This window comes from Pseudomonas sp. EL_65y_Pfl2_R95 (assembly GCF_963971045.1).
Lineage (GTDB): Bacteria > Pseudomonadota > Gammaproteobacteria > Pseudomonadales > Pseudomonadaceae > Aquipseudomonas.
Genome location: NZ_CAXAOV010000002.1, coordinates 112,693 through 167,636, shown reverse-complemented (window position 1 = coordinate 167,636; position 54,944 = coordinate 112,693). Strand labels below are relative to the sequence as shown.

General features: G+C 55.1%; 61 protein-coding genes and 1 tRNA gene (2 of these 62 only partly in view). 38 read left to right on the top strand and 24 right to left on the bottom strand.

Translation table 11 applies throughout. The annotated features are described in order from the left end of the window. The 4 genes from paaX to AACY09_RS08560 all read left to right on the top strand — a co-directional run. Positions 1-292, top strand: partial view of a phenylacetic acid degradation operon negative regulatory protein PaaX gene (gene paaX, locus AACY09_RS08575; RefSeq protein ID WP_339487291.1) — the 3' end only. It extends 632 nt beyond the left edge of the window; 292 of the gene's 924 nt are visible here — the last part of the coding sequence; its start codon lies off the left edge, out of view; its stop codon occupies positions 290-292. Positions 293-395: 103 nt separating this feature from the next. Next, the gene (feaR, locus tag AACY09_RS08570; RefSeq protein WP_339487290.1) at positions 396-1,313 is read left to right on the top strand and encodes a transcriptional regulator FeaR; all 918 of its coding nucleotides are present in this window, start codon (positions 396-398) and stop codon (positions 1,311-1,313) included. A gap of 255 nt (positions 1,314-1,568) precedes the next feature. Further along, positions 1,569-1,967, top strand: coding sequence for a c-type cytochrome (locus AACY09_RS08565; RefSeq protein WP_339487289.1), 399 nt, complete (start codon positions 1,569-1,571; stop codon positions 1,965-1,967). An 87-nt stretch (positions 1,968-2,054) separates the two neighbouring features. Continuing rightward, positions 2,055-3,542, top strand: a complete 1,488-nt coding sequence (locus tag AACY09_RS08560; protein ID WP_339487288.1) for an aldehyde dehydrogenase family protein — start codon at positions 2,055-2,057, stop codon at positions 3,540-3,542. Positions 3,543-3,851: 309 nt separating this feature from the next. On the opposite strand, the gene AACY09_RS08555 is transcribed toward AACY09_RS08560, so the two are convergent. The 7 genes from AACY09_RS08555 to AACY09_RS08525 form a co-directional block, all read right to left on the bottom strand. Further along, complete coding sequence (locus AACY09_RS08555; RefSeq protein ID WP_339487858.1) at positions 3,852-4,376, bottom strand: cytochrome C; 525 nt, start codon at positions 4,374-4,376, stop codon at positions 3,852-3,854. Between the two features lie 7 nt (positions 4,377-4,383). Next, entirely contained in the window at positions 4,384-4,905 is a 522-nt protein-coding gene (locus AACY09_RS08550) for a methylamine dehydrogenase light chain (RefSeq protein WP_339487287.1), read from the bottom strand. A gap of 20 nt (positions 4,906-4,925) precedes the next feature. After that, positions 4,926-5,540 (bottom strand): methylamine dehydrogenase accessory protein MauD, encoded by a 615-nt coding sequence (mauD, locus tag AACY09_RS08545; RefSeq protein ID WP_339487286.1) that lies wholly within the window; start codon positions 5,538-5,540, stop codon positions 4,926-4,928. Positions 5,541-5,542: 2 nt separating this feature from the next. Then, positions 5,543-6,082 carry a MauE/DoxX family redox-associated membrane protein gene (locus tag AACY09_RS08540; RefSeq protein WP_339487285.1) on the bottom strand — a complete coding sequence of 180 codons (540 nt, stop codon included), beginning with the start codon at positions 6,080-6,082 and terminating at the stop codon, positions 5,543-5,545. A gap of 11 nt (positions 6,083-6,093) precedes the next feature. Beyond that, positions 6,094-7,245 (bottom strand): amine dehydrogenase large subunit, encoded by a 1,152-nt coding sequence (locus AACY09_RS08535; RefSeq protein ID WP_339487284.1) that lies wholly within the window; start codon positions 7,243-7,245, stop codon positions 6,094-6,096. Between the two features lie 182 nt (positions 7,246-7,427). After that, positions 7,428-8,753, bottom strand: a complete 1,326-nt coding sequence (locus AACY09_RS08530) for a hypothetical protein (protein ID WP_339487283.1) — start codon at positions 8,751-8,753, stop codon at positions 7,428-7,430. Positions 8,754-9,000: 247 nt separating this feature from the next. Then, positions 9,001-10,476, bottom strand: coding sequence for an ATP-binding protein (locus AACY09_RS08525; protein WP_339487282.1), 1,476 nt, complete (start codon positions 10,474-10,476; stop codon positions 9,001-9,003). A 239-nt stretch (positions 10,477-10,715) separates the two neighbouring features. Between AACY09_RS08525 and AACY09_RS08520 the strand changes: the two genes are divergently transcribed. The 8 genes from AACY09_RS08520 to AACY09_RS08485 all read left to right on the top strand — a co-directional run bounded on the left by AACY09_RS08520 (position 10,716) and on the right by AACY09_RS08485 (position 17,526). Beyond that, positions 10,716-11,885, top strand: coding sequence for an acyl-CoA dehydrogenase family protein (locus AACY09_RS08520; protein WP_339487280.1), 1,170 nt, complete (start codon positions 10,716-10,718; stop codon positions 11,883-11,885). A 64-nt stretch (positions 11,886-11,949) separates the two neighbouring features. Further along, positions 11,950-12,318, top strand: a complete 369-nt coding sequence (locus AACY09_RS08515) for a hypothetical protein (protein ID WP_339487278.1) — start codon at positions 11,950-11,952, stop codon at positions 12,316-12,318. Positions 12,319-12,320: 2 nt separating this feature from the next. Continuing rightward, complete coding sequence (locus AACY09_RS08510; protein WP_339487277.1) at positions 12,321-12,821, top strand: nuclear transport factor 2 family protein; 501 nt, start codon at positions 12,321-12,323, stop codon at positions 12,819-12,821. Beyond that, positions 12,818-13,960, top strand: a complete 1,143-nt coding sequence (locus AACY09_RS08505; RefSeq protein ID WP_339487276.1) for an amidase — start codon at positions 12,818-12,820, stop codon at positions 13,958-13,960. The genes AACY09_RS08510 and AACY09_RS08505 overlap by 4 nt, the downstream gene beginning before the upstream one ends. Positions 13,961-13,970: 10 nt before the next feature. After that, positions 13,971-15,257 carry an aromatic ring-hydroxylating oxygenase subunit alpha gene (locus AACY09_RS08500; RefSeq protein WP_339487274.1) on the top strand — a complete coding sequence of 429 codons (1,287 nt, stop codon included), beginning with the start codon at positions 13,971-13,973 and terminating at the stop codon, positions 15,255-15,257. Next, positions 15,250-15,750 (top strand): aromatic-ring-hydroxylating dioxygenase subunit beta, encoded by a 501-nt coding sequence (locus AACY09_RS08495; protein WP_339487272.1) that lies wholly within the window; start codon positions 15,250-15,252, stop codon positions 15,748-15,750. The genes AACY09_RS08500 and AACY09_RS08495 overlap by 8 nt, the downstream gene beginning before the upstream one ends. 10 nt (positions 15,751-15,760) lie before the next feature. Continuing rightward, positions 15,761-16,501 carry an SDR family NAD(P)-dependent oxidoreductase gene (locus tag AACY09_RS08490; protein WP_339487270.1) on the top strand — a complete coding sequence of 247 codons (741 nt, stop codon included), beginning with the start codon at positions 15,761-15,763 and terminating at the stop codon, positions 16,499-16,501. A 71-nt stretch (positions 16,502-16,572) separates the two neighbouring features. Next, entirely contained in the window at positions 16,573-17,526 is a 954-nt protein-coding gene (locus AACY09_RS08485; RefSeq protein WP_339487269.1) for a PDR/VanB family oxidoreductase, read from the top strand. Positions 17,527-17,721: 195 nt separating this feature from the next. Here AACY09_RS08485 and AACY09_RS08480 read toward each other — a convergent pair whose 3' ends face one another. Beyond that, positions 17,722-18,369 carry a response regulator transcription factor gene (locus AACY09_RS08480; protein WP_339487268.1) on the bottom strand — a complete coding sequence of 216 codons (648 nt, stop codon included), beginning with the start codon at positions 18,367-18,369 and terminating at the stop codon, positions 17,722-17,724. A gap of 281 nt (positions 18,370-18,650) precedes the next feature. On the opposite strand from AACY09_RS08480, the gene hpaC reads away from it, so the two are divergent. The 7 genes from hpaC to AACY09_RS08445 all read left to right on the top strand — a co-directional run bounded on the left by hpaC (position 18,651) and on the right by AACY09_RS08445 (position 24,031). Then, positions 18,651-19,172 carry a 4-hydroxyphenylacetate 3-monooxygenase, reductase component gene (hpaC, locus tag AACY09_RS08475; RefSeq protein WP_339487267.1) on the top strand — a complete coding sequence of 174 codons (522 nt, stop codon included), beginning with the start codon at positions 18,651-18,653 and terminating at the stop codon, positions 19,170-19,172. Positions 19,173-19,189: 17 nt separating this feature from the next. After that, entirely contained in the window at positions 19,190-20,311 is a 1,122-nt protein-coding gene (locus AACY09_RS08470) for a muconate cycloisomerase family protein (RefSeq protein WP_339487266.1), read from the top strand. A gap of 16 nt (positions 20,312-20,327) precedes the next feature. Further along, positions 20,328-20,618: a muconolactone Delta-isomerase gene (gene catC / locus AACY09_RS08465; protein WP_339487265.1), complete on the top strand. Its 291-nt coding sequence runs from the start codon at positions 20,328-20,330 to the stop codon at positions 20,616-20,618. Positions 20,619-20,660: 42 nt separating this feature from the next. Next, positions 20,661-21,593 carry a catechol 1,2-dioxygenase gene (gene catA / locus AACY09_RS08460; protein WP_339487264.1) on the top strand — a complete coding sequence of 311 codons (933 nt, stop codon included), beginning with the start codon at positions 20,661-20,663 and terminating at the stop codon, positions 21,591-21,593. A 164-nt stretch (positions 21,594-21,757) separates the two neighbouring features. After that, a complete protein-coding gene (locus tag AACY09_RS08455) occupies positions 21,758-22,468 on the top strand; it encodes a ferric reductase-like transmembrane domain-containing protein (protein ID WP_339487263.1) in 711 nt (236 codons plus the stop codon). Further along, a complete protein-coding gene (locus AACY09_RS08450; RefSeq protein ID WP_339487262.1) occupies positions 22,465-22,830 on the top strand; it encodes a cytochrome c3 family protein in 366 nt (121 codons plus the stop codon). The genes AACY09_RS08455 and AACY09_RS08450 overlap by 4 nt, the downstream gene beginning before the upstream one ends. 745 nt (positions 22,831-23,575) lie before the next feature. After that, positions 23,576-24,031 carry a hypothetical protein gene (locus tag AACY09_RS08445; protein WP_339487261.1) on the top strand — a complete coding sequence of 152 codons (456 nt, stop codon included), beginning with the start codon at positions 23,576-23,578 and terminating at the stop codon, positions 24,029-24,031. A gap of 101 nt (positions 24,032-24,132) precedes the next feature. Here the strand turns inward: AACY09_RS08445 and AACY09_RS08440 are convergent, their stop codons facing one another. Beyond that, positions 24,133-25,482, bottom strand: a complete 1,350-nt coding sequence (locus tag AACY09_RS08440; protein ID WP_445323812.1) for an MFS transporter — start codon at positions 25,480-25,482, stop codon at positions 24,133-24,135. 544 nt (positions 25,483-26,026) lie between these two features. Between AACY09_RS08440 and AACY09_RS08435 the strand changes: the two genes are divergently transcribed. The 5 genes from AACY09_RS08435 (at position 26,027) to AACY09_RS08415 (ending at position 30,072) form a co-directional block, all read left to right on the top strand. Continuing rightward, positions 26,027-26,809, top strand: a complete 783-nt coding sequence (locus AACY09_RS08435; RefSeq protein WP_339487257.1) for an SDR family oxidoreductase — start codon at positions 26,027-26,029, stop codon at positions 26,807-26,809. 394 nt (positions 26,810-27,203) lie between these two features. Beyond that, the gene (locus AACY09_RS08430) at positions 27,204-27,461 is read left to right on the top strand and encodes a DUF2790 domain-containing protein (RefSeq protein ID WP_339487256.1); all 258 of its coding nucleotides are present in this window, start codon (positions 27,204-27,206) and stop codon (positions 27,459-27,461) included. Between the two features lie 299 nt (positions 27,462-27,760). Next, positions 27,761-28,018 (top strand): DUF2790 domain-containing protein, encoded by a 258-nt coding sequence (locus AACY09_RS08425; protein WP_339487255.1) that lies wholly within the window; start codon positions 27,761-27,763, stop codon positions 28,016-28,018. Between the two features lie 336 nt (positions 28,019-28,354). Continuing rightward, positions 28,355-28,783: a DUF2231 domain-containing protein gene (locus AACY09_RS08420; protein WP_339487254.1), complete on the top strand. Its 429-nt coding sequence runs from the start codon at positions 28,355-28,357 to the stop codon at positions 28,781-28,783. Then, complete coding sequence (locus AACY09_RS08415; protein WP_339487253.1) at positions 28,780-30,072, top strand: PQQ-dependent sugar dehydrogenase; 1,293 nt, start codon at positions 28,780-28,782, stop codon at positions 30,070-30,072. The genes AACY09_RS08420 and AACY09_RS08415 overlap by 4 nt, the downstream gene beginning before the upstream one ends. A gap of 117 nt (positions 30,073-30,189) precedes the next feature. Here AACY09_RS08415 and AACY09_RS08410 read toward each other — a convergent pair whose 3' ends face one another. Continuing rightward, positions 30,190-30,513 carry a hypothetical protein gene (locus AACY09_RS08410; protein ID WP_339487252.1) on the bottom strand — a complete coding sequence of 108 codons (324 nt, stop codon included), beginning with the start codon at positions 30,511-30,513 and terminating at the stop codon, positions 30,190-30,192. Between the two features lie 99 nt (positions 30,514-30,612). After that, positions 30,613-31,035: a hypothetical protein gene (locus AACY09_RS08405; protein ID WP_339487251.1), complete on the bottom strand. Its 423-nt coding sequence runs from the start codon at positions 31,033-31,035 to the stop codon at positions 30,613-30,615. A gap of 130 nt (positions 31,036-31,165) precedes the next feature. On the opposite strand from AACY09_RS08405, the gene AACY09_RS08400 reads away from it, so the two are divergent. Further along, positions 31,166-31,636: an Lrp/AsnC family transcriptional regulator gene (locus tag AACY09_RS08400; protein WP_339487250.1), complete on the top strand. Its 471-nt coding sequence runs from the start codon at positions 31,166-31,168 to the stop codon at positions 31,634-31,636. Position 31,637: 1 nt separating this feature from the next. Here the strand turns inward: AACY09_RS08400 and AACY09_RS08395 are convergent, their stop codons facing one another. Then, entirely contained in the window at positions 31,638-32,297 is a 660-nt protein-coding gene (locus AACY09_RS08395; protein WP_339487249.1) for a TetR/AcrR family transcriptional regulator, read from the bottom strand. A gap of 105 nt (positions 32,298-32,402) precedes the next feature. Between AACY09_RS08395 and AACY09_RS08390 the strand changes: the two genes are divergently transcribed. From AACY09_RS08390 to AACY09_RS08370, 5 genes are read left to right on the top strand one after another with little or no spacing between them, the layout of a single operon-like run. Next, positions 32,403-33,407 carry an HlyD family efflux transporter periplasmic adaptor subunit gene (locus AACY09_RS08390; RefSeq protein ID WP_339487247.1) on the top strand — a complete coding sequence of 335 codons (1,005 nt, stop codon included), beginning with the start codon at positions 32,403-32,405 and terminating at the stop codon, positions 33,405-33,407. 7 nt (positions 33,408-33,414) lie between these two features. After that, complete coding sequence (locus AACY09_RS08385) at positions 33,415-35,175, top strand: ATP-binding cassette domain-containing protein (RefSeq protein ID WP_339487246.1); 1,761 nt, start codon at positions 33,415-33,417, stop codon at positions 35,173-35,175. Further along, positions 35,172-36,299, top strand: a complete 1,128-nt coding sequence (locus tag AACY09_RS08380) for an ABC transporter permease (protein ID WP_339487244.1) — start codon at positions 35,172-35,174, stop codon at positions 36,297-36,299. The genes AACY09_RS08385 and AACY09_RS08380 overlap by 4 nt, the downstream gene beginning before the upstream one ends. 4 nt (positions 36,300-36,303) lie before the next feature. Further along, positions 36,304-37,416: an ABC transporter permease gene (locus tag AACY09_RS08375; RefSeq protein WP_339487242.1), complete on the top strand. Its 1,113-nt coding sequence runs from the start codon at positions 36,304-36,306 to the stop codon at positions 37,414-37,416. 15 nt (positions 37,417-37,431) lie between these two features. Beyond that, positions 37,432-38,946: an efflux transporter outer membrane subunit gene (locus AACY09_RS08370; protein ID WP_339487241.1), complete on the top strand. Its 1,515-nt coding sequence runs from the start codon at positions 37,432-37,434 to the stop codon at positions 38,944-38,946. 83 nt (positions 38,947-39,029) lie between these two features. Here the strand turns inward: AACY09_RS08370 and AACY09_RS08365 are convergent, their stop codons facing one another. Then, positions 39,030-39,380 (bottom strand): hypothetical protein, encoded by a 351-nt coding sequence (locus AACY09_RS08365; protein ID WP_339487240.1) that lies wholly within the window; start codon positions 39,378-39,380, stop codon positions 39,030-39,032. 136 nt (positions 39,381-39,516) lie between these two features. Here AACY09_RS08365 and AACY09_RS08360 point away from each other — a divergent pair, with 136 nt between their 5' ends. Then, positions 39,517-40,281, top strand: coding sequence for a phage integrase (locus tag AACY09_RS08360; protein WP_445323811.1), 765 nt, complete (start codon positions 39,517-39,519; stop codon positions 40,279-40,281). Between the two features lie 292 nt (positions 40,282-40,573). Here the strand turns inward: AACY09_RS08360 and AACY09_RS08355 are convergent, their stop codons facing one another. The 3 genes from AACY09_RS08355 to AACY09_RS08345 all read right to left on the bottom strand — a co-directional run bounded on the left by AACY09_RS08355 (position 40,574) and on the right by AACY09_RS08345 (position 42,322). Beyond that, entirely contained in the window at positions 40,574-41,032 is a 459-nt protein-coding gene (locus AACY09_RS08355) for an anti-virulence regulator CigR family protein (RefSeq protein ID WP_339487239.1), read from the bottom strand. 338 nt (positions 41,033-41,370) lie between these two features. Then, positions 41,371-41,460, bottom strand: a tRNA-Ser gene (locus tag AACY09_RS08350). 157 nt (positions 41,461-41,617) lie between these two features. Beyond that, a complete protein-coding gene (locus AACY09_RS08345; RefSeq protein ID WP_339487238.1) occupies positions 41,618-42,322 on the bottom strand; it encodes a glutathione binding-like protein in 705 nt (234 codons plus the stop codon). Between the two features lie 114 nt (positions 42,323-42,436). Here AACY09_RS08345 and AACY09_RS08340 point away from each other — a divergent pair, with 114 nt between their 5' ends. Then, complete coding sequence (locus AACY09_RS08340) at positions 42,437-42,874, top strand: HIT family protein (protein WP_339487237.1); 438 nt, start codon at positions 42,437-42,439, stop codon at positions 42,872-42,874. Positions 42,875-42,979: 105 nt separating this feature from the next. On the opposite strand, the gene AACY09_RS08335 is transcribed toward AACY09_RS08340, so the two are convergent. Beyond that, positions 42,980-43,603 carry a CGNR zinc finger domain-containing protein gene (locus AACY09_RS08335; RefSeq protein ID WP_339487235.1) on the bottom strand — a complete coding sequence of 208 codons (624 nt, stop codon included), beginning with the start codon at positions 43,601-43,603 and terminating at the stop codon, positions 42,980-42,982. A gap of 79 nt (positions 43,604-43,682) precedes the next feature. Here AACY09_RS08335 and AACY09_RS08330 point away from each other — a divergent pair, with 79 nt between their 5' ends. Continuing rightward, positions 43,683-44,543: an alpha/beta fold hydrolase gene (locus AACY09_RS08330; protein WP_339487233.1), complete on the top strand. Its 861-nt coding sequence runs from the start codon at positions 43,683-43,685 to the stop codon at positions 44,541-44,543. 12 nt (positions 44,544-44,555) lie between these two features. Here AACY09_RS08330 and ada read toward each other — a convergent pair whose 3' ends face one another. From ada to AACY09_RS08315, 3 genes are all read right to left on the bottom strand, one after another. Next, positions 44,556-45,620, bottom strand: coding sequence for a bifunctional DNA-binding transcriptional regulator/O6-methylguanine-DNA methyltransferase Ada (gene ada, locus AACY09_RS08325; RefSeq protein WP_339487232.1), 1,065 nt, complete (start codon positions 45,618-45,620; stop codon positions 44,556-44,558). 207 nt (positions 45,621-45,827) lie between these two features. After that, positions 45,828-46,172 (bottom strand): FKBP-type peptidyl-prolyl cis-trans isomerase, encoded by a 345-nt coding sequence (locus tag AACY09_RS08320; protein WP_339487231.1) that lies wholly within the window; start codon positions 46,170-46,172, stop codon positions 45,828-45,830. A 50-nt stretch (positions 46,173-46,222) separates the two neighbouring features. After that, entirely contained in the window at positions 46,223-46,684 is a 462-nt protein-coding gene (locus AACY09_RS08315) for a MarR family winged helix-turn-helix transcriptional regulator (protein ID WP_339487230.1), read from the bottom strand. 265 nt (positions 46,685-46,949) lie between these two features. Here AACY09_RS08315 and AACY09_RS08310 point away from each other — a divergent pair, with 265 nt between their 5' ends. Then, a complete protein-coding gene (locus AACY09_RS08310; RefSeq protein ID WP_339487229.1) occupies positions 46,950-47,375 on the top strand; it encodes an organic hydroperoxide resistance protein in 426 nt (141 codons plus the stop codon). A 77-nt stretch (positions 47,376-47,452) separates the two neighbouring features. Here AACY09_RS08310 and AACY09_RS08305 read toward each other — a convergent pair whose 3' ends face one another. The 3 genes from AACY09_RS08305 to AACY09_RS08295 are packed head-to-tail and all read right to left on the bottom strand — an operon-like array spanning position 47,453 to position 50,611. Beyond that, positions 47,453-47,797 (bottom strand): YdbL family protein, encoded by a 345-nt coding sequence (locus tag AACY09_RS08305; RefSeq protein WP_339487228.1) that lies wholly within the window; start codon positions 47,795-47,797, stop codon positions 47,453-47,455. 11 nt (positions 47,798-47,808) lie between these two features. Then, positions 47,809-48,000 carry a YnbE family lipoprotein gene (locus tag AACY09_RS08300; RefSeq protein ID WP_339487226.1) on the bottom strand — a complete coding sequence of 64 codons (192 nt, stop codon included), beginning with the start codon at positions 47,998-48,000 and terminating at the stop codon, positions 47,809-47,811. A 13-nt stretch (positions 48,001-48,013) separates the two neighbouring features. Then, positions 48,014-50,611, bottom strand: a complete 2,598-nt coding sequence (locus AACY09_RS08295; protein WP_339487225.1) for a YdbH domain-containing protein — start codon at positions 50,609-50,611, stop codon at positions 48,014-48,016. Between the two features lie 257 nt (positions 50,612-50,868). Here AACY09_RS08295 and AACY09_RS08290 point away from each other — a divergent pair, with 257 nt between their 5' ends. The 4 genes from AACY09_RS08290 (at position 50,869) to rmuC (ending at position 54,634) form a co-directional block, all read left to right on the top strand. Further along, a complete protein-coding gene (locus AACY09_RS08290; RefSeq protein WP_339487223.1) occupies positions 50,869-51,237 on the top strand; it encodes an antitoxin Xre/MbcA/ParS toxin-binding domain-containing protein in 369 nt (122 codons plus the stop codon). Between the two features lie 25 nt (positions 51,238-51,262). Next, on the top strand, positions 51,263-52,015 hold the full coding sequence (locus AACY09_RS08285) for an RES family NAD+ phosphorylase (RefSeq protein WP_339487222.1): 753 nt from the start codon (positions 51,263-51,265) through the stop codon (positions 52,013-52,015). Between the two features lie 543 nt (positions 52,016-52,558). Further along, on the top strand, positions 52,559-52,966 hold the full coding sequence (locus AACY09_RS08280; protein WP_339487856.1) for a tetratricopeptide repeat protein: 408 nt from the start codon (positions 52,559-52,561) through the stop codon (positions 52,964-52,966). A 312-nt stretch (positions 52,967-53,278) separates the two neighbouring features. Then, entirely contained in the window at positions 53,279-54,634 is a 1,356-nt protein-coding gene (gene rmuC, locus AACY09_RS08275; RefSeq protein WP_339487855.1) for a DNA recombination protein RmuC, read from the top strand. 82 nt (positions 54,635-54,716) lie between these two features. Here the strand turns inward: rmuC and AACY09_RS08270 are convergent, their stop codons facing one another. Further along, on the bottom strand, positions 54,717-54,944 hold the final stretch of the coding sequence (locus AACY09_RS08270; protein WP_339487221.1) for a hybrid sensor histidine kinase/response regulator. The gene runs 3,249 nt beyond the window's last position; 228 of the gene's 3,477 nt are visible here — the last part of the coding sequence; its start codon lies beyond the right edge, outside the window; its stop codon occupies positions 54,717-54,719.

Here is a 54,944-nt window from a genome sequence, read left to right as displayed (position 1 = left end):
GCTGTGGCAAGTCTTGCGAGAACAAGATGATTTGCAGCCATCGGACTGCTTTCTGGCGCGAACCTTGCTCATCCACGAATACCGCAAGTTGTTACTGCGCGACCCGCAACTGCCGTTTGAGTTGCTTCCCGGCGATTGGGAAGGTCGAGCAGCACGTCAGCTGGCCCGTAACATCTACCGGCTGATTTACAGCAAGGCCGAAGCCTGGCTGAACAATAATCTGGAAACAGCTGATGGCCCGTTACCGGAGGTCGGAGAAGGTTTTTATCGACGTTTTGGCGGGCTGAAATAGGTTAAATTATGCTATTCGTACCGGTGCCTGCGTCTGGGTATGGGTATTTTTTCAGGGGCGGCGCAGATCGCTCTTCAAGAATAAAAATGTGAGGCCAAGTGTGATGGCAACTTCGTATGCACAAAGAACTGACAGCTTCGATCAGTGGCTAAGCCACATTAATCAAGTCTGTGGAAATTTTTGCGCTAAGACATTGGGCAATGAGTTCTTCGGCGCCGTGCGTGAGCACAAAGCCGGGGCAATCAAGCTCAGTTTTGTCGATGTTGCCCAAGCTCGGCTGTATCGCACCGGGCGCGAAATCGAACGCAGTGAAGGCCAGAATTTTTATGCGGCATTTCAGCTGCACGGCCAAGCGCATATGGAGCAGGATGGTAAGCGCGTGGTGCTCAACCCCGGCGATATCACCCTTATCGACGCGACCCTGCCCAGCGATTTCATTTACAGTGAAAACTCCCGTCAGCTTTCACTCATATTGCCGCGACGCATGGTTGAACAAAGCATGCGCTTTGGCCGCGTGCAGTGCGCGCAAAAAATTTCAGGTAGCTCACCGATCGCCATTCTGGCCAATCGCCTGGTGCTTGATGCCTCCCAGCAGCAGGGGCTAAGTTTGTGCGAAAGCGAAGCCACACTCGACGCTATTGTCAGCCTGCTGCGGCCCGTTATCGGTGGTGAGGCAATGGATATGGACGTGCATGAGCGCATGTTCCGCAAGTGCATTGGCTTTATTGATGAACACATTTGCCTCGACGAACTGTGCCCAGAGTTACTGGCGCGTGAAGTCGGGGTTTCCGTTCGTGGCCTCTATCGCTTGTTCTCCAAGAAAGGCCTGGTGGTTGCGCAATACATCAAGAACCGCCGCTTGGATTTCTGCGCAGAGTCGCTGCGTCACTCCACGGCTGAGCAAAAGCTTTCGGCACTTGGCTATGCGTGGGGGTTTTCCGATTCGAGCTATTTCTCTACCGCATTCAAAAATCGCTTTGGCGTTTCGCCGGGCGAATACCGCAGGCGCTATCACCACTAAGCTAGGCTGATTCGCCTCACCGTTCGCCCGTGCATGCGGGTGGCGACCCTACACCTGCCGGCGATACCACAGGTTTGGCAGCCCTGCCAACATAGTTGGCAGGCAGGACAAAGCCTGCCTCGAACCCAGCAGAGAAAATCAGACGGTTATTGCTCTCAATCCGCGCGTGCTTCGGCAGCGACACCGTGTTTGAGATGTATTTTTCTCTGGCCGTGAATAGCAGTTGTCACGGCGGGTTTTTGAGGTGTGGGTGTTATGCAAAACAATCAATTGCGCCTGAGCTTGGCCGGGCTGGTTCTGGTGCTGGTCGCTCAGGGTGCGCAAGCCGCAATCAACTGCTCAGCGGACGAGACGCAGCAAGGCCACAAACTATTCGATACCGATTGCTCGGTCTGCCACTCAGTACAAAAGGGCACCGTCGGCATGATGGGACCGGACTTGTTCGGCGTCGTCGGCCGTCAGTCGGGAAGCCTTGAAGGCTTCAATTATTCCAAGGCCATGCAGGACCGCGCCAAGCCTTGGGATACCGACAGCATCCAGACTTTTATCACCCAACCACAGGCTTTCGTTCCCGGTACCTATATGCCGTACATGGGCATGGATGATAAGGCCGGGCGTAAAGCGGTGGCCTGCTATCTCAGTGAGCAAAAGTAATTTGGCCGCAGCCCTTAAGGGCCGAATACGGCTCAAGACGGCTGCCTCGGGCAATCGGAAATCAATAAAGAATAATGAGGTGTGTGTATGAGCAATGTTGAATTACTGCCAGAAGTTAAGGCGTTTCTTGCCCGCCAACACGGTTGCTTCATTAATGGTGAGCGTGTTGTGCCGCAGGGGCCATCATCGGCTGTGTTGAACCCGGCCACCGGTGAAACCATTGCGCAGGTTGCAGATGCCACGCCTGAGGTGTTGGATCAAGCCATCGCCGCGGCGCGCAAGGCCCATGACGCTGGCGTTTGGTCAGGGCTGCGCCCGGCAGACCGTGAACGTATTCTGCTCGACTTCACCCGGTTGGTTGAGCAGCACGCAGAAGAGTTGGCGCAGCTGGAAACGCTGAGCCAAGGCAAGTCGATCAATATGGCGCGCATGCTTGATGTCAACGCCACTGTTGAATTTATGCGCTATATGTCCGGTTGGGCCACCAAGATCGAAGGCCAGACACTGGATGTGTCGATCCCTATTCCTGAAGGGGCAAAATTTACCGCCTTTGCCCGCCGCGAGCCGGTTGGCGTGGTGGCTGGAATCGTGCCGTGGAACTTCCCGCTGATGATTGCGGCATGGAAGCTGATGCCGGCATTGGCCTGTGGCTGCACGGTGGTTATCAAACCTTCGACTGAAACCCCGCTGACTGCACTGCGATTGGCTGAGCTGGCATTCGAAGCCGGTATTCCAGCGGGCGTATTCAACTTGGTAACCGGTGGCGTCAACATCGGTGCTGCGCTGGCCGCGCATCCGGGTATTGATAAGGTGTCTTTCACCGGCTCTACCGCAGTGGGCAAAAGTGTCGGCGTTGCAGCCGTGCAAAACATGACCCGCTTTGCCCTGGAATTGGGCGGCAAAAACCCAATGGTGATCCTGCAGGACGCTGACATCGACAAGGCGATTCAAGGTGCCTTGCTCGGCGGCCTGTTGAACAACGGCCAAGTGTGCGCAGCGGCGTCGCGTTTCTATGTCCACCGTTCGCGTTACGAGGCGTTTGTTCAAGGTCTGGCCGAGGCGGTAGCCGGTATGCCTATTGGTGCTGGCCTCGATCAAACCGCCGCGATTAACCCGCTGGTTTCGCACAAGCAACAACAAAGCGTGCTCAAGCACATTGAGCAGGCGCGTGCCGAGGGTGCGCGTGTGGTCACCGGCGGCACACCTGTAGAAGGCGCGGGGTTCTTCGTTCGGCCAACGGTGTTGGCAGATGTCACTCAGGCAATGGCTGTGGCCAAGGCCGAAGTGTTTGGCCCGGTACTATCGGCGATTCCCTTCGACACTGATGAAGAAGCCATTCGCATGGCCAACGACAGTGAATACGGACTGGCAGCCAGCCTGTGGACCAATGACCTGACCAAGGCGATGAACCTGGTGCCAAAGATTCATGCCGGTACTGTCTGGGTCAATGCCCACGTGCTGCTTGATCCAAACATGCCATTCGGAGGGGTTAAGCAGTCCGGTATGGGGCGTGAGTTTGGCCGCGCGGTGATTGAGTCCTACACCGAGCTTAAGTCAGTGTGCATCGCTCACTAAACTAACCCTGCAAAAGCCTGCCGTTCGTTAGCGCGATTGGTGGGCTTTTTTTTGCACGCGGATATGTAGGTTTGAACACTGCCAAGCCTGACAATCATGGATCAAGTAGTCAAAGACCTCGGGTTCAGCCAATAGTATGGTCTTCTGGAGCCACTGTTGGTGGGTGAAAAAGACCTCACCCACTTTAGGGTTGTGGACCTTTGCTGTGGCAAGGCGAAGCGTGTCCACTACGATCGAAACAGAATAAAAAACGCCCTGAGCAGCAGACCTGCGCAGGGCGTAAAAGCGGAGCATCACAAGAAGCGGTATTCAGTAATCGTCCATGCCGTCGTTGATGCTGATGCCTTGGCTGCGCATCTCGGCGATTAACTTTGAACGGGTACCGGGCAGATTGAGCATCGCCTTGTGGCGTAACAGCGCGACCTCTTCTGCGGTGTAGGGTTTGAAATCTTGCGGGGTGCTTGCGCCCGCCATGCCGTCTTCGCGAATCAGCCAGTTGACCAGCGCCGCCAGTTGCCCGTCGTTGAGGGCCGACTGCGCCATGCCAGGCACGCGCACCAGAAACTCGCGGCCACCTTCAACCTTGAGGAAGTTACCGACAAAGTCTTTCATCTTCGGCACGTCATTGGCTTTGGAGCCTGTGCCATCACCCAAATGGCAGCCCGCGCACTGCAACTCGTAGTTCACTGAGTTGCTGTAGCCTGCCTGGGCAATGGGCGTTTGCGGCGCTTCATTGCCGGGGGCAGGACGCTGATTGGGGTTAGGGATGGAGCGCGCCATGGCGGCCGGAGCAACCATGGCGCAGACCAAACCTGCAATCAGCAGGCGGCGCACAAGCAGGTTAAACCGCAACACCACGGATCACCGAAACGGTGCAGTGGTAGATGTGTGATTTAGCCGCCAGGCACCAGTTAACGTCGTTGTTGTTAAACGGACGATAAGCCGGTTCTTCGCTGTCGTTACGGGTACAGGCGCACTGGTTGCAGCTGTGCTTACCGCAGCAGTCGTTGTAGGAAATGATGTAGTCCTTGCCATCGGCCGGGTTGCGGCAGGTGCCAATCCACGCGACTTGCGAGGCCTCCGTGCCGGGTGGGCAAGAGGTCACGCTACCGCCACAGCAGCTGCACAGAAAGCCGTCGATGGAGCAGTAACGCCAGTAATCGCAGCTGTTCGGATCACCTGGGTCACCGGCTTGGGGTGCTTCGGCGGCTAGTGCCTTGCTGGTGCGGTCGATAGGCAGCAGCAGGGGCAGGGCAGCACCGGCGACCAACAGGTTGCCCATGCGCGCCAGCAGTTTGCGCCGCGAGGTGGTGTCGGCAACACGCCGGGATGAGCGTTCGAACAGGAGGTCGATCAGTTTCATGGGGATCTCCTTTCCTTAAATTAGTGGGCGTGGGTGTGAGGTTGAGACTGGTTCTGGCCATGCAGGTATTGCTGCAGGGTGGCGCTGCCCAGATGCTCAGCTTCAAACAGGCTGTCGAGGTGTTCGCGCGAGTTGACCAGACCTTTGGAGCGCAGCACGCCCGCTTTGTCGATCAAGGCGGCGTACGGCAGCTTGCCGATCTGGTAGGTCATGCCGACTTCTGGGCCGACCACGTAGATGGCGTCTTCGAGTTTGTGCTCGCGGATCAATTTTTCCTGAGCTTCCATGTCGCCATCGCTGACAAATACCACATCCAGACGATCGGCCTGATCTTTGGCGATCGACTTGATAGCGGGCAGCAGGGATTTGCAGATTGGACACGTTGGCGACAGGAAGAACAGCAGCTGGCCTTTTTCACTGGCGTAGCCGAAGTTAATCGGACGACCTTTACGGTCAGCGGCAGTAACTTGCGGCGCCGGCTCGTTGACCGACACGCCTTTGTCGACCATCAGTGCGCCAGCTGGCGCTAGGCGCGAGTGCAGTACGCCAATCTGGCGAACCAAGCCCATCACGGCAAATGCCAATGCCAGCAGCAGTGCCCAGAGCAGAACGTTGGAGACGATTAGGCCTTCCATAATTACCTTCCAATAAGTTTAGCGAGACGAGGACCGTTGGCCAGCAGGCTTTCGGCAGCAGAATAAATAAGCAGGGCGACGGCGGCGGCGGCGATCACTACAAAGCCATCAAAGATACCCATTTCGCGGGCATGTGGGCTGATGCTGGCGACCACTGCAAGCGCAGCCAAAACACTGTTGCGCGCCAGTAATACCGGACGCAGCGGTTGTGCTTGATCTGGTCCTGAGCAGCCGCAGTCAATATCGCGCCGGCCGCGCCATAGGTTGATGGCAATGGCTACCGCATAACCCAGTAGCAAAGCTGCCGCCATGGGTGCGGCCATAAACCGGCTGGCAGGGATCAGCAAGGCAAGGGCGATGGTCAGCTCAATCAATGGAATCAGGCGCGATAGCGGTTTCACCAAAGCAGTCGGGAGCAATTGATAATCGTCGACCTGACTGGCAAATTTGCTTGGCGCGCGCAATTTATGAGTTGCCGCACTGGCGAGAATCACCGCAATGGTGAGCGCGCAAGCGATGACAATAATTGGATCGGGTTGCATGGCTGTGCCTCTTAGTGGCTCATCACTTGAGTGGTGGTTTTAGCCATCTTGTCCATGCTGCCGGTGTACTTACCCGTCGTCAGGTCGAAGATGTCCAAACCGCCATCAATGTTTGCACCGAGCAGCAATGGTTTGTCGTCACTGGTGGCTTGCATGCTCCAGATCAGATTAGGCGACTCCATGGTGCCGATTTTTTTCTGGGTCTTAAGATCATAGACCCAGACCAGCGGGCTTGGATCTTCCCACTTGAGTGGTTCGTGCGCGTCATGCATCAGCACATACAAGCGATTGAGCTTGGGAGCGATGGCCATCATCTGCCAGCCACCTGGCGCCCAGCCGGCTTTCTTCTCTTCGTCGTTCACCAGCGACCATTTATCCAGTGCTTTAGGTTCGCCGCTGGAGAAATCCACCGGGTAAACCGTGCCCAACGTAGTGACGAAATAATAGGTTTCGCCCTGCTTGACGGCACGCTCGACCAGCTTGACCTGATTCGGGTCAAAGAACGGCGTGCGGGTGCGCTTGGCTTCTTTACCCTGATCATCCAGGGTCACGACTTGAATGCTGCCATCGCCGCAGAGTGAGGCAAAGCCACGCTTGCCAACGGGGTAACTGAGGACGCAACCGGGAATCGATATTTCACCCGCAACCGATTTGTCCTGAGTGTCAACGACAGTGACCGAAGTGGACGGCGTGAAGTTGTACACGTAGACAAAACGATCATCGCCGCTCGGCGCAATGCTGTAACGCTGAGTCAGGGCTTCGGAGCGCTTCGATGGAATAACTACTTCCCAGTCCGGCGCAAGCGTTGAGGTATTCCATGCGGTGAGTACATCGGTACGGGTGCCGCGCACGCCACGGGAATAATACAGGTCGGCGCTGTACAGGTATTTCTGATCATGGCTCAGAGTCGATGGGGCGGCGAAGCCGGTGCTGACCATACCGAGCATCTTTTTTTGATCAGGGTCGACGACCATGACCCGGCCGGTGACGAAGTTGTCGAACTCAACATCAACCATATAGGCGCGATGCGGACTCGGTGGGAAGTCCAGCACGGTCTGGCCAACGCCTGCATCTGCAGGCAGTTCGGCGAATGCGCCGCTGATGCTGGCAACTGTTACACCGAGCGCCAGGGTTGACTGTGCAAGGATCCTGGTTATTCGCATAGGGGAGCTCCCTTAATATTATTAGTCTGCTGTGTCGTGGTGTATCAATACAGATCTGCTATCTGAGTCTGCCTTGCGCGGCAACTAAAGGCATTGTTGTGGCTGCCAAGCTGTTGTGTGGCTGTGCCAAATCGTTGCGTTTTTTTGCCCTGATTGCCCAGAGAGTAGCTGATTGATGCGGATCAAAAGGTGGTGAACACCATCAACTGGCTATACAGGTTGCTGTCATTGCTGCCCAGTTGGGTGCCGCCTTGTTCAGCGCTTTTATCCGGTTGATACAGGCCAATTAGCGGCATTATCACCACATTGTCGGTCACTGCCCACTCGGCATAGAGGTCAAACTCGTTGCCATCGGTATTGCCCAAGTTGCGGTCAATGGTGTCGAAGTTGAATGCCAGAGCACCGATGCTCAGATTTTCCAGCGGGGTGATTTTCAAACTGAGGTTTTGAATCCGTGAATTGGCGTTAAACGGCCCTGCATAGTTACCGGCCACTTCACCTTGGAACCAGGTACCAAAACCACGGCTCAGTCCATAAAATAGCGGGTCGAAACCTTCCGAAAAACGGCTGTACCGATAACTGACGTTAGGGCTGGCGGGTAGATCGGCGAAGGTCCAGCCGGCTTCCATGTACCAAGCATCTTCAGTTGAGCTGTGCGGTTTGTCTTGCTTGGCGTATTCGCCGGAAAGAAACAGGTTTTCTACCCCCGCATTGCCTGCCGCGCGCAGGCTGTAAGTGTGCATGCCATCGCGTTCGAGTTGAGCAGGGGAGGCGTAGGCTTCATCCACATCAGTGGTATCGATGTAGGTCAGGCCGACAGTGCCAGCATCGGCGACGTGCTCAAGGGTGCCGACATACATTTCAGTCATGGCTTGCGCTGGGTTATCCGACTTTAACCACATCAAGTCGCTGCGCCAGCCAGTTTGCCCGCCAATACGCAGTACAGCGGTTTCGTCGAAGGCCTTGCGCGCTGCTAAATAGTAAGCGCCGCCGCGATTGAAGCTGCCATCGGCCAGGCCATTGCCTAAGTTCAAGGCATCACCATTAATCAGGAAACCATCGCCCACCATCAGGTTCTGCCGGCCAAAGGAGATGTCGATGCCGTCAGCACCCAGTAAAGGAAACAGGTCGCCTGACTTCCATCCCAGATACGCATCTTCAAACTTTGTGGTGCGCTCGGAGCCATCGGTGAAGCCCGCTGCATCGCCATCGCCCCAGGTGGCTGAACTCAGCAGAGAGGCTGCGCCATAAACGGTGCCTACGCCAGCCAGGCCTTGATCAAAGCTCAGGCCGTATTTGATATAGCCTTCCTGCCATGAGGATGAGCCCTTATCCAGACGCCCAGACAATGCGTAGTTTTCCTGGCTATGGAATGCGCCGTACATGGCCTCAAGATTGGCGTTGAGGTGGCTATCGTCATCTGCGTAGAGTTCATAGGCGCTGGCCTGACTGGCAACTGCGACGAGCGTTGCAAGAAGACTCAAGCGAAATGCTATCGACTTATTCATAGATCACTTCCATTTATTATTGGTGTTAGGGATCCTTTGAAAACCGGAGCGCAGCGGTTTTCAGAGGTTCCTTGGCGTGTTGGCTCGCGAAGGTCCTCCCGATACTAAGTCGAAGCAAATGAGTGACTTTTGTTTGGCTCTGCCATCGTTGTGTCTGTGCCTGCCAATTTGGCGAGCAACATCTTATTCTCGGGCAGCAGCTCGCTCGCCCATGCGTACGACCTGGGCTGTGTTTGGCTGGAATGGATTAAGCGCTGGTGATACGCGGCAGGGTAAAGCAGAACATGGCGCCATGTGGGCTGATGTTTTGCGCCCATATATCGCCGCGATGGCGAGCGATAATGCTTTTGCACAGGGCCAAGCCGATGCCATTGCCACTGACCTTGGTGGTGAAGAAGTCATCAAACAGCTTCTCTTGTTGGCCAGTGCCAATGCCCCGGCCCTGGTCTTCAACGCAAAGCATGACCTTGTCTTCATGGCTGTGGGTATACAGGCGCAGCTTGCGCTGGGCTTGGGGTAGACCGGCCAGCTCTTCGATGGCGTTGAAGGCCAGGTTGAGAATCACCTGACCGATCAATACCCGTTCGCAACTGATCATCAATGCCTCAGCGCAGGGCGCAAACTCAACCTCGATGGCACTGGGCTGAGCTCGCAGGCTGATGAAGTAGTGGCTGTCTTGCAGGATCTCATTGAGGTCAACGCGCTGTTCTGCCTGATCAAGCTTGACCACATATTCACGCACGCTCTTGATAATCTCCGAGGCGTGTTCGATTTGCCGTACGGCATTATCCAACCCCCATGCCGCGCTGGCTTGCGTGGGGTCTTGCTGATTGAGGCGAATCAGTGTGCCTTCAATAAAGTTGCGCGTGGCGGCCAGTGGTTGGCTCAGTTCATGGGCAATTGCCAATGCCATTTCACCCATGGCGTTGTGCCGGGCGAGGTACTCAAGCTTGCGCTCGCTGAGGCGTCTGGCTTCCTCGATACTGACCTGCTCGGTGACATCGCGAAATAACAACAGGTGCCCGCTCAAGTCATCTTCAAGCTCAATGAAGCGGCAGGTGGCGTGATGCCAATGCCAGTGATTATCGGCATGTTGAATCCGGTAGGTGACGCTGTACGGTGAACCATCGGGCTGTTGTTCGCCAAGGCTTTCGACCAAGCGCTCACGGGATTTTTCATCGCAGGCATCAACAAAGCTGTCGCCGACATTAAAGCGGCCTGCGGCACCGAGCAGGCGCTGGCCTGATTCACTGATAAAGCGAATCTGGCCAGCGCTGCTGAGCACCGCCACGCCTTCGGCAAGGTCCTGCATAAAGGCATTGAGGCGGCTTTCAAAGCGCTTCAGTTGGCGTTTGACCTGTTCCTCTTTAGAGATGTCGCGGAACTGCACCAAGAGCACATCACGTTGATTGAGGTGGACCAGCGTTGCCACGGCCTCACAGAGGATTTCTACACCGTGCTTGGAGCGATAGCCCCATTCGGTCACCTGCTGCCCGGTACGCACGGCACCTTCCAGCCAACGCAGGCCATCGGCGCGATGAAAGCGCGTGCCACTCATGTCAGGGGCTTTCAAGGGCACCAGTTCTTCAAGGCTGAAACCGAGCACATCCAGCGCCGCTAAGTTGGCCCAGAGAATTTCCTTGGTCGTGGCGTCATGCAGGATGGTGCACATCGGCATCGCCTCAAGCAGCGCCTGAAAATCCTCGGTTTTGGGGGTAAACATGGTTGCGCTCTGCGGTCGTGAAGGGCCGTTGGCCCGGTACGGGTTTTATACCTTCAGCCTAGCCTGAGTGCGCTTAGAAGTAACCCTTCAGTGGCTAGGTGATTTCTTTAGCCAAGGCCGGGGTAGTCACTAATTTACGGCTGCACGCCCCAATTGAGCGGCACCTGTTTGGGTTCATAGACTGGCTCCATTCGTGGCTTGCGCATCAAGCCACTACAACAATAAATGGAGAAAACGCCATGTCGCACTCAGCGGTTGCCGCGAAACGCACTGTTCTGGCCGATGCCTGCAAGGGCACTGATTCGCCGGCCTTTCAGGCTGTGCTGAAGGAGGTGCGCCAGCGCCGCGAGGAGTTTGATGCGCTGGGGCATGTGCCGGTCGATATGATCGAACGCTTCAAGTCGGTCGGTATTTATCGCGCCTCTACGCCTGAGTGTTTTGGCGGTGATGCCCTGCCGCCGGCGCAGTTTCTGCAGATGATCGAACTGATCGCCCAGGCAGATGGCTCAGCCGGTTGGGTTGCCAGCTTCGGCAGCGCCAGCACCTACCTGGCAGCGTTACCGCGTGAGACGCAGGCCAAGCTGTATGCCAATGGGCCGGATCTGGTATTCGCCGGTGGTTTGTTCCCGATCCAACCCGCAGAAGCGATCGACGGCGGCTGGCGTGTCAGTGGCACCTGGAAGTTTGCCAGCGGCTGCAAAGGCGCGGATGTGTTGGGGGTGGGCATTGGTGGTGGCCCTGGCGGCAAGCCGCGCACGGCGATCTTTCCGGCGGACCAAGTTGAAATTGTTGAAAACTGGGATGTGGTCGGGCTCAAAGGCACCGGCAGCCATGACCTGCGCATCAAGGGTGGCGATATTCGCGATGAGTGGACCTTTATCCGCGGCGGCGAGCCGTGCATTGACGAGCCGCTGTATCGCTATCCAACCGTAGCTTACGCCGCCCAAGTGCTGGCCGTGGTCAATCTGGGACTGGCCCGCGCTGCGCTGGATGAAATCACCCAGATGGCGGCCGGTCGTACCGGGGCAACGGGCGCGCCGAAGATGGCTGACCGCGCTTACGTGCGGGTTGAAACGGCCAAGATTGAAGCCGATCTATGTGCAGCTCGGGCCTTTTTTTACGAGGCGACTCATCACGTCTGGGACACCATCCTTGCTGGCAACCCAGTGCTCGATGAGCACGTTGCTCACCTGCGTCTGGCGGCTACGCATATGGCCCGTTGCGGTGCCGATGTGGTCAAGCGCGCCTACACCCTGGCCGGTATCGCCGCGATTTACTCGACCCATCCACTGCAGCGCTACCTGCGCGACTCCATGGTGGTGACCCAGCATGCATTTCTTGGTGAAGGCATGTATGACGGCGCCGGCTCGGTGATGCTGGGTGTGCAGCCATTCCCCGGATTTCTCTGAGTAGCCTCGGTTCACCCAACCTGGACTGCTGCATTTAATTAATGAACATCTTTAAGGATTAACCATGACTCAAGCCACTCAAGAACCGCTACGGGTAATGTTTTGCATCGGCATCACCCAGAACTTCTTTGATCTGCCCACTGGCCAAGGCCTGGATGTCTGGAAGGGCTTTAGCGCAATGATGGGCGCACTCGGCGCGATGCCGGGAATCAATGTGCTCGGCGCTTTGGATGATGATCGTTTGATGGTTGGCCCGTCGACCACTTCACCCTGGACCGTTTACATCATGGCCGATGTTGATTGCCATCAGAGCGTGATCGAGGCTTGCAACCTGTTCCGCAGCACCCCGGTTGGCGAGTACAGCCTGTGGAAATACGCCAAGGTTGAAGCGCGCATCGGCCGTCCACTGACCATCCCAGAAGCGGCTCGCTAGGCATGGACAGCGCTCTGCGATTACAAGACATGGCCCAGCGACTCGCCGTGCTCGAAGCCGAAAGCGCAATTCGCCGATTGATGGCGCGCTATATGGATCTGTGCGATGTGCCGCATGCGTCGGTTCAGGTTGACGATCTGGCAGCTTTGTTTACCGCGGATGCGGTCTGGGAAGGCATTGGGAGCTTGGCAGCCAAGAGCTTTGGTCGCCAGCACGGCCGCCAGGCAGTGGCGGTATTTGTCGCCAGCTACTTGCCGCCGGTTGAGCACTTTGCGCTGAACCTGCATTTGCTCACCAGCGAATCTATTGCGGTCAATGGTGACGCTGAAACAGCCAGCGGCCAGTGGATCATGCAGCAGATTTCCCGCTACAGCCAAGGCGGCAGTGAGCTGTTCTGTGCGCGTTTGAATATCGACTTTGCCTGCGTTGAAGGGCAGTGGCTGATTGCCCATTTTCGCACCTGTCGGTTGTTCAATATGCAGCTTGCGGAGCCTTCAGTATGAGTACTTTTGTTAACAACACCGTAGTTGGTAAAGGTGGCTTGCGCGTCGCAATCAAAGATTCGATCGACATTGCCGGCCAGCAAACTCGCGCCGGTAGCCGTGCATTGGACGATGTCCCGCCTGCCACAAAACATGCCGATGTGGTTGAACTGATTCTGGCGGCGGGCTGGCAGATTATCGGCAAGACCAACATGCATGAGCTGGCATTTGGTGTGACGGGCATCAATGCATGGACGGGTACGCCGATTAATCCACAAGCGCCATTGCGGGTTCCAGGTGGTTCATCCAGCGGTTCTGCTGCGGTGGTTGCTGCAGGCCTTGCTGATGTGGCTTTGGGCACCGATACCGGTGGCTCGGTACGTGTGCCTGCCGCTTGCTGCGGCGTATTCGGCCTTAAACCGACCTTTGGTCGAGTCAGCCGTAGCGGTGTATACCCGGCGCTGACGTCGCTCGATTGTGTCGGCCCCTTTGCCGCCAACATGACGAACCTGGTCGCGGCGATGCAGGTGATTTGCCCCGATTTGGAGCCTGAACAGTTGCCTGCAAGTGATGCGCGGGTGGGCTGGTTGAATGTTGAATGCGATCCACTGATAAAAGCCACACTTCAGCAAGCGCTGGACAGCGTCGGCTGGCAACGCAGCGTGATCACCCTAGACAGCTTTGTCGATGCCTTCAGCGCCGGCCTTGCAGTGATCAATTACGAAACCTGGGCCGCCTTCGGTTACCTGACTGGGCAGGGCCTGATCGGGGCTGATGTTGAAGCGCGCCTGCTCAATGCCAGCAAAACCAATGCGGCTGACCTGGCCCATGCCGAGCAGGTTCGCACTCAATTTACCCAAGCTATTGATGCCGCATTGGAGACGGTTGACGTGCTGCTGTTGCCAACCATGCCCTGTCTGCCGCCATTGCTGAGTGAGGCGGCTAATAACTCCAGTGTTGCAAGCATGACAGCGCTGGCGCGGCCATTCAATTTAAGCGGCCACCCGGCGCTGTCGGTTCCCGTAAAGCTGGCGGACGGCAGTCTTAGCGTGGGCCTGCAAATTGTTGGGCGTAAGGGCGATGACGCCCGGGTCTGTGCCTTTGGCGCACACCTCGAACACGCCTTAAACGCCCAGCCAACTAATAAAAACCTTGTATGAGGACATTCCAATGAGTAGCCACGAACTCGGGCTGATCGCCAAAAGTTCAAGCCCTGACCAACTGGTGCAGGCGGACCGCGTTGATGTTTCGCTTTACCACGATCCAGCGCTGTACGAGCAGGAACTGGAAAAGATTTTCTACCGCACCTGGGTCTGGGTCGGCCACGAAAGCGAAGTGCGTAATCCCGGCGATTTCCGCACCACCACCATTGGCCGCCGCCCGGTCATAGTTGTGCGCGACAAAAAGAACAACATCAATGTGCTTGAGAACCGTTGCCGTCACCGGGGCGCTACGGTATGTGAAAAGCACAAAGGCAACGCCACAGGTTTCACGTGCCCGTATCACAGCTGGTCGTATGCGCTGGATGGCAAGCTGCGTGCGCTGCCGTATCCAGATGGCTACGAAGACATTCTCGATAAGAGCGAACTGCCGCTGAACAGCTTGCGAGTGGGCAGCTACGCCGGAATGATTTTCGCCAGCTTCAATGATGAGGTTGAGCCGCTGGAGGACTTCCTCGGCGGTGCCAGGCATTGGATGGACCTGTTTATGAAGCAGGGTGCCGGTTTCCCGATCAAGACCCAAGGCGAGCACAAGTTCACCTTTAACGGTAACTGGAAAATCCAGTTGGAAAACACCACCGATGGCTATCACTTCCCGATCGTGCATAAGTCATTTATGTCCTCGGTGGATGAAGAAACCTCGGAAATGCTTTCGTTTATGACCGACCCCGAAGCCGTCACGCACGGGTTGGGCAATGGCCACAGCGTGATGGTCATGGTGCCGGAGCACGTGGATCTGGAGCACGACGACGGCAGCGAGCAGCTGCAAGAGCGCTTTGCCCATGTCACCGCTGAATTGTCGAAAACCATGGAGCCTGCACAAGTTCGGCGGATTGTCCGTTCCCTACACGGCGCCGGTTTTAACCTCAACCTGTTCCCCAACGTCGCTATGTCGATGTCGTTTTTCCGCGTGTTGAATCCGCTGTCGGTCAAGCAAACCGAGATTCGCCACGTCGCCTTGGGCATGGACGGCGGACCGGAAATCGCCAACCGCGAACGCATGCGTATTCACGAGCATTTCCAAGGCCCATTCGGTTTTGGCAGCCCGGATGACGCCGAGGCGTGGGAGCGCGTGCAGCGCGGTGCCGAAGCAGGTCCGCAGGTGCCGATTCTGGTCAACCGTGGACTCAACCGTGAAGTGCTGGCTGACAACGGCGACAAAGTTTCCCATGCCACCGATGAGACCGGTATGCGCGAAGCCTATGCAATGTGGAAAAGGATGATGAGTAATGACTGAACACAACACGCTTGCAGGCCTGACCCAACCGCTGGCACAGGCCATTGAATTTATCTGGCACGAAGCGGCATTGCTCGACAACAAGGACTATGCCGCGTGGGCACAACTGTGGTGTGAAGACGGTGTTTATGTCATTCCGATTGATCCGGATACCCGCGATTTCGCCAGCAGCCTTAACTATGTGTATGACGATGCGCGCATGCGTGCACTGCGTATCGAGCGCTTGTCGGCGGGCTACTCACCGTCTGCCGTGGATGCGGCGCGCACTTTGCGCACGGTCTCGCGTTTCAATCTGGTTGAAGCCAGTGGTGATGTGGTTGAAGTGACCTCCGCCCAGTTGTTGTTCGCCTACAAGCGCGGCGTGCACACGCCGATGGCGGCCGAACTGACTCACCGCATCCGCTTCAGTAATGGCGCAGCCAAACTTGAGCAAAAAGTGGTGCGCCTGATCAATTCAACCGACAGCCTGAGCGCGCTCGGCTTCCTGCTTTAAGGAGAACATCATGAGTCGAGTGGCTTTGATTACCGGCGCTGCCCGTGGTTTGGGCGCAAGCATTGCCCAGCGCCTGCACGCCGCGGGGTACCGCGTGGCGTTGGCCGATGTACAGCTGGAAGGCGTTCAGCAACTGGCCGATCAACTCGACCCCTCGGGTCAGAGCGCCTTGGCCTTGCAGTTGGATGTGCGGCTGAAAACTGACTTTCAGACGACTTGTGCGCTGCTCAGTGAGCGCTGGGGCGGCTGCGATGTGTTGGTCAATAACGCCGGCAAGTCGAAAGTCGCGGCGTTGATGGACATTACCCCGGAGGAGTTCGACGAGTCGATGGCGATCAATCTGCGCGGCACCTTTGTAGGCTGCCAGGTGTTTGGTCAGCACTTCGCCGATCGCGGTTTTGGCCGGATCATCAATATCGCATCTCTGGCCGGACAAAATGGCGGCACCGCAACCGGCGCCCATTACGCCGCCGCCAAAGGCGGTGTTGCGACGCTGACCAAGGTCTTCGCCCGTGAACTGGCCGCCAAGGGCGTGACGGTCAACAGCATTTCGCCTGGCCCGCTGGATCTGCCGATTGTGCATGAAACGGTAGCGCCGGACCGGCTTGCGCAAATCAAGCAGATGATTCCGGTGGGTAGTCTGGGTTCGGCGGATTACATCGCCGATACCGTGCTGCTGCTGGCTGCTGAAAACGCCAGCTCGGTGACCGGGGCCTGCTGGGATATTAACGGCGGCTTGTTTATGCGCTAAGGCGCGTTTGGTTCGCCCATTTGCCCAGGGTTGGAGTGCCAATCGTGGGCTGTTATTCGTCAGGTGATGCGATGATGAAAGTCCGAATTGAAAAAATTGCCGATGAGGCCCAAGACATTCGCTCGCTGCGATTGGTGCGCGTCGATGGTCAACCATTTGAAGCCTATGAGCCTGGTGCGCATGTGGATATCACCGGACCCACCGGTGTCACTCGCCAATACTCGCTGTGCAGCCCGCCGGATGATGGTTCGGCCTATCTGGTGGCGGTCAAGCGTGAGGCGCAATCGCGCGGCGGCTCACAGGCGTTGCATGAATTGGTGGAAGAGGGCGCAGAGCTGGAAATCGGCGTGCCGCGCTGCTTGTTCCGTTTAGATGCCGCAGCCACATCCCATGTATTGATCGCGGCCGGTATTGGCGTCACGCCGATGTTGAGCATGGCCTATCGACTGCAAGCCAGTGGCCAGGCTTATCGCCTGCATTACTTTGCCCGAGGCCCCGAGTTCGCAGCCTTTGCCACCTTGCTGCAAATGCCGCCATTTGCCGATCACGTGCAGTTCCATTTTGCTGTGGAGCCGGATCAGTTGGAAGGCGCCTTGAATGAATGTCTGCAGCAGGCTGATCCGCTGGCGCACGTTTACACCTGTGGCCCAGCCCCCTTTATGAGCAAAGTGGTTGAGGTCGCCGCACGCACGCGCTCCGAAGATGCGATTCACTTGGAACATTTCCAGGCTGACCCGGCGGCGCTGGAAGCTGCAACGGGCAGTTTTGAAGTCGAGCTCGCCAGCTCAGGTGTGGTGCTGCAGGTGCCGCAAGACAGCAGCCTGGTTGATGTGCTGCAAGCCTATGGCTGTGACATCGACACCGAGTGCCGTGAAGGGATTTGTGGTACTTGCATTGTCGAGGTGCTTGAGGGTGAGCCTGAGCACCGCGACAATTGCTTGTCGAACAAAGAAAAAGCCGCTAATAAACACATCTGCGCCTGCGTTTCACGTGCAAAAAGCGCCCGGCTGGTGCTCGACCTGTAGGGTGGATGGCGCTTTATCCATCCACCATTTCGGCTGCGGATATTAAGGCTGCTTGTTGGCATCTGGTGGACAAGCTTCGCGTTGTCTCACCCTACGTTTCATGCGCTCCTGGTAGGGTGGATGACGCTTTTTCATCCACCATCGGCTGCTGCGGATAGTCGGTTGTCGATGGCGTACAAACTGCGCGTTGCCACCTCAAGCCCGGCTGACGGACTCTTCGGTATTCAAGCTCAACACCTCACGCACCAGCATGGCGATGCTGCCGACTTCCATTTTGTCTTTGATCTTGGTGCGGTGCACGTCAACCGTCTTCACGCTGATGTTCAGCTCTCGAGCAATCACCTTGCTGGCTTTGCCATCGATCACCATCATCAACACCTCACGCTCGCGATCGGTCAATAAACCCAGTTTATCTTTGAGCTGCTGGCGCTGTTGCTGCTGGGCATGGCTCTGCACTGCCGTTTTCAGCGCGCTTTGTATGCGATCGAGCATTTGCTGCGGGTTATAGGGCTTCTCTACAAAATCGATCGCACCGTTTTGCATGGCCTTGACCGTCATGGGAATGTCGCCGTGAGCGGAGACAAAAATGGTCGGCATGTTGATGCTGCGCGCATTGAGCATTTCCTGCAGCTGGAAACCACTGGTTTCGGGCATGCGCACATCCAGCACCAGGCAGGCGGGCAGGCTGGCGTCGTAATTGCGCAGAAATTCATCGGCACCGGCATAGCACTGCGAGGCAATGCTGACCGACTCCAACAACCAGGCAAGCGACGTGCGCAGGGCCTGGTCATCATCGACGATGTAAACAATCGGTTTGCTTTTGTCACGGGGCAAGGCTTGCATATTGTTGTTCTCGTTACGTCTGCCATCTACCGGGTTACATCCCGGTGCCGGGGCACATGTGGCGCTGCTAGCAGATTACCTACTGCTGAGCCCAATGACGATAAAGAAACTACGTAGTCGACTAGCGGAAAGCCCTTTGCAGGATGGGAACCGTCTGGATATACCGACCCAAGGCCACGACCTACTCTGGGCTCATCAAGTCACAGGTTGTTGCTTTCTTTTAGACAGCGCCTAGCGCAAGCCGCAGAAAGCACAGCCCACTCTAATAAAAGGGCGACAGCATGAGCACTCTCGACCAGAGCCAAATTGATTTCCGTAATGCCATGGCGCAACTGCCGGCTGCGGTGAATATCATCACCACCAATGGCCCGTCCGGGCGCTGCGGCATTACGGCCAGCGCGGTGTGTTCAGTCACTGATTCGCCGCCTACGGTGCTGGTTTGCCTGAACCGCAACAGCGCCATGCATGACATCTTTCAAAGCAACGGCAAGCTGTGCATCAACGTCTTGTGCAGCGATCAAGAAGACCTTGCCAAACACTTCGCCGGTATGACTCAAGTGACGATGGAAGAGCGCTTTGCCTGGGATATCTGGAATGCAGGCAATACCGATTTACCGGTGTTACGCAGCGCGCTGGTCAGCCTTGAAGGGCGAATCAGCGAGTGCAAATCAGTCGGCTCGCATTCGGTGTTGTTCGTCGAGCTTGATCAAATCTCGACGCGCGAGCAGGGCGACAGCCTGGTGTATTTCAACCGTCTATTCCACCGCGTTGAACGCACCGCAACTGCCATTTGCGCCGGTTAACGACTGAGGCCCGCATCATGAATGAAGCAACAATCGAACACATCAGCGCCACGCTGGTTGATCTGCCGACCATCCGCCCGCACAAACTGGCGATGCACACCATGCAGAAGCAAACGCTGGTGATCATCCGCATTCGTTGCAGCGATGGCATTGAAGGCATCGGTGAGTCCACCACCATTGGTGGGCTGGCCTATGGCAATGAAAGCCCGGAAAGCATCAAGTGCAATATCGATGCGTACTTTGCGCCGTTATTGATCGGCCAGGATGCCAGCAATATCAACGCCGCCATGTTGCGTCTGGATAAGCACATCAGCGGCAATACCTTCGCCAAATCCGGGGTTGAATCGGCCTTGCTCGACGCCCAGGGAAAACGGTTGGGCTTGGCAGTCAGTGAGCTGCTCGGCGGACGCGTGCGCGACAGCCTGGAGGTGGCCTGGACCTTGGCCAGCGGCGATACCCAGCGCGATATCGCCGAAGCTGAGCAGATGCTTGATCAGCGTCGCCATCGGTTGTTCAAGCTGAAGATCGGCGCCAACCCGGTGGCGCAGGATCTGGCCCACGTGATTGCCATCAAAAAAGCCTTGGGTGATCGCGCCAGTGTGCGGGTGGATGTCAACCAGTATTGGCCAGAATCGGTGGCGCTAAAGGCCTGCCAAATACTCGGTGACAACGGCGTTGATCTGATTGAACAACCTATCGCGCGGATCAACCGCAGCGGTCAGATTCGCCTTAATCAACGCAGCCCTGCCGCGATCATGGCCGACGAATCAATCGAAAGTGTCGAGGATGCATTCAGTCTCGCCGCCGATGGTGCAGCCAGCGTCTTTGCCTTGAAGATCGCCAAAAATGGCGGCCCGCGTGCTGTTTTACGCACAGCGCAGATTGCCCAGGCGGCAGGTATTTCACTCTATGGCGGAACCATGCTTGAAGGCGCCATTGGCACCCTTGCTTCTGCGCACGCCTTTATCACATTGAAAGAACTGACCTGGCACACCGAGCTATTCGGCCCCTTGTTACTCACCGAAGAAATCGTTACCGAGCCGCCGCAATACCATGATTTCGCGCTGCACGTGCCGCGCACGCCGGGCCTTGGTTTAACCCTTGATGAAGAGCGTCTGGCGTTCTTCAGCCGCCATTGATCGAAGGAGATCGTCGATGTTATTCCACGTCAAAATGACCGTGAAACTGCCGCTGGATATGGCGCCAGACAAGGCGGCGCAACTCAAGGCTGATGAAAAAGCCTTGGCCCAGCGCCTGCAGGAAGAGGGCGTATGGCGGCACCTATGGCGCATCGCCGGTCATTACGCCAATTACAGCGTATTCGATGTGTCCAGTATCGAGGCGCTGCACGACACCCTGATGCAACTGCCGTTGTTTCCCTACATGGATATCGAGGTCAACGGCTTGTGCCGCCATCCCTCATCCATTTATAGCGATGACCGTTGATAAATCTCCCCCGTAAAAAATAATAAATAGAGGTAGCTGAGCATGAACGTGACTATTTCCCAATCGGCTGAGGTTCAGGCCTTTTTCAAGCAGGCCAGCGGCTTTGACAACGACGGCGGCAATTCACGTCTTAAGTCAATCATTCTGCGTATCTTGCAGGACAGCGCCAAAGTCATCGAAGAGCTGAACATTACCGATGACGAATTTTGGAAGGCCGTCGATTACCTCAATCGCATGGGTAGCAATCAAGAAGCCGGGCTGCTGATTGCAGGCTTGGGGCTCGAGCACTTTCTCGATCTGCTGCAAGACGCCCGCGATGCCGATATTGGCTTGACCGGTGGTACGCCGCGCACCATCGAAGGCCCGCTGTATGTGGCGGGTGCACCATTGAGCCATGGTCAGACGCGCATGGATGACGGCAGCGATCCTGGCGCTGTGATGTTTTTGCAGGGCCAGGTGCTCGACACAGATGGACAGCCAGTTGCTGGTGCTATCGTCGATGTATGGCATGCCAACACCCAGGGTACCTATTCGTATTTTGATGGCAGCCAGTCGGCCTTTAACCTGCGTCGGCGTATCGTTACCGACAGCGAGGGGCGTTACCGTGCGCGCAGCATTGTGCCAAGTGGTTACGGTTGCCCGCCATCTGGCACCACCCAAGAAGTACTGGATCAACTGGGCCGCCATGGAAATCGACCTGCGCATATTCACTTCTTTATCAGCGCGCCGGGGTACCGTCACCTGACCACCCAGATCAATCTCTCTGGGGATAAATACCTCTGGGATGACTTTGCTTACGCGACTCGCGACGGCCTGGTGGCCCAAGTGCGTTTCAACCAAGATGCTACTGCAGCCAAGGCGCTTCAGGTTGAACCTGGATTTGCAGAAATCGATTTCGATTTCCAACTGCAAAAGGCCAGCGCCCCCGATGCCGAAAAGCCAAGCCGTCGCCCTCGTGTCGCGCTGTCAGCCTAAGGCGTAGAATGTTGCCAACCGTCGCCGTGCAGTATTGGCTGAGGCGGTTGGCAAGCATAGCAACACGAGTGGCAGACAGGCTAAAGCGTTGCCCTTGTCGGCTGAGGTATGGTCGAGGATTGCACTGTAATCTGAGTCAGTAATTTTCTATTCGGTCGTGCTGTATGTGTGTGCTCGTCTTGCGCATCGCGCTCTGTCTTCTATTGCCCTTTGCGGCCATCTTTGTGCTCGGCGCCATGCCCGGCGTTAACCTTGCGTGGGATTTTTCCAATACCAGCGGCTTTATAGCGGGTGTGCTGTTCCTGGTGCTGTTCGCCTATACCGGTAGACCACTCAAGCAGCCTCGCAACGACGGCAAGTTCTTTATGGTATTGCACCGTGACTTGGGCTTCGTCGCGTTGATCATGTTGCTTGTGCACATTGGGGTGATGCTGATTGATGAGCCCTTGGTGGTGGATCAATTACTGCCTGGCGCGCCTTGGCCGATGGTCGCAGGTAATGTCGCCACCCTGTGCTTGTTGCTTCTGGTGCCCTTGAGTTTGACCGCAGCACGCCGCCGTTTATGGAAAACCCATCAGCGTTTCAAGCATTGGCATTATGCGATGAGCGCGGGCATCGTACTGCTCACGGCGGTGCACATGATTGGCATTGGCTATTACAGCGGATCAAATATCAAGGTTGTGTTCTGGCTGGTACTTACCGCCATCGCCCTGGCGCTGCCGTTAATTAAATCCGGCAAAACGCAAGTAGGGCCGGGTGGTAGGCAGCGGCATACCTCTTATTTGGCGACGTGTCTGAGTTTGGGCGTGTTGCTGACTGGTTTATTACTGGCGGGCGGGTATTCGCTGCTGGGCAGTGTGGACCTACCGCAATGACTTGGCGCTGGGGGTTGTTACTGACGATTCCATTGCTGATCGTTTTTATCTTCGGCATCAGCCTCGGCCACGATCATCTGGCGCGCAAACATCCGGTGCTACCGATCAACTTCGAGCACAATAATCACGGTAGCGTTAACTGCGTGGTTTGCCATCACGACTTCACCGATAAATCAGCCGCGGCCTCAGCCACCGGCAGTCGCACTTGCGTGCTGTGCCACAAAGAAACGCCGAGGCTTGCAGTCAATATCGAGCGCGACTTCCACAAGCTCTGCGTAAGCTGCCACCTCAAGCAACTGCAATCCTTCCACCCCAGCGGCCCCGTGCGGTCGTGTAAGGCGTGTCATGTGGTGGGGCGTTAGCGTGAGGGTGTGTCGATAGCCAAGGGCTAGTTCTAACAGCGGTCGGTGTTGGCCTAGCTTGATCCAACAAATCAGGCTGAAGTGCGCAACTTTAATTTGCCCAAAACAGAACTTTTGTCCGAGGAGTACTGTTCCTACGGCGCTGATATATGTGCTTTCATGAATGCGTGTGGCCCATCTGATACCACTACCTACCATCCCTTGCTGTGAAACTCTGAAACGCTTATGGGTGGCTATCATTTAGCGTCTTGATCTTTGAAAGTGTGATTTTATTAGGAGTTCTAGAATTCATGTCCGAGTAAAATTCAGTAGTACACCGAATTCTTCACCGTTGGTGGAATATTCAATTCCATCTGATCACTATCAGGAACCACAATGGTAATTCCGCTAATCCTTACTGGCTTGTTTTTGATGGTTGCAATGCAAGTCGCTATTTTTTGTGTCGCTATCACTAAATCGCCAGGAAGTGCATTGTTATGTCTAGTAATACCTTTTTTTGTCTATGTCTATGCAAAAAAGAACCTCGTGCAAAACCATTTCTTTGGGTGTGGTATATCGGTATAGGTCTTTTGGTTGCTGGTGTAGTAGCTTCAGCTTGAACGCTATATATTAATAAGTTTTTGGATTTAAACTACAACCTGCGCACGGGCGCGTGAAGAAAAAGACCAAGTGAACTATATGCGAGGTTATATGACTTGCGGAAATAGTTAGATGAATTAACACGAATGCTAATGAGTAGTGTGAAATGCATGAGATCAGTGAGGCGCTTATAGCTCGCGTCAATAAGAGGCGGTCAGTCATTGTCGGCGTGAGCGTGTTCGCGATTTTAATCAGTTACCATGTGTGGCATTACTTAGTTATTTCTGTTGACGTGCTTGTGGCGTCGCTCACTGTGGCTTTCATCCTTGCTATTGGGCGAGGAAAGTATTTCTGGGCCTCCGGTATGGTCGAAGAGTCGCAGTGGAAAATTGAGCAGGGTAAGACTTCCCTAGATTTTTATTATAGAAATAGCTGCGCTCGAATCGAGGGTGTGGATATCGTAAAGCTTAAATCAAAATGTAAGGATGGGAAGCTTGTTTGGTTTGATGTCTATTACAAAAAACAGGTAACCCGTGTTAAGAATTACAATCAGATGGAGGAACTTTATCAACATGCCCGGAAAATAAGTGGTGGCTGCGTTACTGTTGAAGAGGTTCGCTAATTGTCATTCAAACCAGCGCCAGCAGAGGAAGGGCAAGGATTGAAAAAGGATTTGTTGTAACGACGGTAGAACCTGAACGTCTTAACTCCAATACACTGTTTTTACGCCTTTCTCTCCAGCGTGCGACTTAGTTGTCGGTCTTCCAGGCGTAAGGCGATCAGCAGCGGTATAAGGGCGATGCCGGCATCGATCAGTAACAGGTGCTGGAAAGGTCGCCCTGACAGATGATCTTGGCTGGTAAGGTGCCAGAACAAGCTTGACAGCATCGCGGCGCCCACTGCGCCGCCCAAGCCACGGAACAGACCACAAACCCCTGTAGCAGAACCCAGATGTTGGAGCGGCGCGGCGTTTTGTACGGCCACCAGCGAGGTTGGAAATTGCAGGCCAAGGGCGGTGCCGCATAGCAACAGAATCGCCAAGGTGACCAGCTCATGTTGATTCGGCAGTAACGCCAGCAGGGCCACGCTTAGAGGTAGCAGCGCTGCGCCGCTTACAATCATGGGTTTATAACGGCCCAGATGAGCGCTTAATTTACCGCCAATAAAAGCGCCAAGTGGGGCCCCAAAAGCAATGGCCATCAACTGCACGGCGCTGCTCTGAATACCGCCAGCACCTTGAGCGTGTAGGGGAATCAGCACGCTCAGACCGATGACCTGAAAGCTGGCAAAAAACAGAATCATCCAGCCTGCGCGAATGGCCGGTATTTTCAGCAACTCGGGTGATATTAGCGGTTCCGGGGCTACATGTTGTCGCCACAAGAATAACGCTGTTGCGACCACTGCCAGTAGCAAAAATACCGCATTGCCGGTCGTCATCCATTGGGGCTGCTGGCCGAGTTGGCTGATCAAAAACAACAGACTGCCGAGCCCCAGGATCAACAGCGCGCTACCAAGGTAATCAACCTGCGCTTTGCGCCGGGTTTCGACCAGGTTTGCCAGCCGTTGGTGGCATAACCAGAGTGCCATAGCGCCCAGTGGCAGGTTGATCCAAAACACCCAGCGCCACGACCATTGGCTGGTTAGCAGGCCACCTAATAGCGGCCCGATCAGGCTGGCAAGGGCGAACATACCACTGAACCACGCTTGGTAGCGGCCACGCTCGGCGGGGGCAATCAGGTCGCCAATCAGAGCCTGAATAATCGCCATCAAGCCACCTGCAGCGACGCCTTGCAGCATTCTCGCCGCGACCAGTTGCGGCATGCTCTGCGCCAAACCGCACAAGCAAGACGCCACGATGAACAGGATAATCGACACGCTGAGTAATCTACGTCGTCCCAGCAAATCACCGAGCTTGCCGAAAATTGGCGTGCTGACTGTCATGGCCAGCATATAGCCCGAGACCACCCAGGCTAGTAATTCTCTTCCCGCTAATTGCTGGGCGATATCCGGCAGCGCGACCGCCACGATGGTTTGATCGAGGGCCGCGAGAAACAGACCAAGAATCAAACCCATCAACACATGGCGTAGTTCAGTCGGGGTTAATGCGACCCGGTCTGGTGCGACCCGGTCTGGTGCGACCCGGTCTGGCGTGACCTGAGCGGACGCGATCGGATCAGGTTGAGCAGGCGCAAGCGGGGAGGTCATGCAGTCAATCCTTAAACATTGCGAGCGCCCGTCGCAGGGCCCACGGTGCTAAGAGCGCAAAGAGGGTGTTGGGACAATTAAGACGGTAAAGGGTAACAAGAGTTGCAGTTTAATTGTAATGGATTGCGCCCAACATCTTTTGGCACCGGCTTGGCGCGTCAACGCTTATCTCTGAGTTTTTTGACATGCCGCCCACAAGCCTTGTGACCCATTAGCTAAGCGTATCATCCCTAATTGGGGGCCAGGCATGAGCCTTCAATAGACCAGTAATCGCTGCAATAAAACACCTTGCGGGATACTGGCGTCGCGATGTTGTAATTATTGATCACGGACCCATTTGACTACCGCCATCGCCCGGAACCATCGCAAAGCAGTGCTAATCTAGGCTTTTGCAACTGTCAGGAGCAGGGTCATGGACTTAGGTATTTCTGGGCGCTGGGCTATCGTTTGCGCCGCCAGTAAAGGGCTGGGCTTAGCCTGCGCTCGTGCGTTGGCGAAGGAGGGCGTTAATCTGGTGATCAACGCCCGTGGTAATGATGCTTTGCAAGAGGCGGCAACCGAGTTACGCGGCTTTGGCGTTGAGGTGCGCACGGTGACCGGGGATATCAGCGAGCCGCACGTGCGCGATCAGGTGCTGGCGGCATGTCCGCAGGTGGATATTCTGGTTAACAACGCAGGCGGCCCGCCACCAGGGGACTTCCGTGACTGGCAGCGTGAAGACTGGTTCAAGGCGCTGAACGCCAACATGCTCACTCCAATCGAGCTGATCAAGGCCTGTGTCGATGGCATGGCCGAGCGCGGTTTTGGGCGCATCGTCAACATCACCTCCGGCGCGGTGAAAGCGCCAATCGACGTGCTGGGACTGTCCAACGGAGCCCGCAGTGGCTTGACCGGATTTATCGCCGGGCTTGCACGGCAATCGCAGCTTGCTGGGAATAATGTAACCATCAACAATTTGCTGCCCGGCCCTTTTGAGACTGAGCGCTTGCAAAAAACCTTAAGCGCCGCCGCTGGTGCTCAAGGCGCAAGCGTTGAAAGCGTCAGCGAGCAACGGCGTAAAAACGTACCGGCCCAGCGCTTCGGTCAACCCGATGAATTTGGCGCTTACTGCGCCTTTATTTGCAGCGCCCAGAGCGGTTTTTTAACCGGGCAAAATCTGTTGCTGGATGGCGGCAGCTACCCGGGCACCTTCTGAGTCTTTATCGGGGACGACGTTCTGTCGTCCTTGGCCGGCTACATACGCCCGCTTTTCTCACAGGTTTAAGGCCTCGGTTAATCGGCAGCCTGCCGTAATACGGGTACGGCGCAAGCGGAACCCGTCTATCGAGTCGGCGAGTCGAGGCCTTCTCGTCAATATGTGCCTGAAAGTGCGCGTATCGAGTGGGAAAGGCTGCGATGCGGGCGAGGAATTTTCTGATTTCTCCTGAGCTTGATGCGTTGTCCATTTCCGCTGTAATTCCAAGTGGCCACTTGACTCTAAATGCATGTACGCAGTGATTGGAGCAAGTCGGTGTTTCGCCGACAACGCCAGGCTCGGCGTGGAAAAACACCTAAATATGGCCCATTGAATGGACTCAGGAATTACCCAAATGAAAGCGACCATCGCCCTTGCAGCAGCATTACTTAGCTTGGCCCCCGTTGCATTTGCCAGCTCCAGCAACATCGACAATATCAAGCCCGTTGAGTATGAGTACGGCACCAAACTGGATGTGGCAAAAGTCATTTCATTAACGGATGTCAGTGAGGAACGGGGTGTGGTGCCCGTAGTCATGGTCTATCAGGACAGCCAGGGTGCAGTGCACAAACTGCAGTTCCTCCAGCTAGGCGGCGCAGACTCTTCGGGTTGATCCCTGTGTCACACTAACCGGAAGCCTGACGTCTGTTTGCTTCCGGTTTTTTATGCCTGGCGTTTAGGCCGCTTATACCCAATGGGAATGTATATATTCTGATTCTATTGAGCTGGTCATGTCGATTACTGCAAACTATTTGTCGCGCTAATGTTTAGTACCATTCCAGTTGATTTCTCTGGGCGAGGAGCGGGTGTTTAACTAGCCCCGTACTCAGCAACTACCCACCTCAACCCCTAGGCAACGATGCCAGGATCGGCTTGGTAGATGCCCCATTGATAATCTCAGGAGTGACCCACATGAAAGCTTCCATCGCCCTCGCAGTAGCATTATTGAGCCTGACCCCCGTTGCATTTGCCAGTACCACTTCGGTTGCCAAAGTAGACCCTGTGCAATACCAGTACGGCAACGAACTGGATGTTGCCAAGGTGATCTCGCTGACTGATGTCAGCCAAGAAAGGGGTGTGGTCCCGGTGACCATGGTTTATCAAGACAGCGAAGGTGATGTGCACAAAGTGAAGTTCCTCCAACTTGGCGGCCAAAACTCTTCGGGTTAAGCCGTGGGTCACCACAACCGGAAGCCAAACCTAATGTTTGCTTCCGGTTTTTTTATGCCTGCGATTTAGACGCGCTTACTCTTTAGCGGTTGGCTCACTTGCCGCTCACCGCGCCAATTGCATGATCGTCTGTGGCTATTCGCGGGACTCTCTTACCGGCATAACCCGCATTCTTGACGGGGTTCATTTTCTTACTAAGCATTTGCCAATAGTGGCAAATGTGAACTATCGGCCGCACTGCATGATCCTATGCAATGCGCATCCAGCGCGATTCTGTTGGACCCGTGCATCTGCACTGAGCACAAGTCCGCGTTCGCACAATGATAAGGACCTGTCATGACCGATACCGCAAACACCCTTTACCGGCGCACGCCAAGCCCGCTACATGCGACCTTGCTTGCCGGTACTGTTCCCTTGTTTCTCGGCGCTTTGCTGAGTGATATCGCCTACTTCAAAACCTACGAGATCCAGTGGAGCAACTTCGCCTCCTGGCTAATTGCTGGGGGGCTGGTGTTCTGTGGATTGGCCTTGCTGTTTGCGCTGGTCAACCTGATTTGTGCGCAGCCAAAGACGGGTCGCCCGCTGGCTTACTTTTTATTGCTGCTACTGACATGGGTGTTGGGGCTGGTTAACGCCTTCGAACATGCCAAAGATGCCTGGGCCAGCATGCCATCGAGTCTGATTATGTCGGTAATTGTGACGCTACTGACCTGCGTTGCCACATGGATAGGGCTTACTAATCTGCGCTCAGGAGGTGCTAAATGAGACATTCAGGCGTACTGACTGTGTTGACCATGTCGATATTTTTGAGCGCATGCGGAAGCGACGGCGATGACATTCAAGCCCACGGCGCAGATCCTAAACTGCCGGAGCCACAGCGCGGCCTGCTGCCCAATATGAAGATTGCCGAGCCGGTGCAGTGGGGCGATCAAAAACCGACGGTACCTGAAGGCTATAGCGTCACCGCCATTGCGACTGATCTGAAGATCCCGCGGCAAACGCTGGTGCTGCCCAATGGCGATATTCTGGTTGCTGAAGGCCGCGGCGGGAATGCTGCGAAGCTCAAACCCAAAGATGTGATCGCAGGCCTGATCAAGGCGGAAGGCAACACCAAGGTTAAAGGAGGCAACCGCCTGACATTGCTTCGCGACGCAGACGGTGATGGTCGCTACGAAATGAACACCGTGTTCGCAGACAACCTCAACGCGCCATACGGGCTGGCCTTCTACGAGGGCAAGTTGTACGTGGCCAATCAAGACGAATTGGTCAGCTTTGATTACAGCGAAGGCCAAACCAAGGCCAGCGGCAAACCGACCAAGGTTACCGACTTGCCTTCAGCAATCAATCACCACTGGACCAAGTCACTGGCCGTCAGCCCTGATGGGCGCTACCTGTATGTCGGCATCGGCTCGAACAGCAACATCACCGAGCGCGGCATGGAGGTTGAACTCGACCGGGCGCAGATTTGGCAAGTTGACGCCCAGACGGGTGCCCACAAACCCTATGCGACCGGCACTCGTAACCCTACCGCGTTGACGATACAACCCGAAACCAACCAGTTATGGGCGGTGGCAAACGAACGTGATGAACTCGGGCCTGACTTGGTGCCGGATTATCTGACATCAATTCAGGAAGGCGGTTTTTACGGCTGGCCTTACAGCTATTGGGGGCAGAACGTTGACCCGCGTGTGAAACCGCAAGACCCGGATAAAGTCGCTGCGGCGATCAAACCGGATTACAGCTTAGGCTCACACGTGGCCGCGCTGGGTGTGGACTTCTCTCTGCCGGCCATGGGCGACAAGTACGCCGACGGCGTGTTCGTTGGCGAACACGGCAGTTGGAACCGTGACAAGCCAGTCGGTTACAAAGTGATCTTTGTACCCTTTAAAGATGGTCGTCCTGCAGGCGAGCCTATCGACTTCGCCACAGGTTTTCGCGATGCCGAAGGCAAAACCCGGGGCCGTCCTGTGGGCGTAACTGTCGACCCGCGCGGCGCACTGATCATCGCTGATGATCTCTCTAATACCATTTGGAGAGTGACGCCGAGCCGCTAAACCGGCGGGGTAAAATAGAGGGCAGACCCTGGTAAATGTCTAACAGGCATTTATCAGGCTCGGTTCTTTTTTGCGTTATGGCTAAGGCGAGTGCGCAGCAACAGACTGAGCTTAGTTTTATTCAAGCGGCCATAGCTCAACGACACCATTGGCGATTGCGCAGGGCGTTTTCGAAACGGCATTGATCGCATCAGCCAAGGTTTCAGCCTCGAACACCATAAAGCCCGCGACCGGAAGCGCCGAGTTTAGATAAGGGCCTTCTTGCGTTTGCAGACCTTGAGCTTGGTGATTACGCACCTGCACGGGGGAGCCTGCAATTCCCATTAACGCGCCATCGTCACGCAGCGTCTTATCATGTGCGTGAGCGGCCTCTCGAAGCGCGTTGGCTGTGTCGTCGTAACCTCCTTGGTCGCCATAGCCGATGGCAATAAACCTGGGCATTTGTATGATCTCCAATGTGTGGACCCAAACCGTCGTGCAGCCCTAGTTACCTTAGCCCTAAATCCTCATCTTGGAATTGCGGCCGGTCCCGCCGGTCACTCAGCCAGCTGTCTGCTGGGACCTTTGCGGTGCTACCTGACGGTTCTGTGGTTGAGCGAAAGCATCATCTTGGCGCCATGCGGCCGTGGTCATTTCGGCCTTGGTAACGCTATCTGGCAACCCTGAAGTCAGCTCAAGCGCGACCTCAAACACCGAGACTTGCGAGCGCATCTTCTGCGCAATCACGTTTGCCCGTGGCAGACTCAAACCCAACTGCTCAATGGTCACCTGCAACAGATCATTATGCTGGCAGGCGACAATGCGTTCAGGCACCAAGCCAAGCTGGGTGAAATAACTCAACAAACGGCAGAGCACTTCTGGCTCAACCTCGGTGGTGATGTTGAAGGATGCCCTGAGTGGCAAGTCCTGGCCCCGCTGGACGTCCGTATCTGCAAAAAGAACCGCCGCGTCGAGTGAGTTCATAGTCTTTAGTATCCGGCTGAAAGATATGACTATCTTGACGGCGCATCAGCGGATTTTCTGGTCTTTAATTTAGCGAGAAAGCGTTTTTTTGAATAGACTATTCTAAATGGTCTATTTGTTAGGAATTTTTATGTCAATAATCTTGGATGCCTTCGATAGACGTATTCTCGAATTGCTTCAGGTCGATGCGACCCTGTCCACTGGCGAAATTGCCGAACGTGTCGGCTTGTCCCAGTCGCCATGCTGGCGGCGTATTCAGCGACTTAAGGATGAAGGCGTGGTGCGCGCTCAAGTGATGCTGCTTGATCGCAAGAAAATTGGCCTGCACACGCAGATATTTGCCCAAGTAAAACTCAACGCCCATGGCCGCTCAAACCTCACTGAGTTCGCTGAATCGATTCAGGGTTTCCCCGAGGTAATGGAATGCCATGTATTGATGGGCTTAGTCGACTTTATGCTGCGCATTGTGACCTCCGACATTGAAGCGTATGAACGGTTCTTCTTCGAAAAACTGTCGCTCGTCCCGGGCATTCAAGAGATCAACTCAACCGTCGCTCTGTCCGAAATAAAGTCCACTACGTCTTTGCCAATCCCGCGGTAAGTCATAGAGCATCGGTCGCCGAGCATTCATGGGCTATGGCTTTTAAGCCTGCCAACGCGAAACTATGTAAGTGGGAAGTCAGTTGCTGCTTAGGCATAGTTAATACATGACTTACAGGGCCTGGCAGACCATTGCTGGCTACCAGCAACATCAGGCATGGCGCAGCGGTGCTGATCAGGCAGCGCACGAGCGCTGGATCGCTCGCAGGAATAGCGGTTATCTCGCTTAGTATCCCTAGAATAACCGCGAGTTTCGGCTGTACCTCCTCGGTAAACAGCACTTGCAAATTTGAAGACGGTGAAAGCACTTCCCTTGCGAGTACACCGGATTGCCAACCGCGCCCTGCTTGGGCTGCGTCAACCAAGATGGCAAAAAATGACCAGAGTTTTGTTTCTGCGGGTTCATCACGCGCGGCAATTTTCAGCAGGTCGTCAAGGCTAATGATCCGTCGGTGAGCTTCTGCGAGCACGTTTTGGTAGAGGCCCGCACGATTGCCGAAGTGATAGTTGATCGAGGCTAGGTCAACCTTTGCTTCTGCGGCAATTGCTTTACTGGTGGTTTCCGCAAATCCGGTTTTGGCGAACAGCCTGCCTGCCGACTCAAGGATACGCGCGCGGGTGACTTCACCATCAACGCGACTGCTTCGGCTCGATTTGGTCATGGTTCGCTAACTCGTTTGATTCAAGACAATTGATTTTCGCAAAAAATAGATTAAAGTAAATTTAAATTAAATTTCAACTATACGCTCCGCCGTCGGAATCAGTTTATGAAGAAGCCTCTTATCCTTGTTGCACTGATGGTTGGCCTTGTGATCGCCGCTTTGATTTTTTGGAATAACAGTCGTAGCGATGACGAAACCACAATCACCTTGTATGGCAATGTCGATATCCGGCAGGTGTCTTTGGCCTTTGACGGCAATGGCAGGGTTGCCCAACTGCGTGCAGAGGAAGGTGATTCCGTTAAAGCCGGTGCTGTGTTGGCGGTATTGGATACTCGTACTTTGGCTTTGCAGGCGGAGCAGGCACAGGCCCAAATTACCGTGCAGGAAAAGAATCTATTGCGTCTGCGCAACGGTTCACGGCCCGAGGAGGTCGCTCAGGCACGAAGCCGGTTCGCTGCAGCCAACGCCGATACCAAGCTGGCCGAACAGAATTTGCGACGGCTGCAAAATATTGCCAGTAAAACCAGCGGCCGCGGTGTCAGCGTGCAAGATTTGGATCGAGCCAAAAGCTCGTTGCAGGTGGCTAAAGCTAAAGGGGCAGAGCAACAGGAAGCTTTGCGCCTGGCTCAGCTAGGACCGCGTGCAGAGGATGTCGGTGGCGCTGAGGCCCAGTTGCAAGTCTCTCAAGCGCAACTGGCGTTGTTACAGCACCAGATAGACCAAGGCACTTTGATCGCGCCTGCCGATGCAGTGGTACGTTCACGCCTTCTTGAGCCGGGAGATATGGCCACCCCACAGCGTCCGGTATTTGCCTTGGCGCTGACTCAACCGAAGTGGGTTCGTGTCTATATCAGCGAGACCGACTTAGGTCGCATCAAGCCGGGCATGAGTGCACAAGTTTATACAGATAGTTACCCTGACCAGCCGATAGCGGGGAGGGTTGGCTACATATCTTCAGTTGCTGAGTTCACGCCTAAGGCCGTTCAGACCGAAGAGCTTCGTACCAAACTGGTCTACGAAGTGCGGGTGCAGGTGGACGATAGCAACAATGTTTTACGCCTCGGACAACCTGCCACGGTCGCCCTCGATGGCAGTACTGCTCGTGAATGAAACGGGTATGACTGTTTGCGCTGAGGGGCTGAGCAAATCATTTATTGCCCCGGACAAGAGCCGACTGCAGGCCGTCAATGAGGTGAGTTTGACCGTACGTGCGGGTGAGCTTACAGCGTTGGTTGGGCCGGACGGCGCAGGCAAAACCACGTTGTTGCGCATGATGGCGGGGCTACTGAAACCTGATGCCGGCAGCCTTGAAGTATTGGGCATTGATGTGATCAGTAGACCCCAGTCGGTGCAGGATCGCATAAGTTATATGCCGCAGCGCTTTGGCCTTTATGAAGACCTTAGTGTGCAAGAAAACTTGGATCTTTATGCCGATCTGCACGGCGTTGCCAAGGCTGATCGCCGTGAACGATTTGAGCGTTTGTTGGCGATGACCGATCTGGCAAATTTTACCGACCGCCCCGCAGGAAACTTATCCGGCGGCATGAAGCAAAAGCTAGGCTTGGCCTGCACCTTGGTGCGCTCGCCCGATCTACTGTTGCTCGATGAGCCAAGTGTGGGCGTTGATCCGCTGTCACGCCGAGATTTGTGGAAGATCGTTCAGCAACTGGTCGACGACGAACAATTGAGCGTAATCGTTAGCACCTCCTACATGGACGAGGCTGAGCGTTGCGGGCAGGTCTACGTGATGAATCAGGGCTGCATATTGGCTCAAGGAACGCCTGCATCATTGCGTGAGAAAGCGCGGGGTTTGACGTTCACCGCGACGCCACCTGCGGGAATGCCTGCACGGGATTTACAGGCGCGCCTAATTGATGCTGATGATTTAATTGTAGATGCAGTACCCAGCGGTAGTGCGGTGCGTTTCATTGTCCAGCCTGAGCAAGGCATCGAGTCAGTTAGTCAATTGCTGGGTGAGGTTGAGCATCAAGCCCGTCCGGAAGAACTTGAAGACGCTTTTATGATGCTCCTGCGCAAACACCAAGCGCAGGACAGTGCCCCGCCAACCGCGAATTCAGATGAGGTAATGCCCAACCCGGTGGTAGCCAGCGAAGGCCAGAAGCCAGCAATTGTCGTGCATGATTTGGTCAGAAAATTTGGTGATTTCACGGCGGTGGCTAGCACTTCATTTGAAGTCGGCCGTGGTGAGATTTTCGGTTTACTTGGCCCCAATGGTGCGGGAAAAACCACGACCTTTCGCATGTTATGCGGGTTACTGCCTGCTACCAGCGGGCAACTGCAGGTGGCCGGGGTGAACTTACGCCACGCCCGTGCTCAGGCGCGGGCACGGATTGGCTATGTGGCGCAGAAGTTCGCGCTGTATGGCAACCTCGCGGTGCGAGAAAATCTTGAGTTTTTTGGCGGCGCATACGGTCTACGTAGACAGGCGCTGAGCACTCGAATCAACGCCGTACTGAAACAGTTTGAACTGGACCCTGCTGCCCGGAGTGGCGAGCTTCCCGCCGGTTACAAGCAACGCCTGGCGATGGCCGCCAGTTTGCTCCATGAGCCGGAAATTCTTTTTCTCGATGAGCCTACCAGTGGCATTGACCCTTTGGCGCGTCGTGCTTTTTGGCGGACCATTACGGCCTTGGCGCAAAGCGACGTGACTATCATTGTCACCACGCACTTTATGGAAGAAGCCGAATATTGCGACCGTATCGCCATTCAGGACGCTGGGCACCTGGTGGCACTGGGGACGCCGCGACAGGTGCGTGAGCAGGCGGGTGCAGATCATTCAGGAGATATGAATGGGGCCTTTATCGCCATCGTAGAGCAAGGCCGGGCATCTCGGGTAAACGCAGGAGCGAAATCATGATGGGCAACGGCTTTGCACGTCGCTTGGTTGCCTTAGTCCGCAAGGAAACGCGGCAGATGTTGCGCGACCGCAGCAACTTAGCCGTCGGGCTGTTGCTGCCGGTGGTGCTGATTTTGCTATTCGGATATGGCTTATCCTTCGACGTGGAAAACGCGCCCATTGCTGTGGTACTGGAAGATTCGTCACCCCAAGCGCGTGAGTTGCTTGCGGGCATGCAAAACTCCCGTTATCTGGCTCCTCAGTGGGTCACCAATATGCCGGAAGCAGAGCGACTGATGCGCTTGGGTGAGGTCAACGCCATCTTGCGTGTGCCTCAGGACTTCTCACGGCAACTGGCTGCAGGCGAGGGGAGCGTGCAGCTGTTGCTCAACGGTGTCGACTCCAATACCGCGAGTGTGGTGGAAGGCTATGTTAACGGCGTGATTGCCACGTGGGCGCAGCACAAGGTTGACCGTGACGGCAATAAGCCCAGCGTTGGTTCTGTGCAAATAGAGCAACGAATGTGGTTCAACGAGGCGTCCACTAGCACCTGGTATTTGGTGCCGGGGTTGATTGCGCTGGTGATGACCTTGATTGGCGCATTCCTGACCTCGCTGTTGATTGCCAGAGAGTGGGAGCGAGGCACGCTGGAGTCATTATTCGTGACACCCATACGGCCGCTGGAGTTGGTCTTGGCCAAGCTTGCGCCCTACATGGTAGTGGGGGCAACTGATCTGCTGTTTTGCTTGCTCGCCGCCAAGTTTTTGTTTCAGGTGCCGATGCGTGGGTCGCTATGGATCATCATGCTCGCCTCAATGCTCTACTTGGCCGTTTCGCTACTGCTGGGGCTGTTTATTTCTGGCAAAACCCGCAACCAGTTTGAAGCCAGTCAAATGGCGCTGTTAGTCAGCTTTATGCCAGCCATGATGCTCTCAGGCTTTGTCTTCGATCTACGCAACGTGCCGGTTGTGATTCAGGTGGTTAGCCAGTTACTTCCTGCCACGCACTTTATGGAGCTGATTAAAACGCTATTTATGGCCGGAGATAACTGGTCGATGGCCCTGCGTGACTGCTCGATTCTGATGCTTTACATCATTGTGCTGACCGCCGCTGTGCACCGAACGCTGAAGAAAACCTTGGACTGATGCCATGCACGAATTGCTTAAAACACTCGCCGCTATCGGTTTCTTGGTCCGCAAGGAATTACTGGCGTTGTTCAAGGAGCCTTCCAGCCGCGCTATCTTGATTGCCCCCGCGTTGATACAGGCGCTGTTATTCGGCTATGGCGCCACCTATGACCTTACATACGCACCCTATGCTGTGCTCGATCAAAGCAAAGGTGAAGCTGCTACCGAGTTGTTGGCCCATATTGATGGCACTGGCGTATTTAAACGTGAGCGGGTGCTGAGCTCATCCGAGCAGATTGCCAGTGCGATTGATGATGACGGCGTGTTACTGGTGTTAAGCATTCCGGCTGATTTCGAGTCGCGTTTGGCCGCAGGTCAAGCTGCGCCATTGCAGATGATTCTGGACGGTCGCAACTCCTCGACTGCAGGGGCCGCGTCGGCGCAAATCAGCGGTATCGTCAATGCTTTCAACCAGTCACGAGGCAGTGTGGCGGCGGTGAGTGTTGAGCGCCGTGCCTGGTACAACCCTAATTTGGAATCACGCTGGAATTTGATGCCAGCCTTGATCGCCTCGCTGAGCATGCTGCAAACGCTTTTACTGGCGGCTTTGTCGGTAGCACGCGAGCGGGAGCAAGGCACTTTCGATCAACTTTTGGTCACGCCGTTGACACCCATGCACATTTTGGTGGGAAAGGCCGTGCCGGCAATTCTGGTTGGCCTGACGCAGTCCACGATCATTCTGCTGGTGATCCGCTTTTGGTTCCAGATTCCCATGGCCGGTTCGTTGGCGGTGCTCTATATGGGCCTATTGGTATTTACCGGAGCGGCAGTGGGTATCGGTTTGTCCATATCGGCTATGTCGTTGAATATGCAACAAGCCATGCTCTACACCTTCCTCATCATCATGCCCATGATGCTTCTCTCCGGCTTACTTACTGCCGTCAACAATATGCCTGTGGCGCTGCAAATTGGCACTTATCTGAATCCCCTACGCTTCGCCACAGACTTGGTACGAAGGGTCTATTTGGAAGGTGCTGGGTTGCATGAAATTGCCTTCGATTTTGTGCCCATGTTGCTGGTGGCGGCAGTCACGTTGCCGTTAGCGGCTTGGCTATTTCGCAACCGTCTTTCCTGAAGTTAGGTTTTGTATATGCCTGTATTTATTAGATTGAACCATCACGCCTCGCACTTGCTGCTCAGCTCTTTGTTGATTGCACTGGCGGTATCTGGATGCACTGTAGGCCCGGACTTTGAAAAGCCAAACCCCACTGCTCCAGATGATTGGGCAAGTTGGCACGGCGCTGCCCCGGCGCTTCAAACGCCTACGGTCATTGGGCGAACGCTTCCCGTCCAATGGTGGTTGGCGCTGGGCGATCCAGTGCTCAATCAGTTGCAGCAGTTGGCATTTGAAGTCAGCCCGGATTTGCGCACAGCCGCACTGCACTATGCTCAAGCGCGTGCTCAACGCAGCACTGTGGCAGCGCAACGTGGGCCACAGATCAATGCCAGTGGCGGGGTGACCCGCGAGCGTCAGAGTGAGTCGGGTGCTAGTACACGTTTGATCGGCTCACTGGCCCCAAATCCTGACCCACTTGTAAAAGAGTTAAGTGAACCCTTTAATCTTTACCAAGCCGGCATCGACGCATCTTGGGAGTTAGATCTGTGGGGGCGTATCAGTCGCTCCATAGAGGCGGCTGACGCAGACATTGCTGATCAGCAAGCGTTGCTTGATTTGGCGCGACTAAGCCTGACCAGCGATGTAGGGCGTAACTACTTTGAACTGCGCACCACTCAACGGCAAATTGTGCTGACCCGTGAGGATATTGCTGCATTGCAAGACCGTTTAGGGCTGCTGCAAGCGCGTGTAGATGGTGGGTTGGTGGACCATTTCGATCTTGACCGCCAGCAGTCCGAACTTTCAGCTGTTAAAGCCCAGTTACCGCCCTTGCTAGCGCAGGAGGGAGCCAGTAAAAACCAGCTTACGTTGCTGCTGGGTAAACCGCCTGGTGCCTTGCAAGATTTATTAGCAGCCCCGAGTCGGGATGTAGCTGGCAAATTGCCCGATATGCAGTTGGGTTTGCCTTCGGAGGTGGCGCTGCGCCGGCCAGACATTCGCGCCGCCGAAGCCCGTTTGCATCGCGCGACTGCCAATATTGGTATCGCTGAGGCCGAAATGTACCCCAGCATCAGCTTGGGGGCTCGGTTCGGTTATGAATCGTATCTAAGCGGCGAGTTTTCCGATTGGGGCAGTCGAACCTGGTCTGTTGGCCCCAGTCTGAACCTCCCGCTATTTGACCGCGGTCGGCGGAAAAGTGTGGTGCAACTGCGTGAGTTAGAGCAGCAAGAAGCCGCTGTGAATTATCAGCAAACCGTGCTCAAGGCTTGGCAGGAAATTGATGACGCACTAAGTGCCTATAACGCTGAGCGTCAGCGCTCTACCGAACTCACTATCAGGGCGCAGAGTGCAGAGCAAGCCTATGAAATAGCTCAAGCTCGTTACGATGGTGGCACTACCGATTTTCTCACCGTGCTTGATAGTCAGCGCAGCGATCTGCAAGCGCGGCGTGACCTCGTTTCGAGTGAGGGCGATTTATATGCTCGCTATATGCTAGTCAACAAGGCGATCGGTAATGTCCCGATAGTGGAGCGACATGAACAAAATTAAGTAGGTATTGGTGACTTGATTTTATGTGGTTTTTTACGATGGATTTAAGCCGGTCATGCGTCAAGGTATGTGTCCAGCCACCTCTACCGTAGCGCGTACCTTACTCCGTGACCACGCCTCTGCTGATTCAGGTGGCCTTGTTCCACCAGATTGCGGAAGTGTTGCTTGAGAGTGTTCCGGCTTGAGCCAGTCAACCTAACGGCTTCGCCGATAGTTACGCGTCCATGTTCACGGGCAAACTCTACAATTTGAAGCGACAAATCAGGCAGATTGGCGAGGACGATTTCCTCACGTTCAACTTTCTTTTCCAGCCGCTGTACCTGTTCGGCCATTGAGTGCAAAAAGAACTCAAGCCACGGCTGCCAATTAGGCGTTTCTGTGCGGATGGTTCCTTGGGTTTGACGAAGGGCGGGGTAATACGCCTCTTTGCTCATCTCTATCACGCTCTCCAGCGAGCCGTACGGCACGTATGCGTAACCAGCCTGGATCAATAGAAGGGTGGTAAGAACGCGGCTTAATCGGCCATTACCATCCTGGAATGGGTGAACTTCTAGGAACACGACGACGAATATCGCGATGATTCACTTGGTTAAATCGCTTGGTAACCCAATTGCTATAAAGCTAACGGGAACTGACTACGCTGAGTACCTCGCTTCAATGCTCAAAGCTGGAGCAAACCCCAAGACCCTCAACAATCGTTTGGGATACTTGCGAGCGGTGTTCAACGTCCTGTTTCAGCTTGAGGAAATTGATTACCCAAACCCATTGGCACGAGTTAAGCCTTTGCGGCTTCAAGAGCGGGAATTGGGCTACCTTGCCCAGGAACAAATCGAACACCTTTTTGTAGTCATTCACACCCGCTGCAAAACACCGCATGTCGCAATGGTTGCTGCTGTCTGCTTGGCTACTGGTGGTCGATGGGGTGAGGTTCAGGCATTAGCGCCAGATAGGGTGCGTGATGGTCTGGTTACGTTCATCAACACCAAAGGCAAACGCTCCAGGTCAATCCCGGTAGACTCGGTTTTACAGGCAAAGATATTGGCCCATTTCAAGCAACACGGCTTGTTCTCGAACTGCCTGAATAGCTTTGACCAGACCCTAGCTGCCTCAAAGATTCCGCTTCCTGCTGGGCAGTCTTCGCACGTTCTCCGGCACACCTTTGCCAGTAGATTCGTGATGAACGGGGGTAATATCCTGACCTTGCAAAAGATCCTTGGTCACACATCCTTGGCTATGACCATGCGCTACGCGCATTTGGCTCCCAACCACCTGCAGGACGCTATCAAGTTTGGGCCGGTGAGTGATTATCACGTGTTGCTGCCTAACTATGTGTAGCACTTATGTTGTTTTATAATCTGGTTTATCTTGTTTTTCTGCCTGCGTCGTTGCACACATATGACCCTTCAGTTGCATTTGCGTGTGACTCAGAAGCTTACTTGATCGCAATTGAAAGTAGGCCTATGGACAAGTGACGCAGAAACATCTGGGCCGTCCGCGTCACAGCAGGCAATCTGCCGGTCCTTCGTGGGCAGAACAACCAAGGCTTGTCCTTTGGCTTTGGGCTATAGCAACAGGCGCTTAAGCATTGCATTGCTGTGGCTATGTTTGACAGGCAAGCCCCGTTGACTTAGTCAAAAGCGCCGTTAAGCACCTCATAAATGAGCCCGGAGGCTAGCGCGACCAGTATCAAGTCTGTACCCGCCTGCTGCCATTCGTATCCCTCATAATGAGGCAATCTGCCCAGCAAGTGTCCGTCCAGTTTTTTGGCAATTCCTGGTGGAAGTGGCTTGCCCCGAGCGAGGTTTTTCTGAATACCCGGTGGTAATGCAGGCCCAGGGCTCCAGTAATCCCGATAGCCACCAATAATTCCCAGAACGTTGCTGTGATTGATATTTGGCCCTCTATCCCAGTCGTGGTTGTCATGGTTTTCATAGCCATTGTGTTTGTCATAGCTCTGGCTGTTTGGCGGATTACCCTTGCCTTTGCTTTTGCCCTTTCCATTGCCGGGGTCGGAGAATGCACTGGCGGAACTAAAGGCTAGTGCCAAACATGTTATTGCTGTAAGCCAAGCATTAGTCCTGCGCATAAGATATTCCTTCTTCAAATTCCACATTATTCCTTAAATATAGACACGCTGATCGGTAATTGTTCCGTTGCTCGGGGCAGAGGCAAGCGTTGCATGATCATGGTGAGGCAGGTATTGGCAGACGTTCTTCTTGTCGTCAATGCGCCTTGTGCTGTTCAAGTCAATTACCAACGCTTGGTCAGCACGAGTGCAATTGATTGGTCAGTGGGAATGCAAAAGGGTGGTCAAGTGCAGTGAATCGTCCTGCATTTTTTCGACACTTTTTCGACACATTGCGTGTCCAGAAAAACAAAAGCCCCCGAAACTCTAAGAATTTCAGGGGCTTAAGTGTTGAATAGTGGCGGGAAGATAGGGATTTGAACCCTAGGAACTATTGCTAGTTCAACGGATTTCGAATCCGTCCCGTTCGGCCACTCCGGCATCTTCCCACGGCGGCGCGCATGATATCAGCTGATTGGCATTTGGCGAAGCCCAATGTGTAATTTTTCACATATTTTCATGCGCTTGCGATGGATTGAGGCTATGGGCGCCGCGTGGTCGCAACCTTGAGTCGCTCTAACTGGCTCAAGGTCGCACTTTGAAGCGCTAGCCCCGGCTTGGGATGTTCAAACCGCGCTGAACAGCGGGGCGGGCAACGAACTTATCCAGCACCCGTTTGATGTTCGGGCATTTGCTGAACTCGACCAACTCTGCGGCCTCATAAAAGCCAACCAAGTTACGCATCCACGGGAAAATGGCGATATCGGCGATGCTGTAATCGTCGCCCATAATCCACTCGCGGCCTTCCAGGCGTTGCTCCAATACGCCGAGCAGGCGTTTGACTTCATCGACATAGCGGTCGCGCGGGCGCTTGTCTTCAATCTCTTTGCCGGCAAACTTATGGAAGAAGCCCAGTTGACCAACCATTGGGCCGATACCGCCCATTTGGAACATCAGCCATTGCAGGGTTTCATACCGCTGCGCCGGGTCACTGGACAGTAGCTTGCCGGTTTTCTCAGCGAGATAGATCAACATGGCGCCTGACTCAACCAGCGCTAGCGGCTGGCCGGTTGGCCCGTTTGGATCGATCATCGCCGGGATTTTGTTGTTCGGGTTTAGCGACAGGTATTCAGGCGAAAACTGGTCGCGGGTGTCGAAGCTGACGAGGTGCGGCTCATACGCCAAGCCGATCTCTTCCAGCATGATCGAGACTTTTACGCCGTTGGGCGTCGGCAAGGAATACAGTTGCAGCCGCTCCGGATGAGTAGCTGGCCACTTTTGGGTGATTTTAAACGCGGATAGATCAGGCATACGGGCTCCTAGTCTCAAGGTTACGCGGGCAGGGCTCTCTTAGCCTACCTGGATTTATCTGACTCCGTAAAACCGGTATGGTTACGGCTTAATCCACGGATAATGGAAACTCCTATGAGCTTGCATGGCGATTACGACGCTAAGAACATTTTTGCCCAGATCATTCGTGGCGATGCGCCGTGCTACAAGGTTTATGAAGACGACGATGTACTGGCTTTTCTCGACGTATTTCCACAGTCGTTTGGCCACACACTGGTAATCCCTAAACGCTCTGCTGCGCGCAATATGCTCGATGTCGACACCGACAGCCTGTGCAAAGTTATGCAGGTGGTGCAGAACGTCACCCGCGCACTGGTTGATGAACTTAAACCTGCCGGGGTTCAGGTCGCGCAATTTAACGGCGCGCCTGCCGGGCAAACGGTGTTTCACATTCATATGCATGTGATTCCGCGCTTCGCCGGTGAAGACTTGGGTATTCATGCCAGTGCTAAAGCGGATCCTGCCGAGTTGGAAGCCTTGCAAGCGCGATTGATTGCGCGTCTCAAGAAGTAATAGCCCCTCGCTAAGCGCTCGCTTGATCACTGCCGGAGGGTGCTGTGTCCAGCAGCATTCACTGGACACGGGCAACCCCTAACTAGACACCGGAACAACCGGTTTTTACGCTTTGTTCTCGCTCTGATAGAAGCGTCGCGCCTTGGCCCGGTTGCCACAGGTACTCATGGAGCACCAGCGGCGCCTGCGGCTGCGCGAGGTATCAATGAACATCCAGGTGCACGCCTCACATTGCTTGACCTGTTGGTATTGGCCGCCCGTAATGCCTCGATTGAAATGCAGGGCCAAGCGGTGGCGGAGGGCGGCCAACCCTTGTTTTTCCAAATCGACAAACCAGTAGGCGGGCCTGCTAACGTCGTGGCGCAATTCTGCGCCGGCCATTGCTTGTTTGATGACCATTTCTACCTGCTGCGCAATGCCAGCCTCTGGCGCTTGGCTGTTGGACAACCCATGCAGCAGTTGGTGCACAGCTTCGCGCCAGAGGATTATCCGGCTCAGCTCGCCATCGGCTGCTACCGAATCGGTTTGGTTGAGTTGTAACAGTCGTGTGTGCTCGTCTTTAGCAATCAGTTGGGCGGCCAAGCCCCAATCAAACAGTGCAGTGGCAGACGTCAGCCGATCGTTCTCGCGCTGCTTGCTTTTACCGCCGGTGGTGTTGAGGAAGTCGAGCAGCACATCTTCCGCGATAAAGTCGGCATGGCTCCACGCTCGGTCATCACTTGCTTTCATATAACCCCTTTAAAAGCAGTTAAAGGTTAGGTATGGTGAGATCAATTCTAACCTTTATAGATGCTTAAAGGGGTTAAAAATGAACAGTAATGACCAGCCATTAGTCCTGCCACATCGGTTTGAGTTTGAGGGCCAGCAGGTCCGCTACGGCGTAATGGGCGAAGGGCCCGCCCTGATACTGGTGCATGGCACGCCATTTTCCTCTCAGGTGTGGCGGCGTATCGCGCCACTTTTGCTTAGCCATCACCGGGTGTATTACTTTGACTTGCTCGGTTACGGGCAGTCTGAAATGGCGGATGGCCAGGATATTTCGCTGGGTGTGCAGAATCGTCTGTTGGCGGCGTTGATCGGGCACTGGGGTTTGCACAAGCCGCACGTGATGGCCCATGACTTCGGCGGGGCCACCGCTTTGCGTTGCCTGATCCTTAATCAAATCGACTACGCGACCCTGACCTTGATCGACCCCGTTGCAATGGCGCCGTGGGGCTCGCCCTTTGTTCAGCATGTGCGTCAGCATCAGCAGGCATTCAGCGGCTTACCGGGTTATATCCACGAGGCGATATTGGCGTCCTATATCCAGGGCGCGGCCTGTCATCCGTTGCCTGTGCATGCCTTGCAGCACTACACAAAACCATGGACAGGCGAGGGCGGTCAGCAGGCGTTCTACCGGCAGATTGCGCAGATGGATCAGTGTTACACCGATGAAGTACAGGGCGCTTACTCATCGATCCCTTGCCCGGTGCTGTTGATCTGGGGTGAGCAGGATGAGTGGATACCAATAGAACGCGGCGAGGCGCTTGCCCAACTGATTGCTGACTGCCAGATGGTACGAGTCCCGAGTGCTGGGCATTTAGTGCAAGAAGATGCACCCGAAGCAATTATTGCCGCGCTGCTCACGTTCCTGCACAACCACGGCGGCGCCGAACTAAAGGTGAATTGATCAGGCTTGGTGTTAGGCCTGTGCTTCACGCTCAAGCAACTGGCGTTTACGTTCAATGCCCCAGCGATAGCCCGATAAGTTGCCATCACTTCTGACCACGCGATGGCACGGGATGGCGACGGCGAGCTTGTTGGCGCCGCAAGCTTGAGCGACTGCGCGAAATGACTTGGGCGCGCCGATTAATTTGGCGATTTCTGCGTAGCTGGCAGTTGTGCCCACCGGAATGTTGCGCAGCGCCTGCCAGACCCGCTCCTGAAACGCAGTGCCGCGTAAATCCAAGGGTAAATCCAGGCCGATGGCAGGTGCTTCAATAAACCCGACGACCTTGGCGATAAGCTGTTCAAACGCTGCGTCAGCGCCAATCAGGTTGGCATGTTTAAAGGTGTCTTGCAGTTCATGGAGCAAGGCTTCGGGGTCGTCCCCAAGCAGGATCGCGCAGACGCCACGGCTGCTTTGTGCAACCAGAATCGCCCCCAGCGAACATTGCGCTACCGCAAAGCGAATGTTCGTGTTGGCGCCACCTGCACGGTAGTCACTGGGTTTCATGCCTAATACATCGGCGCTGCTCTCATAGAAGCGGCTGCTGGTGTTGAACCCCGCGTCGTACAAAGCATCAGTCACCAGGCCGCCTTTTTGGAGTTGGCTGCGTAGCTTGCTTGCCCGGTTTGCCGCCGCGTAGGCCTTTGGTGTCAAGCCGGTGGCAGCTTTGAATAACCGATGAAAATGATAGGGGCTGACACCTACTTGCTTGGCAAGTTGATTAAGGCTGGGCAGTTGTTCGGCCTGCTGGATAATCTGGCAAGCTTTGCTGACGATGGCGGCGTGCAGCTGATTGAGCGATGTGTCGCCGCAATTGGTCCGTTTGCACGGGCGGTAACCTGCGGCGCCCGCTTGCTCCGGCGTGTCGAAAAACTCGACATTTTCGCGCTTAGGACGTCGTGAAGGGCAGTTGGGGCGGCAATAGATTCCCGTGGTCTTCACCGCGTAGACAAACGGCTGTTCCAGTGACGGATCGCGCGCGAGTACCAGCTGCCAGCGTTGGTCGTCTTGGTTTATTGCAGATTTGACCGGTTTCATTGCGATGCCCACAAGCTGTGAAGGTGACTGAAGCGTAAGCGCTTTGGCCCTTGGCAAAACTCCGAGTCTTGCTTTGTAATTCGAGACCCCGGTGTTTAGCAGAGCCGACACTTATTGGGTGGCTGCGCGCTGGTGATTGGCGCTCTTGTAGGGTGGCTGACGCCTTTTTCAGCCACCATTCCCCGCCGTGGAAACGCGAGCTATTGGTCAGTCATCATCGCGAGTCAGCACTTCAAGCAGTTCAATTTCAAAAATCAGGTTTGAGTGAGGCTTGATATGTTGACCCATCTGGCGCTCGCCATAGGCCAGCTCTGAAGGTACGAAGAGTTTGCGCTTGCCGCCGACTTTCATGCCCATCAAGCCTTGGTCCCAGCCTTTGATCACTCGTCCTGTACCGATTACGCATTGGAATGGCTTGCCGCGATCATAGGACGAATCAAACACCGTGCCGTCTTCCAGGGTGCCGTGATACTGGGTGGTAATGAGCGCGCCTTTGACCGCCGCTTTGCCGTCGCCCAGCAGGATGTCTTCGATGATTAATTCGTTGCTCATGGTCTGTTCTCAATCTTTGTTTAGCGGGTGCAATGTGTCGTGCCGCTGTTTTAGTCACTGGCCAGCGACTGGCCCAGGTGTTTGCGCAAGGTGACTAGCGCTTGTTTGATTTCATCGAGCTGCTCTGGCGGAAGACCGGCAGACTTGAGGATGCAGCCCGGAATGGCTTTGGCCTGTTCGTGCAAAGCGCGACCTTGAGCAGTCAGGTGAAGTTCGACCACGCGCTCATCCGCCTTGCTGCGGATTCGTTTGAGTAAACCTTGGGCTTCAAGACGCTTGAGCAGCGGGGTGACAGAGCCGGGATCGGTCAACAGGCGGGCGCTCATGTCTCCCACAGTGATGCCATCCGTCTCCCACAACACCAGCAGCGCTAGATATTGCGGGTAGGTGACGCCAAGTGCTTGCAGCAAGGGCTTGTAGGTCTTGGTCATCAGCAACGAAGTCGAGTGCAAGGCAAAGCACAGCTGATTATCCAGCAACAGAGCGTTGCAAGGGTCGAGCGAGGCGTTCATCGGGGCGACCTGTACGCGGTAAGGGTGACAATTAAGTTAACGCACTAATGGTCTTCACGCCAACAGATCGCCCGTACTTGAATTGAAAGGAAGGCAGTGAAACAGAGCGATTGAGCGGCTTAATCAGCGTGATAGTTTAATCTGTGAGGAATTTATATTGCGCGCAAAACAAATGCGCACTAATATTATTTCAAGGTCAACGGAAACACCTTGGCCAACCGGGTTAAAGCGTCTTGCCAATTTTTACTACTTAGAGGAAATGATTATGTCGATCGAAACTGTAGCCTACCGTGCCTACGCAGAAGCCACTGGTGGTCGTGATGGCCGGGCTGTCTCGTCTGATGGCGTACTTGATGTTGCCCTGACTACCCCCAAAGAATTGGGCGGAGCAGGTGGCGAAGGCACCAACCCTGAGCAATTGTTCGCCGCGGGTTACTCGGCTTGCTTTCTCGGTGCAATGAAGTTTGTTGCCGCGCGAGACAAGCTGCAGGTTCCGGCAGATACTTCCATTGAAGGCATCGTCGGTATCGGTGCGATCCCGAACGGCTTTGGTATCGAAGTCGAACTTCGCATCAGCCTGCCGGGCCTTGATAAAGCGGCCGCGCAAACGCTGGTCGATGCTGCCCACATTGTTTGCCCATACTCCAACGCTACTCGCGGCAACATTGATGTCACGCTGACCTTGGTGTAATTGCCGCGAAAACAACAAAGGCGCCTGCATGGCGCCTTTGTTGTTTGTGGTAAAGCGAGGTGTTGATGGCTAGACGCTTATTTTTTCACCCAGTTGCCACCTTCCTGGATGTACTGGCCGGGTGGGGTTTTCTCAATCGCCTTTTTGCCGGCAATCGCCTCGACGGCGCTGACTTCAATACCGTTCTTTTCGGCCAGTTTCTTGTACTCGTTACGGCGCGCGTCGTTGATCAGCTTGGCAATTTCATCAGCATTGCCACCGGGTTTGACCACACCCAGGTAGCCGGTTTGCATTTCGCCCAGCTGGCCGGAAGACTTTGCGCTGCCCAGTGCTGACATTGCATCGTTAAGGTTCATGGCAAAGGCTGGAACGCTCAAGCTGAGCAGCAATACCAGGCTTGCAATTCGTTTATACAGGGTCATCAGTTCGCTCCTTAAAACAGTCCGCTGGATTCGTTGAACATGCTGTCGAGCTCTTTGTCGACTTTGATGTAGATCTCGTGTTCGATCTTGACGTTGAGGTTGATGTTAATCGGCTCGTTAGGCACCGCCAGCTGTACAGTTGGTGTGCAGGCCACGCTCATCAAACCTAATGCCAGAGCGGCTAATCCGTTGCGTAAACGCATACTACGTTCCCCCTCATTGAGTGTCCTTTGGCGTTGGTTGTTGTTTGCGTTTGAGGATGAATTGTTGAACCCGTTTCTGCACGATATCACTGACTTTATCGCTCAGTTGGATACTGGCCAACAAGGTTGGAATGTTTTCTTCCAGGTTGATATTGAAGTTGATCGGTCGTCCATTCTCGATCGCAGGGTTCTGGCCCTCCAAGCGTAAGGCTAGCAAGAGCTGGCCGTCGGGGTCGTAACTGACGCCGCTGGAAAGGGTGGTGTAGTGAAAGTCTTCAAGTGACTGTGCCACCAGTTTCATGGCCGGGTTGCTTGCGCCCATGGCCTTGATTTTGTCGTTGTCGAACTGCAGGCGACCCCCGGGTCGACGGGCGCTGATTTGGCCTTGCTCAACACTGAATCCCGCAGCGTTAATGTGCAATGGAATTGAGCCATCAATTAGGCCACTGCCAGCCAAGCCTTGCGCCGGGTAAGCCGCGAATAGATTTTCCAGATTCAAGCCCTTGATGGTCAGCGGGAAAAGCAGATCAGTTTGCTTCAGGTCCCATTGCTTGGCAGGCAAGGTAACTTGCCCGCCAAGCACCTGAGCCGTCGCTTGCGCCAAGGTTAACTGGCCTTTCCCCAGTGTATTCAGTGGGGCGTTGTATCGGCCACGCAGCTCGATTGGGCCCAAGGCAATGCCCGGATTCGCCTCGGTTAAGGTTAAATGTTTGACCTCAGCCTGCAGCCGTTGGTTCGCCAGGCTCAACTGCGTATCTGTGGTCAAACCGCTGAAGCTGGTGCGGTCATAAATGCCGGAAAGCCCTTTGCTGGCAAGGTCAAGTTTGAGTAGCGGGTAGCTGCCGGGTGTCAGGCGCAGATTGGCGCTGGCGTTAAGCCGACCATTGTCGAGGTCGAGCAGAGCGGGCCAGTCATTCAAGGTGCTTTTCAAGGGGTTGCCAGCCCGGAAGAACACTTCAGCGAACGTGGCGTTCAATTCAATACCCTTTTGCGCGCTGTTTTGCCCATTCAGCTGCGCTTGCAGGCCGGAACCAGTAGATAATGCACCGTCTAGACTTTGCTCCTGCGCGTCGGCGTCGACCGTGCCGTTGAAGTCCCAGCTTTGCGACTTTAGGGCAGCCTGTTGCAGTGACTTGGCGCTGAAGGCTATGGGCCCATTGACCTGCCAATCGCTGAGTGCGGGGTTGTTAAGCGTCGCCTTCAGGTTTAACCCATCGAGCACGGCGTTAAGCTTGGTTGCGCTAAACCTTGGCTGGCTCAGTTGCGCGACTTGCAGTTGCGAGCCTTTCTCCAGATTGACTATCAGTTGATGCGCGTCGGCATAGCCGTCAAGGGTCAGGGTTGCGTCAATGCCTTGGGCTTTCCAGTCGGCAAACTGCAGGGTTTTGCTGTTGGCCTTGAGCTGCGCATCCCGCAGTTGCACAGCCCAGGGCAGGGTGTTGGCCACGTCTACTCGGCCTTGCAATTGCAGATTGCTGGCGCCACGGCTGTTGATGCGTATCTGAAGTGGAAGATTGCGCCCGCGCAGTGATTCTTGCATTGGGCCGGAGGGCGTGTTCTGCACTTCGACTGGCTGCACGCTGAGGTCGATTTCATCACTTTTCAGCACAGCAGGCAGTTGGCTTTGCAGTGAGTCGGCGAGGTGCTGCATCTTCAGGTCAGCCTTGATGTGCTTGGCCAGCCACTGCCCGGCCTGTGCATCGAGCGCCAGGCTAAGTTCGCCTTGAACTTGACCCACCCCGGGCACCGGCCACGGCTCAGGTAAGTTAGCGCTTGCAGCAATTGATCCGCTGGCCTGTTGCAGCTGCTCAACGCTGATTGGACCGGGTGCCAGCTTTAGTTGCCAGTTTGCGGACAAGGCAGCAGCGCCAGGCGCATCGGGTAATTCAATGCCTGCCGGTAACGCCCATTGGCTCAGCCAACCTTGTAAGGTGCTGGCTTGGCTCAAGTTGGGTGCCGCGATCGCGCCGCTGAATTCGTTGCGTGCCTGGCCTGAGTCATCGATCACTTTACGCAGGCTCAGGGTGCCACCCAACTGTGGTTGCGCATCGACTTGCATTGCCAGTTGCAGGTCTAAATCGTCAACTGTGCGCTCTAGTTGGCCATCAAGGGTCAACACCTGGCCCTGATCCAGGCTTTGCAGGTTGCTTTGCAGGGTGATGGCCAAGGGTTGTTGCGAGGTTTTGTTTAATTGCAGATCACCTTGCAGGGTGCAGCGCCCTCGGGCGCATGGCAATTGGGCAGTGAATTGTCGAATCTTCAATGATTGCGGCGCCAGTGCAAGTGGGCCGAGCAATTGCAGGAGGTCGATGGCGGGTGAGGGCGCAGACGGGGCGCTGGCGTTGGCTTGCCAGTCGAGGTTTAAGCTGTCCAGTTCGATATGCTGCCAGAATGGCGTAGCCGTACTGAAGTCTCGCCATTCAAGGGTCAAACCTTGGGCTTCAATATTCAGATCTGCGCCTTTGCTCTGTTGCTCAACCGCGAGCGTGCGCAACTGAATGCCATCAAGGGAGATGGACAGGCCTTGCCAGTCAAACCGACTGATCTGCTGGCGCTGTAGAAATTGCTGCCAGCTGACCCCGGCAAAGACGGCAAGCAGGCATAGCAGCACAAGCACTCCGGCCGATCGCAGCCAGGCCTTTCGGCTTATCATTGGTTACCGTCCATTGCGTGAGTTCGTGCAATCAATTGCTATGAGACCTCTGAATGCGTCAGTGAGGATGATTTAGCTTAGACAGCCGTCGTTCTTGGTTGATGTGTGACGTTAGCGCATACCGCCAGTGCTGCCAATGCAGAGGGCCACTCCTCTGTGCATTTACGGCATTAAGTACTACTATTGATGCAAATAGACATGTCGAGGAGTCTCGCATGAGCGCAAAACTACAGCCTGTTAGCGATGTCGACAGCATATTGGCTAAAGCGTTGCTTAGCACCCGTGAGCAACTCGGGCTGACCCAGCAGGAACTTGCCGATATTGTGGGTGTGCATCGCAGCGCGATCAGTCGCTGGGCAGACACAGGCTTGAGCCCGCAAAGTAAAACCGGCGAGTTGGCCTTGTTGTTTATTCGTGGCTACAGGGCTTTATTCGCGCTGTTTGGCGGTGATGTAGCAGATATGCGCCACTTTCTGCGCACTGAAAACAGCCACCTTGCGGGGGTGCCCTTGAACATGATGAGGCAGGTACAAGGCTTGGTCCGGGTGGTGGAATACCTTGACGCTATTCGAGGCAAGGTTTGAGCCTGAGCGGAAGGCGCCGCTGATTATGGACATTTGGCAGGCCTGTGAGGGCTCCAAGCAGATAACGCCGCTGCGAGGTCGGCTGATTCGTTTAGTTGAGAGTCAGGAGCAAGTGGCTACGCTGCAGTTGGTTGATACCTTGGCTGAGCAGGCGCTGCTCGAAGAGTTGCTGGAAACCAGTAAGCCACCCCTGCCGGAGTCTGCGCAGGGTTTGCACTATCTATTAAAAACGCCATTTCGCTATCCGCCGCTGCGCTGGGGCTCACGCTTCGGTTCGCGCTTTGAGCCCAGCCTGTTTTATGCAGCCCAACGGCTTGAAACCGCGATGGCCGAGGCGGCTTATTATCGCTTTGTGCTCTGGGATGGCATGTCGGTGGCGCCACCCAGCGGTCGAATTTTGTCCGAACACTGCTCATTTGAGGCGCGTTATAAAGTGGCGCGCGGCATTGCGCTGCAAAAACCGCCCTTTGATGAGTATCGCGCAGACCTGATGCACCCCGGTCGATACCAGCAAACCCAAGTTCTTGGAACGGCAATGCGAGCGGAGGCGGTTGAGGCGTTTGAATATCGTTCCGCGCGCTGCAGACAAGCGGGAATCAATGTTGCGCTATTTGCTCCTCAGGCGCTGGCAGACAAGCGCCCAAGCAATTTGACTGCCTGGTTCTGTGAGACCACAGCCGCGTACGTCGCATTCAAAAATCCCCATTCAGCAGACGCGCCACAACTGTTCAAACTGGACGAATTTCAGCAAGACGGGCGCTTACCTTTGCCTGCCTAGAAGCTGATCGACCGGTTAACTAGCTGCGAATTGGCCAAACAGGCAAAAGTAAATAACAGTGTGCGAATTTGTCGCAGGTTTATTGACGCTGAACTTTTGGTCTGGCTGGAGATCGCTTGGTTGCTGGGGTTGCGCTTTAGGGTCAAGACTTTGACACCTGTGGCAAGTGATTTAGACATGGCAAATATGCGCCCAATTAGGGCATTTCTGACCTACGGTAAATTGACTTGTGCACAATTTTAACGCGCCTTAGCAAGCTGGTTTCAATGCGGGCCGTAAATCATTGATTATTCATAGAGATTTTTTAAGTCAATGAAAAATATCATTTTTTTTAGCTGGTGAAAAAATCGTCAGTTTAAGCGCAGGCCCCAAACTACAGGCGTTTACGGCCATTGCTCCCATCTTGTCCACCGAGTTATCCACAGGTTCTGTGGATTGTCTGCGCGACCGTTACACGCGTTTGTCACATTAGTCTGATTGGGGGTTTACCTCTGAAAAAAAGAGAGTAGAGTGGCGCGCCTTTCCACCCTAACGCCGTTATTTATGCCTCGCGTATTGCCCCGTACCCAAGCAGCACCTGTCTCCATCAGCACCAAGTTACCCATGCGCGTCGCGCTGTGGCTGCTCGATAGCCCTCGCTTGGGTCATGCGCCTTCGGTTAAACGCTTGGCAGGCCAACTCCTTAAGCAGCCTGCACGCGAAGGCGTGGTTGCCGCGCAGAGCCGTTTGGGGCAAATGCTGTGCCGTGATTGCGGGAATACCCGCGATCGCCGTATGGGCCTCGAGATGTTGCGTTTGGCCGCCCGTGCAGGCGATAGCTGCGCTCAACTCGAGTTGGGCCGTCATTACCTCAAGCCGCGCGTCAATGAGCCCCGTCAGGCCCATCAATGGCTTGAACAAGCTGCTGCACACGGCTCGCAAGAAGCCAAAGCCCTGCTTAAGTCTCTTTGAGGCTTTAAAGGCGAACCAACACAATGTTCGCCTTCTATGCTCAAGCCGCAAATCGCTCGCCTTTCGCAGTTGGCGCTCGTTGATCGTTACAAACCACTCTGCTTAGGCAACATGCAAATCCTTTATTAAGGCATTGACTGCCTGACGTATCGGCAAACTACTGGGTATACTTCCAGTAATGTTGATGCGGAGTCGCGTATGCCAGTCGATCTACCCAGCTTGTTTATCGGTCTCGCCGGAGCAGGCATACCCTTATTGGCCCTGTCGCTGGTGTTGCAACGTCGCAGTGCAGCTTTGGGCTTTGAGTGCAGTTTGTTGCAGGAGCGTTTGAGCAGTGCGCAACTGGGGCTAACAGGTATGAGTGCTCAGCTCGATGCGTGCCGGGAAGAAATCTCCGAGATCGCCGAGATCAAGGCCGACCAGCAAGCCGAACTCGCCGCAATGCGCCGTGAGGCGGAGTTGTTGCATCACGAGCAAGAGATTTCCCGTGAAGCGGCGCGTGACTCGCAGCAACAGCGTGAACAGCAAGAAGCAGAACTTCGCCGTTTAGGTTCAGAGCGGGCAGGGCTTGCCGCCGAACTACGCGACCAACAAGATCACCACCAGCAGCGTCTGAGCGACTTGCAAGGCTCGCGGGATGAGTTGCGCGCACAATTTGCCGAGTTGGCCGGCAAGATTTTTGACGAGCGCGAACAGCGTTTTGCGCAAACCAGCCAGCAGCGCCTTGGGCAATTGCTTGACCCATTGAAAGAGCGGATTCAGTCGTTCGAGAAGCGAGTCGAAGAAAGCTACCAGCAGGAGGCGCGAGAGCGCTTTTCTTTAGGCAAAGAGCTGGAGCGCTTGCAGCAGCTTAATCAGCGCCTGGGTGATGAAGCCACCAATCTGACCCGCGCATTGAAAGGCCAGAAGACGCAAGGCAACTGGGGTGAGTTGATTCTTGAGCGGGTACTTGAGCATGCTGGTTTGGAAAAGGGTCGTGAGTATCAAACCCAGGTCAGCCTCAAGAGTGCCGAAGGTGAGCGTTTTCAACCCGACGTATTGATTCAACTGCCCGGCGACAAGCAAGTGGTGGTGGATGCCAAAGTCAGCCTGACCGCCTATCAGCAGTATGTTGCGGCGGAAGATGACGCGACGCGACAGCAGGCGCTAAAACAGCATGTGCAGTCGCTGCGCAGCCACCTAAAAGGCCTGTCGTTGAAGGATTATCAGCGTCTTGAAGGCTTGCACAGCCTCGACTTTGTATTGCTGTTCGTGCCGATTGAAGCGGCATTTGCCGCTGCGCTGCAGGCCGAGCCTGGGCTGTTTCAGGAGGCCTTTGAGCAGAATATCGTGATCGTCAGCCCAACCACTTTGCTGGCCACATTGCGGGTCACGGACAGCCTCTGGCGTCAGGAGCGTCAAGGCCAAAATGCCCGGGAGATTGCCGAGCGTGCTGGCGCGCTGTACGACAAATTCTTTGCCTTTGTTCAAGACCTTGACGAAGTCGGCGCGCGCCTGCAACAGCTAGATAAAGCCTATGCGTCGGCGCGTAATAAGCTGTGCGACGGCCGCGGCAATATTATCAGTCGCGTCGAAAACCTGAAGCTGCTCGGTGCGCGGGCCAGCAAGAGCCTGCCTGCCGATCTGCTCGAGCAGGCGGCGCAGTTGCCTTTTGATGATGATGCTTAGTCCAATGCCAAGTGCTATGTGTTGGTGGATAACGCTTTCATCCACCCTATTTAGCGGCTGATATTCAGCTTCTTGCCACCGCTTAACGCAAGGTCAAATGCCTGCTCAGCAACGCACGTAATGCCGCAGGTTTGACCGGCTTCGACAGGTAATCAAGCCCCGCAGCGTGGACGGCGGCAATCAACTCAGGGCGACCATCTGCGCTAATCACCACGCCGGGTACTGGCTCGCCGAGTCGGGTACGAAGCCAGGCCATCAATTCAGTGCCGGTGTCGCCTTCATCGAGGTGAAAGTCGACCAGCGCCAACTG

Bases quoted from the DNA above. Each gene is read 5' to 3' on its own strand.
- AACY09_RS08305 (WP_339487228.1), bottom strand. From the start codon at position 47,797: ATGACCCTGTATAAACGAATTGCAAGCCTGGTATTGCTGCTCAGCTTG.
- AACY09_RS08490 (WP_339487270.1), top strand. From the start codon at position 15,761: ATGAGTCGAGTGGCTTTGATTACCGGCGCTGCCCGTGGTTTGGGCGCA.
- AACY09_RS08420 (WP_339487254.1), top strand. From the start codon at position 28,355: ATGACCGATACCGCAAACACCCTTTACCGGCGCACGCCAAGCCCGCTA.
- AACY09_RS08510 (WP_339487277.1), top strand. From the start codon at position 12,321: ATGGACAGCGCTCTGCGATTACAAGACATGGCCCAGCGACTCGCCGTG.
- AACY09_RS08370 (WP_339487241.1), top strand. From the start codon at position 37,432: ATGCCTGTATTTATTAGATTGAACCATCACGCCTCGCACTTGCTGCTC.
- AACY09_RS08385 (WP_339487246.1), top strand. From the start codon at position 33,415: ATGACTGTTTGCGCTGAGGGGCTGAGCAAATCATTTATTGCCCCGGAC.
- AACY09_RS08375 (WP_339487242.1), top strand. From the start codon at position 36,304: ATGCACGAATTGCTTAAAACACTCGCCGCTATCGGTTTCTTGGTCCGC.
- AACY09_RS08320 (WP_339487231.1), bottom strand. From the start codon at position 46,172: ATGAGCAACGAATTAATCATCGAAGACATCCTGCTGGGCGACGGCAAA.
- AACY09_RS08315 (WP_339487230.1), bottom strand. From the start codon at position 46,684: ATGAACGCCTCGCTCGACCCTTGCAACGCTCTGTTGCTGGATAATCAG.
- AACY09_RS08440 (WP_445323812.1), bottom strand. From the start codon at position 25,482: ATGGGTTTGATTCTTGGTCTGTTTCTCGCGGCCCTCGATCAAACCATC.
- AACY09_RS08540 (WP_339487285.1), bottom strand. From the start codon at position 6,082: ATGCAACCCGATCCAATTATTGTCATCGCTTGCGCGCTCACCATTGCG.
- AACY09_RS08365 (WP_339487240.1), bottom strand. From the start codon at position 39,380: ATGAGCAAAGAGGCGTATTACCCCGCCCTTCGTCAAACCCAAGGAACC.
- AACY09_RS08410 (WP_339487252.1), bottom strand. From the start codon at position 30,513: ATGCCCAGGTTTATTGCCATCGGCTATGGCGACCAAGGAGGTTACGAC.
- AACY09_RS08505 (WP_339487276.1), top strand. From the start codon at position 12,818: ATGAGTACTTTTGTTAACAACACCGTAGTTGGTAAAGGTGGCTTGCGC.
- ada (WP_339487232.1), bottom strand. From the start codon at position 45,620: ATGAAACCGGTCAAATCTGCAATAAACCAAGACGACCAACGCTGGCAG.
- AACY09_RS08310 (WP_339487229.1), top strand. From the start codon at position 46,950: ATGTCGATCGAAACTGTAGCCTACCGTGCCTACGCAGAAGCCACTGGT.
- AACY09_RS08560 (WP_339487288.1), top strand. From the start codon at position 2,055: ATGAGCAATGTTGAATTACTGCCAGAAGTTAAGGCGTTTCTTGCCCGC.
- AACY09_RS08565 (WP_339487289.1), top strand. From the start codon at position 1,569: ATGCAAAACAATCAATTGCGCCTGAGCTTGGCCGGGCTGGTTCTGGTG.
- AACY09_RS08445 (WP_339487261.1), top strand. From the start codon at position 23,576: ATGCATGAGATCAGTGAGGCGCTTATAGCTCGCGTCAATAAGAGGCGG.
- AACY09_RS08485 (WP_339487269.1), top strand. From the start codon at position 16,573: ATGATGAAAGTCCGAATTGAAAAAATTGCCGATGAGGCCCAAGACATT.
- AACY09_RS08400 (WP_339487250.1), top strand. From the start codon at position 31,166: ATGTCAATAATCTTGGATGCCTTCGATAGACGTATTCTCGAATTGCTT.
- AACY09_RS08330 (WP_339487233.1), top strand. From the start codon at position 43,683: ATGAACAGTAATGACCAGCCATTAGTCCTGCCACATCGGTTTGAGTTT.
- mauD (WP_339487286.1), bottom strand. From the start codon at position 5,540: ATGGAAGGCCTAATCGTCTCCAACGTTCTGCTCTGGGCACTGCTGCTG.
- AACY09_RS08500 (WP_339487274.1), top strand. From the start codon at position 13,971: ATGAGTAGCCACGAACTCGGGCTGATCGCCAAAAGTTCAAGCCCTGAC.
- feaR (WP_339487290.1), top strand. From the start codon at position 396: ATGGCAACTTCGTATGCACAAAGAACTGACAGCTTCGATCAGTGGCTA.
- AACY09_RS08520 (WP_339487280.1), top strand. From the start codon at position 10,716: ATGTCGCACTCAGCGGTTGCCGCGAAACGCACTGTTCTGGCCGATGCC.
- AACY09_RS08340 (WP_339487237.1), top strand. From the start codon at position 42,437: ATGAGCTTGCATGGCGATTACGACGCTAAGAACATTTTTGCCCAGATC.
- catA (WP_339487264.1), top strand. From the start codon at position 20,661: ATGAACGTGACTATTTCCCAATCGGCTGAGGTTCAGGCCTTTTTCAAG.
- AACY09_RS08280 (WP_339487856.1), top strand. From the start codon at position 52,559: ATGCCTCGCGTATTGCCCCGTACCCAAGCAGCACCTGTCTCCATCAGC.
- AACY09_RS08515 (WP_339487278.1), top strand. From the start codon at position 11,950: ATGACTCAAGCCACTCAAGAACCGCTACGGGTAATGTTTTGCATCGGC.
- catC (WP_339487265.1), top strand. From the start codon at position 20,328: ATGTTATTCCACGTCAAAATGACCGTGAAACTGCCGCTGGATATGGCG.
- AACY09_RS08335 (WP_339487235.1), bottom strand. From the start codon at position 43,603: ATGAAAGCAAGTGATGACCGAGCGTGGAGCCATGCCGACTTTATCGCG.
- AACY09_RS08345 (WP_339487238.1), bottom strand. From the start codon at position 42,322: ATGCCTGATCTATCCGCGTTTAAAATCACCCAAAAGTGGCCAGCTACT.
- AACY09_RS08300 (WP_339487226.1), bottom strand. From the start codon at position 48,000: ATGCGTTTACGCAACGGATTAGCCGCTCTGGCATTAGGTTTGATGAGC.
- AACY09_RS08405 (WP_339487251.1), bottom strand. From the start codon at position 31,035: ATGAACTCACTCGACGCGGCGGTTCTTTTTGCAGATACGGACGTCCAG.
- AACY09_RS08455 (WP_339487263.1), top strand. From the start codon at position 21,758: ATGTGTGTGCTCGTCTTGCGCATCGCGCTCTGTCTTCTATTGCCCTTT.
- hpaC (WP_339487267.1), top strand. From the start codon at position 18,651: ATGAGCACTCTCGACCAGAGCCAAATTGATTTCCGTAATGCCATGGCG.
- AACY09_RS08380 (WP_339487244.1), top strand. From the start codon at position 35,172: ATGATGGGCAACGGCTTTGCACGTCGCTTGGTTGCCTTAGTCCGCAAG.
- AACY09_RS08470 (WP_339487266.1), top strand. From the start codon at position 19,190: ATGAATGAAGCAACAATCGAACACATCAGCGCCACGCTGGTTGATCTG.
- AACY09_RS08435 (WP_339487257.1), top strand. From the start codon at position 26,027: ATGGACTTAGGTATTTCTGGGCGCTGGGCTATCGTTTGCGCCGCCAGT.
- AACY09_RS08285 (WP_339487222.1), top strand. From the start codon at position 51,263: ATGGACATTTGGCAGGCCTGTGAGGGCTCCAAGCAGATAACGCCGCTG.
- AACY09_RS08425 (WP_339487255.1), top strand. From the start codon at position 27,761: ATGAAAGCTTCCATCGCCCTCGCAGTAGCATTATTGAGCCTGACCCCC.
- AACY09_RS08495 (WP_339487272.1), top strand. From the start codon at position 15,250: ATGACTGAACACAACACGCTTGCAGGCCTGACCCAACCGCTGGCACAG.
- AACY09_RS08390 (WP_339487247.1), top strand. From the start codon at position 32,403: ATGAAGAAGCCTCTTATCCTTGTTGCACTGATGGTTGGCCTTGTGATC.
- AACY09_RS08395 (WP_339487249.1), bottom strand. From the start codon at position 32,297: ATGACCAAATCGAGCCGAAGCAGTCGCGTTGATGGTGAAGTCACCCGC.
- AACY09_RS08355 (WP_339487239.1), bottom strand. From the start codon at position 41,032: ATGCGCAGGACTAATGCTTGGCTTACAGCAATAACATGTTTGGCACTA.
- AACY09_RS08480 (WP_339487268.1), bottom strand. From the start codon at position 18,369: ATGCAAGCCTTGCCCCGTGACAAAAGCAAACCGATTGTTTACATCGTC.
- AACY09_RS08535 (WP_339487284.1), bottom strand. From the start codon at position 7,245: ATGCGAATAACCAGGATCCTTGCACAGTCAACCCTGGCGCTCGGTGTA.
- AACY09_RS08530 (WP_339487283.1), bottom strand. From the start codon at position 8,753: ATGAATAAGTCGATAGCATTTCGCTTGAGTCTTCTTGCAACGCTCGTC.
- AACY09_RS08450 (WP_339487262.1), top strand. From the start codon at position 22,465: ATGACTTGGCGCTGGGGGTTGTTACTGACGATTCCATTGCTGATCGTT.
- AACY09_RS08415 (WP_339487253.1), top strand. From the start codon at position 28,780: ATGAGACATTCAGGCGTACTGACTGTGTTGACCATGTCGATATTTTTG.
- AACY09_RS08290 (WP_339487223.1), top strand. From the start codon at position 50,869: ATGAGCGCAAAACTACAGCCTGTTAGCGATGTCGACAGCATATTGGCT.
- AACY09_RS08430 (WP_339487256.1), top strand. From the start codon at position 27,204: ATGAAAGCGACCATCGCCCTTGCAGCAGCATTACTTAGCTTGGCCCCC.
- AACY09_RS08550 (WP_339487287.1), bottom strand. From the start codon at position 4,905: ATGAAACTGATCGACCTCCTGTTCGAACGCTCATCCCGGCGTGTTGCC.
- AACY09_RS08525 (WP_339487282.1), bottom strand. From the start codon at position 10,476: ATGTTTACCCCCAAAACCGAGGATTTTCAGGCGCTGCTTGAGGCGATG.